Genomic DNA, 57671 nt, shown 5'->3' with positions numbered 1-57671 from the left:
GAACTGCGACTCGGCGCTGGTGGTCACGCCAAAGGTGTAGCCGGTGAGATGGATGATATAGGTGAAGTCCTTCGCCGGATCCCATGACACCTCCTGCATCAGGGGCAGGCGGAACACGGTGATCGGAATCTGCGAGATGGTGTAGCCGTCCGGTTTCGCGGCCGCGGCCATGGTCGCCGGGCCCACCGTGCCGCCGCCGCCGGCCTTGTTGTCGATCACGATCGGCTGCCCCAACACCTTCGAGGCGCTGTCGGCGATCGCGCGCATCGAGATGTCGGTCGAGCCACCGGCCGGCCATGGCACGATCAGCGTGACCGGTTTGGTGGGATAGTCCTGCGCGCCGGCGGCGGTCGCGAGCAATGCGCCCACAACATGCATGGCGGCAAAGGCAATCGTCTTCAGCCCGTATCGCGACATCGAAACACCTCCCTCGCAGCGGTCTCGGTGGACCGCCGTTTCTCATTGTTATGACGGGATTGTCCCCGAAATCATGGGAGAAGAAAAGCGCATTGAGCGGATCGCCGGCAGGGGCGAGGACGCACCCGCTCGCGGAAACGAGACGTGCGACAATTGGTCGTTTTGAGGCGTGCCGAGAGGCGGAATTTGAGGAAGGCCCTGAAGCTCCTACGCCACGCGCCGCACTGCGTTCAGCGTCTCGATGGTGCGGCCGACCTCGGCGGCCGGGCACGGCTTGCCGAAATAATAGCCCTGCACCGCGGTGCAGCCGCATTCGCGCACGAAGTCGAGTTGCTCCTCGGTCTCCACGCCCTCTGCCGTGGTCTCGACGCCGAGTACGGAGCCGAGGCTGGCGATGGTGCGGACGATGGCAACGCTCTCCGGGCTTTCACCGAGCGTGCCGACGAAAGAGCGGTCGATCTTGATGCGGTCGAACGGAAACTTGCGCAAATAGCTGAGCGAGGAATAGCCGACGCCGAAATCGTCGAGGCTGACGCGCACTCCCAATGCGCGGAGCTGATGCAGGATCTCGATCGTCGCCTCGCTGTCGTCGAGCAGCGCGGTCTCGGTGACCTCGAGCTCGAGGCGTTGCGGCGGCAGCCCGGCTTCCGCGAGCACACTCGTGACCATCGTCGCCAGCCCGCGCGAGCGGAATTGCACCGGTGACAGGTTCACCGCGACGGTGACGTCGGGCCAGGACGCTGCAGTGGCACAGGCCGTGCGCAGCACCCATTCGCCGATCGGAACGATCAGCCCGTTCTCCTCAGCGATCGGGATGAACTCGGCGGGCGAGACCAGGCCGCGCGAGGGATGTTTCCAGCGCAGCAGCGCCTCGAAGCCGGTGAGCTCGGTCGAATCCAGCCGCATCTGCGGCTGGAACACCAGATGGAACTGGTTGGACTCCAGTGCGCCGCGCAGATCGTGCTCCAGCGCGTGCCGGCTGCGCGCCTCTTCCTCCATCTCGGGCTCGAACAGCTGGTAGGCGCCGCGCCCCTTGGCCTTGGCCTGGTACAGCGCAAGGTCGGCGCATTTCATCAGCTCGTCGGCGTCCAAGCCGTGATCGGGCGCGATCGCGATGCCGACGGAGACGCCGACATGGATCGCCTGGCTTTCCAGCTGCGGCGGGTGGCCGATGATCTCGACCAGGCGGCGGGCGAGCTGTTCGGCCGATTCCGGCTGCGGGCCGCGCTGGAGCACGGCGAACTCGTCGCCGCCGAGCCGCGCGACGGTATCGTGCTCGCCGACATTCTCCTTCAGGCGGGCCGCGACCCAGCGCAACAACCGGTCGCCGGCGGCATGGCCGAGACGGTCGTTGACGGTCTTGAAATTATCGAGATCGAAGCACAGCACCGCCATTGCGCCGCCGGCAATCGCGACGTGGTTCAATCCCTCGCCCATCTTCTCGCGGAACAGGGTGCGGTTTGGCAAGTCAGTCAGGGAGTCGTGCCGCGCCATATGCGCCACGCGGGCCTGGGCCTTGTGGCGCTCGGTGACGTCCTCATAGGTGACCACCCAGCCGCCATGCTCCATCCGCTTGTGATTGAGCTTGATGATGCGGCCGTCGCTCAAATGGCGGTGCAGCGTGTGCTCGCCCTCGCGCAGCCGCTCGACATAATCGGCATAGAGCTTGGCGCCGGACATGTTCGGATGGATGCCGAGAGCGCAACTGTGCTCCATGATCTCACGCATCGAGACGCCCGGCTTCACCATGTCGGGCGAGAGGCCATACATCTCGATATAGCGACGGTTGCAGACGATCACGCGCAGGCTCGAATCGAGCATGCACAGGCCCTGGCTCATGTTGTTCAGGGCCGCATCGAAGCGCCGATACTGCTCGCTCAGCTCCTCGACCGCGTGCTCGCGCTCGGTGATGTCCTCATAGGTGGCGACGAAGCCGCCTTCGGCCAGCGCGCAATAGCGGACCGAGATCACGGTGTCGTTCGACATGCGCCGGCGCGTCGGCGAGGAATCGCGGTTCGCGATCCGCGCGCGGGCGGCTTCCAGGATCTGTTGGGGGGTGTATTCCGAGGCGAACGCGCCGTTCGCCATCGATCGCTCGATCAGCTCGCCGAGATGCGTGCCGGGCCTCGTCTCCTCCGGCGAGAGCAGGTAGATCTTGCGGTAGGTGGTGTTGCAGACGCGCAGGCGCATGTCGCTGTCGTAGAAGGCGAGCCCGTGCGCCATGTTCTCCAGCGCCGCGTCGAGAATGAAGTTCTGCCGCCGCAGCGTCTCCTCGTATTGCAGCCGTTCGGTGACGTCTTCGTGCACCGTCACCCAGCCGCCGTCGGGGAGGAAGCGGGAGACCGCCTGCACCATCCGTCCGTCGTAGCGCATCACCAGCAGGGTCTTCGCCTTCCTGGCGCGCACGTCCTCGAGCCTGGTGTTGTGGAATTCCTCCGCCGGCATGCCCGCCACGTTGCCGCGCGCGAGCCAGTGGTCGATGGCCGTACCGTGCGCGACGCCGGGTTTTACGATGTCGGGGTCGAGATTGTAGAGCTTCAGGAAGCGCTCGTTGCACAGGACGACGCGGCTGTCGGCGTCATACATGATGAGGCCGTGCGACATGTTGGCGAGCGCGTGCTGGCTGCGTTCGGTCTGCACGTGCAATTCCGCCTCGAGCCGGGACAGGCGGCTGACGTCGTCGCAGATCGTCATCCAGCCGCCGCCCGGAAGTGGCTTCAGCTCGAGGGACATGACGAGGCCGCTCGCCAGCCGCTGCTCGGTCCGGAACGGCTTGCCGCCTGCGATCTGCGCGATCCGCGCCGAATACAGCGCGTCGAGCTCGCTCTCCGGGAAGTTGCCGCGGCTCGCACTGTGCGCGAGCACCTCGCGGTAGCTCGTGCCGATGCGCACGATTTCGGCCGACAGGTCGAATAGCGAGAGATAGCGCTGGTTGACCAGCACGATCCTGTTGTCGGCATCGTAAACGCAGACGCCTTGCTCCATGCGATCGAGCGCAAGCTGGCTCAGCGCGACCAGGGCCTCCGGGCCCTGCTCGCGGCGTGCACCAAGCTCGTTGTCGCGGGTCGACGTCATGGGGTCGGCATGATCTCGGCGGGCAATAGACTTAACGCAACGTAATTCCGCTGCCGAGGGTAGCGAAGAGGCGGGAAAATTCCCTTAAGCGCAGTAGTTTACGGAGGGTGACTCGCGATGGAGAGACTTTGCTTGGTCCGCGAGAGTGCGGAGGCGCTTGCAAGCCAGAGTTGGCCGAGCGCGCAACAATTTCCGCCGCGGCGCCCCTACGGCCCGTAAAGCACGAGCTCCGTATCCGTGAGGTCGGCGAGCTGCGGCCGGTGCGGGCCTTTGAAATATTTGCGGCCGCGCCGTTCGGTGTAGATGCCGGCGAGACCGGGAATCGGGCCGTTGGCATCGACCGCCACCGAGATCTTGCCGAGCCGCAGCAGCAGCCGGCCGATGCGGCCGGCGCATTCGGCGTATTCGGCGGCGCTGCGGCAGTAGATCAGCTTCATCGCGGGCGGCGCGATGAAGCCGCGGCGGATGCGCACCGGTTGCAGGATGAAAGGAAACGTTCCCTTTGGCGTGCGGCAGACGATGCTGAGGCAATTGTAACGCGCATGCCGCGTCAGGAGCTCGGTCTCGTCCTGGGAAAGCCCGTCGATCGCCTTGGCGTGCTGGGAGATCACCTCGATCTTGCTCCAGCGCGGGGCGCGCGCCAGCGCCGGCACCGAGAAGAAGATGCCGCGGCAGTAATTGCGAAAACCCTGGGCCTCGATGATCGGCCAGGTCCACGGCGCCGGGCTGATGTTGAGATAGGTGACGTCCTTGTGCCGCTGCGCGACCTTGGTCAGGAACGGAGCGTAGTTGCGGTAGGCCGGATCGACATACCAGCTCGACAGATTGCACTGGATGGCGGTCTCTTCGCCGTGGTTTCGCGTCGTGTAGATCAGCAGCAGCACGCCGACGGGCTCGCCGTCATTGTCGAGCATGTAGCCGAAGCGCGGGTAGCCTTCCGGCACGGGCCGGAAGGCCTGCCGGCGCAGGCCCTGCATCCAGTATTCGCGTGAGCGGCCGACGAAGCCGCGCGTCAGCAAGTCCGCGATCTTCTCGACGTCGGACTCGGTGATCTCGCGGCAACGGACCTTGGTATGGATCACGCTCGTCTTGCCCGTGGAAATGGTCGGCCTCGTTTGGTCTATCGTTTCAGCATGATCTTTTCGGGATCATGCTCTAGCGCCAGCCTTCGCCATGGGCTTCTGCCGCGGCTTGCGGCTGCAGGCCCAGCATGTCCCGCACCTTGGCGGGCCAGGCTGACAGATCGGTGCCGTGGGTGTGGAACATGGCGACGGCCAGGCGGTCCATGCCGAAGGCGACGCAGCCGGTATGGGCCGGCTCGCCATTGGCGTCCTGGATGCCCCAGGTCGTGCCGAAATGCTCGCGGTGATAGTTGAAGCTCATGCAGGCGGTCGGCTGCTCCTCCGAGCGCAGCGGGATCAGAAGCTCGAACTTGAGCTGCTGCTGCTTCTGGCTCACCGCCTTCATCTGGCCGACGCGGCCAAAGAAGGGATCGCTGGCATAGTCGACGCGGAAGGTCAGGCCGAGATCGGTCGCGATTTTCTGCGCGCGCACCATCCAGCGCTCGCGGAAATCGGCGACGTCGTCGGGCGTGCCGATGCAGACATATTCGCGCATGCGGAACGATTGCAGCCGGTCGAGGTGTTTCGACGGCTCGCGGCGGAAGCAGTCGGCGGCGACGTCGAAGCGCAGGCCGCCCTTCGGCAACTGGCCCCGGCTCGCCGCGATCGGATAGACGGGATAGCAGGCGGCCGGCGACAGCACGAGATCGCCCGGGGACAGTGACGTGGTCCAGTCGCCGCCGGCATCGAAGCGGCTCACCGCCGCGTTGATCTCGCGCTCGGTGCCATGCAGGCCGCAGACGCAGCCGAGGAGGTTCGGGAAGCTCTTGAGATAACCTGACTTCTCCAGCTGGGCGCGGCTCATCACCGGCGGGAAGCGCAAGGCTTCGGTGCCGGCTTCGCGGTGGCTGGTGATCAGGGCGGCGAGCCGTTCGACGATGCCCTCATAGAGCGCGGTGCGGGCGTAGACGCCGTCCGAGCCCATGCGGTGGAACAGTTTGTCGGCGAGATGATCGAGTGGATCAACGATCTCAGGCGCGGTTTCCGGCGAATTGGGGAGGACGGCAATGTTCATGGGTCGATGTCCTGCTATCTCGAAATTGTTCTTGTTGATCTGGTCGGGAAGGCACGTCAGTCATGAAGGCTCGATGGCACGCCGCTCATCAGCGTCGAGGTCGCGGCGTTGGCCAGAATGCGGTCGTTGTTGATCATGATCGGCGACGACAGCACGTCGCGCAGATGACGGCCCATGGTGAACTCGCCGTCGTTGCGGTAGCCGGAAAGGCCCGCGGTGCGCATCGCATGCATCACGGTCTCGACCGCGAGCTCGGAGGCCTGCACCTTCAGCAGCGTGATCGAGGACTGGAAGTCGAGCGAGCCGAGCGCGCGTTCGTCATGCTCGGCACGGGAGAAGGCGTCGATGTTGGTCGAAATCAGCGCGCGCAGTTTTGCGAGCGACATCTTCGCGGCGGTGAAATGCGCAGCCGCCGGCGGCATCTGCCCGCCGGACGCGCGGGCCGCCTTGCGGACGAAGGCCTGCGCGCGCGTCACCGCGGCTGCCGCAATGCCGGCCCAGGCCGAGGACCAGCACAGATGCGCGAAGGGCGTCATGGTCTGGGCGTGGATCTTGTCGTAGGCTTCCGGGAAGACGCGGTCGGCGGGACAATCGACCTTCAGCTCGAAACCGGTCGAGCAGGTGCCGCGCATGCCGAGTGTTTCCCAGCCCTGCGTCTGCTTCAGCGAATAATCGTCCTTGGCGAGCGCCAGCAGGACCTGGTCGGAGGCGGCGGCGTCGGTGGCGCGGCGGGCGATGGTGACGAGGCCGTCGGCCTCGGCGCCGTAGGAGATCACGGTGGCGTCGCGCACCAGCGAGACGGTGTCGCCGGCGTGGTCGACGGCGGCGGCGCTGGCGCGGATGTTGCCACCGTTCTGGCCTTCGGTGGTGGAGGAGGCGAGCAGCCACTGGTCGCGGGCGACCCGGCGCATCATGGTTTCCATCCAGGGGATGCCGTGGCCGTGCCTGACGACGCAGGCGACCTTGGTCGTGTGCATCGCGTAGATCATTGCGGTCGAGGCGCAGGAACGCCCGAGCGTGTAGCAAACGTCGGTGACGTCATGGATCGAAGCGCCGAAGCCGCCGAACTCGACCGGGATCATGACGCCGAGCAGCTTCTGCTCGCGCGCGACGTCGAAGGCCTTATGCGGGAAGCGGGCGTCGCGATCGACCCCGTCTGCATCGGCCGCGGCCGCTACGGCGGTCCGGGCGGCGCGCTCGATCAGGGAGGGTCCCTGCTCGAGGAAGCTAGCTTCCGTTTCGTCGACAGTGAGAACAGCTTCACGCACGTTCATACTCGTCCGCCTCCGGTTTGCCGTTCAGGATCGCCGGCATCATTCGCGATGCGTGTAAACGATCCTCCGGCCATCTTTGCTTGTGAGACGAGGCTACGGATTTAATTCAAATTCGTCGATGAAATAGAGGGTAAACGATCTCCAATTCCGAATGGACAGTTAAGGTCCGGTTTTTCGCACCTCCCGGATTTCCGCGATCGCGTTAGTGAACTGGAAGAGGCCTGAACTTCAGACAATCTGAGTCATCGTTTACTAAGAAACGCGAAGTAATGGTGACGCCCATTGCGGGATCGGCCGTCCCTGCCCATCGTACCCGGCAGTCCGGCCCGACCTTTCATAGACAGATGGGAATTTATCGATGCAGGCCTTCGAACCCGAATTGCGCAATCGCATCATCAAGCTGGTGAAGGGCATCCTCGCGCAGAACGCGCTGTCCGCCGACGTCGCCCCGTCAGCCAAGCTCGTCGACGTCGGCCTGACCTCGATGGACATGGTCAATCTCATGCTCGGCGTCGAAGCCGAATTCGACTTCACCATCCCGCAGTCCGAGATCACGCCGGAGAATTTCCAGTCGGTCGAGACGCTGGAGCGCATGGTCGCGACACAGCTGCGGCTCGCGACTGCGGCTTGACCATTCTCCGGGGTCGTCCTGGCGAAAGCCAGGACCCATTACCCCAGGGAGAAGTTTGGCGAAGATCGGTCGTTCGGGATTGACATAGCGCCTCATCGATAGACCTCGCGGTATGGGTCCTGGCCTTCGCCAGGACGACACCGAGTGAGTGGCAAGCGCCTGCGCTCACAGCCACGCCATCCCCCACCACCCCCGTTCCAAAACCGCCGCAAAACTGGCATAGCTTTAACCATGTCGCACGTGGCGAACGGGGTGGAGCGGGTATGACGCAGGCGGTATTGGGCATCATTGGTGGCTCCGGCATTTACGACCTGCCGGGTCTCGAGGGCGCGCGCGAAGAGGTGATCGAGAGCCCCTGGGGCGAGCCGTCGGCGCCTTTAAGGCGCGGCTCCATTGCCGGCCTGCCGATCGTGTTCCTGCCGCGGCACGACAAGGGCCACCGTCTGTCGCCCTCCGACATCAACTATCGCGCCAATATCGACGTCCTCAAACGGGCCGGTGTCACCGACCTGATCTCGCTGTCCGCCTGCGGCTCTTTCAAGGAGGAACTGCCGCCCGGCACCTTCGTCCTCATCGACCAGTTCGTCGATCGCACCCACAAGCGCGAGAGCTCGTTCTTCGGTCGCGGCTGCGTCGCGCATGTGTCGATGGCGCACCCGGTCTCGCCGCGGCTGCGCATCCATCTTGCCGCGGCCGCCGAAGCGGAGGGCATCGCGATCGCGCGCGGCGGCACCTATGTCTGCATGGAAGGGCCGCAATTCTCCACCTATGCGGAGAGCATGACCTACAAGACGCTGGGCTATTCGGTGATCGGCATGACCAACATGCCTGAAGCAAAACTCGCGCGCGAGGCGGAGATTTGCTACGCTACCGTCGCGATGGTGACGGATTTCGATTGCTGGCATCCCGATCACGATGCCGTCACCGTGCAAGACATCATCCGCGTGCTGAACTCGAATGCCGACAAGGCCAAGGCGCTGGTGGCGCGGCTGGCAAAGGATTTCCCGCGCGAGCACGAGCCGTGCCCGATCGGTTCGGACCGCGCGCTCGACACCGCGCTGATCACGGCGCCAGAGGCGCGCGATCCCGAGCTCCTGAAGAAGCTCGACGCGGTGGCCGGGCGCATCCTGCGGGCGTGATACGAAAGGTAGAATGCCATGAAGGTCGACGGCAAGCATTTCCGTAGCATCTGGCGCGAGCGCGACGGCTGGTCGGTCGGCGCGATCGACCAGCGCCGGCTGCCGCATGAATTCATCATCGCGCGCCTGACATCGTGCGAGGACGCGGCCGTCGCGATCCGCGACATGCTGGTGCGCGGCGCGCCACTGATCGGTGCGACCGCCGCCTATGGCATGGCGCTCGCGATGCGCGAGGACGCCTCAGATGCTGGCCTGAAGCGCGCCTACGACACGCTGGTCGTTGCGCGGCCGACCGCGATCAATCTGAAATGGGCGCTCGACGAGATGCGCACGGCGCTCGCGCCGATCGATCCGGTCGAGCGGGCGGAAGCCGCCTATGCCCGCGCCGATGAGATCGTCGAGCAGGACGTCGAGATCAACCGCGGCATTGCCGGCAACGGTCTTGCGCTGATCGAGGCGATTGCGGCGAAGAAGCCGGGTGAAGTGGTCAACGTGCTGACCCATTGCAACGCCGGCTGGCTCGCCACCGTCGACTGGGGCACTGCGACCGCGCCGATCTATCTCGCGCATGAGCGCGGCCTCAAGATCCATGTCTGGGTCGACGAGACGCGGCCGCGCAACCAGGGCGCCTCGCTCACCGCCTGGGAGCTCGGCCATCACGGCGTGCCGCATACGGTGATTCCGGACAATACCGGCGGGCACCTGATGCAGCACGGCATGGTCGATCTCGCCATCGTCGGCACCGACCGCGTCGCCGCCAACGGCGATGTCTGCAACAAGATCGGCACGTATCTCAAGGCGCTCGCCGCGCATGACAACGGCGTGCCGTTCTACGTCGCGCTGCCGTCGCCGACGATCGACTTTGCGGTGAGTGACGGTATCCGCGACATCCCGATCGAGCAGCGCAGCGGTGTGGAGGTCACCGACATGACCGGCCGCACCGCCGATGGAAGGCTGGAGACGGTGCGGATCGTGCCTGAGGGCTCACCGGTCGCGAACTACGCCTTCGATGTGACGCCGGCGCGTCTCGTCACCGGTCTCATTACCGAACGCGGTGTGCTTAAGCCCGACAGTGCCGCGCTGGCCGCGGCGTTTCCGGAGCGCATCGCCGCCGCGGCGGAGTAGGCTCTCGTAGGGTGGGCAAAGGCGCGGAAGCGCTGTGCCCACCATCTGCTTGTGGTGGGCACGCTCCGCTTTGCCCACCCTACGGCATTTGCGAACTAGCTCAGCTTCAACCCCGTCGCCTTCTCGAGATCCGCGATGGCCTGCGCGCCACTCGTCACCTTGATCGTGGTCATGCCCATCTCGCGCGCCGGCTTCAGGTTGACGCCGAGATCGTCGAGATAGACGCAGTTCCTCGGATCGACCTTCAGCGTCTCGACCATCAGCCGGTAGATGCGCGGGTCGGGCTTGCGCAGGCCGATCTTGGCGGATTCGATGACGTGATCGAACAGCACCATCACCTCGGCGATGTAGAGCGAGCGTCCGGTCATGCTGCCGATGGCGTTGGCCGGCAGATTGTTGGTGATGCAGCCCGTCTTGAACTGCGCCTTGATGCGCTTCAAGGCTTCGACCATCTCGGGGCGCAGGTCGCCCTGGAGCAGCGGCAGCACGTCGCGTCCGCGGACCTGGGCGCCGAGTGCGAGCGATTCCTCGGCGAACAAGCGATCGAATGTCTCGATATCGACCTCGGCGCGCTCGAATTTGGCCCAGGCATTTTCGAGATGGTTGGCGGCATTGGTGCGCCGGATGATGTCGGCGGGCAGGCCGCGCTCGGTCTCGAACCGCGTGAACGCCTCGAACGGCGAGCTCGTCAGCACGCCGCCAAAATCAAAGATCACCGCCTCGATCGCCACGATCCTGCCCTCGTCAATTCCTTTCCAAGAGGGCTAGCATGCGCTATCGGCAAGGGCCAGCCCGAAGCAATCCGCCGCCGTCATCGATGCCGAAGCGTGTTCCCATGAAGAAGCTTGCCACGTTCGTCGCAGCCTCGCTGCTGCTCGCAACACCCGCCCGCGCCATCGTCGGCGGCGGCACGCCGCAGGCCGATGGCGTCGCGCGCGCCGTCGTCACCATCGTCGGCTCGCGCGGCAATTTCTGCACCGGCACCTTGATCGCGCCAAAACTCGTGCTGACGGTCGCCCACTGTGTGCAGCCTGGCGCCGACTACAAGATCGTCGATCGCAGCGCCGACGGCGCGCCGCAATTGCTGAACGTCCGCACCGTCGCGATCCATCCGAACTTCAACATGCAGGCGATGCAGGCGCATCGCGCCACCGCTGACGTGGCGCTGCTGCAACTGGAAATTCCACTGAAGGGAAAATCGACGGTGCCGATCGGCATGCCGACGATTCCGATTCAGGTCGGCAGTCGCTTCGTCATCGCCGGTATCGGCGTCACCGTGCGCGGTGACGGCAAGAGCGGCGGGGTGACGCGTGTTGCCGGCCTCGTTGCCACCGGTCAGCCCGGCACGCTCCAAATCCGGCTGGTCGATCCCGTAACCAACGGAGTTCGCGACGGAATCGGCGCCTGTACCGGCGATTCCGGCGGTCCTGTGTTCGAGGACAAGCCGAGTGGCTCGATGCTCGTCGGGCTCATCAGCTGGTCGACGGGACCGAACGGCGCCGCCGGCTGCGGCGGCCTGACCGGTGTCACGCCGCTCACGCTCTATCGCGACTGGATTTTGCAGACCGCGCGGAGCTGGGGTGCGGCGTTGTAGTTTGACCGCGACTTGATCTATGTCATTTTGAAGCGGAAGCGCGATGGGCGACCATGCCCGTCGCGGAGGAAACGCGTCGTCCGGTCAAGGACGGCCACAAAAACAAGCAAGGCATAGAAGCAACAATGAATGTCGCTGTTCGCAGTCACGCTACCACCAAGCAGGCCTCAGAGCATTTCGACGTGCTGATCGTCGGCGCCGGCATCTCCGGCATCGGCAGCGCCTATCATATCGAAAAGCAGCTGCCGGGTACGAGCTATCTCATCCTGGAAACACAGGCGACGTTCGGCGGCACCTGGAGCACGCATCGCTATCCCGGCATCCGCTCGGACAGCGATCTCCACACCTTCGGCTACAGCTTCAAGCCCTGGGTCGGGCCGCCCATCGCGACCGCCGAGGAGATTCTCTCCTACATGAAGGAGGTGATCGACGACAACGATATCGCCCGCCACATTCGCTACAAGCACCAGATCAATTCCGCGAGCTGGTCGAGCGAGCAGAATCTCTGGACCATCGAGGCGACGACCACCGATACGGGCGAGGCAAAGACCTTCACTGCAAACTTCCTCTGGATGTGCCAGGGCTATTATCGCCATTCCGAAGGCTACACGCCGGAATGGAAGGGCATGGACCGCTTCAAGGGCCGCATCGTCCATCCGCAGACCTGGCCGGATGATATCGATCTCGCGGGCAAGAAAGTCGTCGTGATCGGCTCCGGTGCGACCGCAGCGACGCTGGTGCCGAACATCGCGGACAGTTGCGCACATGTCACCATGCTGCAGCGTTCGCCGACTTATTTCCGCCTCGGCCGCAACGCCATCGAGATCGCCGAGGAGCTGCGCCGGCTTCAGGTCGAGGAGACCTGGATTCACGAGATCGTCCGCCGCAAGATTCTGTTCGAGCAGGACGCGTTCACGAAGCTCTGTCTGGCCAAGCCCGAGCAGGTGAAGAAGGAGCTGATCGGCCAGATCAGTGCGGTGCTCGGTCCCGACTACGACGTCGAGACGCATTTCACGCCATCCTATCGGCCGTGGCGGCAGCGCATCGCCTTCGTGCCGGATGCCGACCTGTTCAAGGGCATCGCCAGCGGCAAGGCCTCGGTCGTCACCGACGAGATCGAATGCTTCGTCGAGAACGGCATCCAGCTCAAATCGGGCAAGCTGCTGGAAGCGGACGTCATCGTCACCGCGACCGGCTTCAATCTCTCGGCACTCGGCGACATCGCCTTCGAGATCGACGGCAAGCCGCTCGCCTTCGGCGACACCGTCACCTATCGCGGCATGATGTTCACGGGCGTGCCGAACTTGGTCTGGGTGTTCGGCTATTTCCGTGCCAGCTGGACGCTGCGCGTCGATCTCGTCGCCGATTTCGTCTGCCGCCTGCTCGGCCACATGAAGGCCAAGGGCAAGAAGAAGGTCGAGGTGAGCTTGCGGCCCGAAGACCACAACATGCCGATCCTGCCCTGGATCGATCCTGAGAACTTCAATCCGGGCTACATCATGCGCAACATGAACTTGCTGCCCAAGCGCGGCGACAAGCCGGAATGGCAGCACAGCCAGGACTACTGGACCGAAAAGGACGAGATTCCGAAGACGGACCTGGATGACAAGGCGTTTGTTTATGGGTGAGGGCGTCATTCGTGTGAGGGGCGGTGGACGGCGTTACACACGCCGCTGTCGTCCCGGTCTTCGCCGGGACGACAGCGAATGAGTCGCGACGCTATTCGTCCAACCAAGATGTCGTCCTGGCGAAAGCCAGGACCCATTACCCCAAGCAGTGGTCGTGACGCGAGCTGGTAACCACGAGTCTTCGTCAAACCACTCCCTGGGGCAATGGGTCCTGGATCTGCGCTCAGCTTCGCTGCGCTTGTCCAGGACGACACTATTGGCTGGGCTGGCGGAACCTCAACTCACTCGCAGCATCGCTACGAATTCCTCCGCGTCGCATTCGCGGCAATCGCCGCGGCCGCCGTGCGGTTCTCCACGCCGAGCTTGGAGTAGATCTGCTCCAGATGCTTGTCGACCGTGCGCGGGCTGAGGCCCAAGATCTGCGCGATGTCGCGGTTGGTCTTGCCCTTGCTGAGCCAGGCCAGCACTTCGCCTTCGCGGGTGGTGAGGCCGAGCTCGCTGGTGAATTCTGGCGGCAGCGCGGTGCCGGCCTCCTTGGACAGCCGCAGCAGGAATTCGTTCGGCGCGGTCTCGCCCATGTAATAGAAACGGAGCTGCGGATTGTCGGGCAGGGACGCGGCTTGCGATTTCGCGCTGCCCTTGCCCTTGGCCTGCTCCAGCCATTGCAGCAGTGATGGCGGCAGAACGAAGTCGTCGGCCTGCGCACCGTGATGATCGGCCAGCAGCTTCTGGGCCTGCGGGGTCGCCCAGAGCAAATTGCCCTGCCGGTTGACCGCGAACAGGAAGCGGCCGGAGACGTCCAGAGCAGTGCGCGCGCTCTGGGTCAGCCTTGCGTTGCCGAGATGGACGCGGATACGCGCCAGCATCTCCTCGATCACGATCGGCTTGGTCACGTAGTCGACGCCGCCGGCGTCCAGCCCGCGCACGATATGCTCGGTTTCGGCAAGGCCCGTCATGAAGATGACGGGGACATTGGCAAGGCCCGCATCGCGCTTGAGGCGGCGGCAGGTCTCGAACCCGTCGATGCCGGGCATCACGGCATCGAGCAGCACGATGTCGGGCGTGATCTGGTCGACGATCCGCATCGCCGCCGCGCCGTCGAGCGCCACCATGACCGTCATGCCGGCGCCGTCCAGCGCATCGGTGAGCAGCCGCAGCGTCTCGGGAGAATCGTCCACAACGAGCGCGACGTCGCGCTTCTTTGGTTCAATGCTCATAAGCATGCAACGTCTTCAATGTGGCCATGTACTGGTCGAGATCGAAGCGATCGACCAGCGACCGCATCTGCGCAACGAAGTCGGCATGCTCTGGATGCTCGCTGCCGATCTCGTCCAGCTTGAGCTGGATGCCCTTGACGTAGCCGATCTGGCCGAGCCCGATCAACGCCTCGATGTGCCGCACCGGTGGCCGTGAGCCGCTCTCGGGCCGCCAGAACGGCGCCGCGATCTCGTCCGAGCCGTACTGCCATTCGATCTTGAGAAGCTGGCGGATCGTCTCCAGCAGCCGCGGGATGTCGATCGGCTTCATCAGATAGCCGTCATGGAAGGGCTGCGCCAGCGGGGTGCCGTGGGCCTCCAGCGCACTCGCCGAGACCATCAGGATGCGCGCCTGGTGATGACCGCTGGCGCGCAAGGCTTCCGCGACGGCCCAGCCGTCCATGGCCGGCATGGAGATGTCGAGCAGGAACAGATCGGGCCGGCAATGCTGCGCGAGCGCCAGGCAGCCCGCGCCGTCGGGCGCGCTGAGCAGGATGAAGCCGAGCGGTGTCAGCACCTCGCGCAAGAGGTCGCGATGCACGGGATCGTCGTCGGTGATCAGGATCGTCTTGCGCGCGCCATGATAGCCGGAGACGGGCGCCTCCACCGGCGCGATGCGCTGGGGATTGGTGACCTCCGACAGCAGGATCTTGACCTTGAACGTTGAGCCGCTGCCGACCGTGCTCGTGACCTTGATGTCGCCGCCCATGACGCCGGCCAGCAGCCGGCTGATGGTCAGACCGAGGCCGGTTCCGGTCTGCGGCTGTGCCACGCCGAGCGCGCCGCGTTCGAAGGGCGCAAAGATGCGCTCGAGATCGTCGCCCTGGATGCCGGGGCCGGTGTCGATCACCTCGAACTCGGCAACGGGGCTGCGATAGTGCACGACGAACTGCACGCTGCCGGTCTGTGTGAATTTGATGGCGTTGGAGAGCAAATTGATCAGCACCTGGCGCAGCCGCTTCTCGTCGGCATAGACCACGACCGGCAGATGCGCGGGACGCCTGAACACGAAGTCGATGCCCTTGGCGGCGGCCTGGAGACGGAACATGCCGACGAGCTGATCCAGGAATTCGCTCAGGCGCACCTCGTCGCGCGACAGGTACAGCCGCCCCGCCTCGATCTTGGAGATGTCCAGAATGCCGTCGATCAGCCCGGAGAGGTGATCGGCGCTGCGGCGGACGACGCGGACCTGGTCGCGGGGCTTGGTGTTCAGCGTCGCGTCCTGCTCCAGCAGCTGCGCATAGCCGCTGATCGCGTTCAGCGGCGAGCGCAGCTCGTGGCTGAGGCCGACGACATAGCGGCTCTTGGCGAGGTTGGCGGATTCGGCGACCTCCTTGGCGCGCTGCAGCTCGGCGTCGGTGCGCTTGTGGGCGTCGATTTCCTGGATCAGCAGCGTGGTCTGCCGCCGCGTCTCGGCCTCGGCGGCGCGGCGGCTCTGCTGCGCCAGCACGAACAGCCAGGCCACAACACCGATGATGATGCTGAGCGAGAAGAACACCTTCCACAGCACGTTGGAGACCAGCATGTTCTCGCCATGCACGCTCGCCGAGGTCTGCAGATAAATCAGCCCCAGCACCAGCGCGACGAGACCCGCCGAGACCACGAAGACGCCGACGTAATGGCCGAACTGCGAGTTGATCCGCTCATAGATCGGCCGCGGCAGGATCTTGCCGAGCGCCTCGGAGAACTGCACCTGGGCGCGCCCATGCGGCTTGCAGAGGTCGTGGCAGCGGGCGTCGAGCGAGCAGCATAGCGAACAGATCGGGCCGGCATAGGCCGGGCAGGAGGTGGTGTCTTCGGGCTCGAAGCTATGCTCGCAGATGCAGCACTGGATCGCCTCGATATTGGCCCAGCTCCGCTTTGGCTTGCGCGCGATGTAGAATTTCCCGTCCGTCAGCCAGGCGATCACAGGCGCGGTGACGAAGGCGACCGTCAGCGCGACGAAGGCGGCCAGCGCCTTCATGGTCGGGCCGAACAGGCCGTAGAACGCCGCGATCGAGACGATGATCGCGAGCGTCATGGCGCCGACGCCAACTGGATTGATGTCGTAGAGATGCGCGCGCTTGAACTCCATCTGCGGCGGACGCAGGCCGAGCGGCTTGTTGACCACGAGATCGGCCACCAGCGCACCGACCCAGGCGATCGCGACGTTGGAGTAGAGCGCCAGCGTCTGCTCCAGCGCCTTGTAGACGCCGATCTCCATCAGCAGCAGCGCCACCATCACGTTGAACACCAGCCAGACCACGCGGCCGGGATGGCTATGGGTCAGGCGCGAGAAGAAGTTCGACCACGCGATCGAGCCGGCATAGGCGTTGGTGACGTTGATCTTGATCTGCGACAGGACCACGAAGATGCCGGTCAGGGCCAGCGCGAGGTCCGGCTCGGACAGCACGTATCGAAACGCCACGAGATACATATGCGCGGGCTCGGCGGCCTCTTCGGGCGGCACGCCGTGGCTCAGTGCAAAGAAGGCCAGGAACGAGCCCGCGAGGAGCTTCAGCGCGCCGAGCACGATCCAGCCCGGCCCCGCGCTCATCAGCGCGATCCACCACGAGGCCTTGGAGGCGCGGCGGTCGCGCGGCAGGAACCTGAGGAAGTCTACCTGCTCGCCGATCTGCGCCACCAGCGAGAACACCACCGAGGAGGCCACGCCGAACAGCAGCAGATCGAATTGCCCGCTGAGGTCGCCGTGCTCACCGGAGAATTTGCGCCATTCCGTGAAGGAGTGGGGATTGGCCCAGGCGATCGCGACGAAGGGCAGGATGTGCAGGACGACCCAGACCGGCTGCGTCCAGAGCTGGAAGCGGCTGATCAGCGTGATGCCGTAGGTCACGAGCGGGATGATCGCCACCGCGCTGATGAGATAGCCGATCGGGCGCGGAATCCCCAAGCACATCTCCAGCGCGGTCGCCAGGATCACCGCCTCGACCGCGAAGAAGATGAAGGTGAAGGAGGCGTAGATCAGCGACGTCACGGTCGAGCCGATATAGCCGAAGCCGGCACCGCGGGTCAGGAGGTCGATGTCGATGCCGCATTTGGCGGCATGATAGGCAATCGGCACGCCGCAGCAGAAGATGATGGCGGAGACGACGAGGATCGCGGCCGCGGCGTTGGTGACGCCGTAGTTCAGGGTGATGGTGCCGCCGATCGCTTCGAGCACCAGGAAAGAGATCGCGCCGATCGCGGTGTTGGCGACGCGGGCGGCGGACCATCGCCGCGCGCTCTTAGCGGTGAAGCGCAGCGCGTAGTCTTCCAGCGTCTGGTTGGCAACCCATTGGTTGTACTGGCGCCTGACGCGGTCTATTCGCTGCCGCCCTGCCACTCTTTACCCCACTCCCGATACGGACCCGGAGCCCTCGCAAATCCCGTACCAAAAGCCTACGTCGGTATTTTGCGGTGCAGTATACGCGATCTTGCGTATGCTTGCGCTGCACAAATTCGAGCCATCCTCACGGCACCAATCGCGTGTCCTCGAACAAAAGTGGGGTGCTCATGTCAGACGAAGCAAACAAGGGCCTGTTGTCGCCGCTCCGGCGTAAACTATTGATGGGAATGGCGGCCGTGCCGGCCATCACGATGCTGCCGCGGGCGTCTTTCGCGCAGGCCCCGGCGACCTCGGCGGTCAACACCACGGGCCTCGCCGTCACCGACACCGAGGTCACGGTCGGCATCCTGCATTCGGCCACCGGCACCATGGCCATTTCCGAGACCGGCTCGATCGAAGCCGAGAAGCTCGCCATCGAGCAGATCAACGCCATGGGCGGCGTGCTCGGCCGCAAGATCAAGTTCATCCAGGAAGACGGCGCCAGCGACTGGCCGACCTTCGCCGAAAAGGCCAAGAAGCTGCTGGTCAACGACAAGGTCGCGGCGATCATGGGCTGCTGGACCTCGGCCTCCCGCAAGGCGGTGCTGCCGGTCATGGAGCAGTACAACGGCATGCTCTACTACCCGACCTTCTATGAAGGTCTCGAGCAGTCCAAGAACGTGATCTACACCGGCCAGGAAGCGACCCAGCAGATCCTCGCCGGCCTGAACTGGATCGCCAAGGAGAAGGGCGCCAAGAGCTTCTTCTTCATCGGCTCCGACTACATCTGGCCGCGCACCTCGAACAAGATCGCGCGCAAGCACGTCGAGAACGTGCTGAAGGGCAAGGTCGTCGGCGAGGAGTACTACGCGCTCGGCTCGACCCAGTTCAACTCGGTCATCAACAAGATCAAGCTGACCAAGCCCGACGTGATCTTTACCGACGTCGTCGGCGGCTCCAACGTCGCCTTCTACAAGCAGCTCAAGGCCGCCGGCATCGACCTCGCCAAGCAGCCGCTGCTGACGATCTCGGTGACTGAAGACGAGATCGACGGCATCGGCGGCGAGAATATCGCGGGCGCCTATGCTTGCATGAAGTACTTCCAGTCGCTCGACAATCCCAACAACAAGGCCTTCGTGCCCGCGTTCAAGAAGGCGTGGGGCGAGAAGACCGTGATCGGAGACGTCACCCAGGCTGCCTATCTCGGCCCGTGGCTGTGGAAGTTGACGGTCGAGAAGGCCGGCTCCTTCGACGTCGACAAGATCGCTGCGGCTTCGCCGGGCGTCGAGTTCAAGGGCGCGCCGGAAGGCTATGTGCGCATCCACGAGAACCATCACCTCTGGTCGAAGACCCGGGTGGGCCGCGCCAAGCTCGATGGCCAGTTCGAGCTGATCTACGAGACCGCCGATCTCGTCGAGCCTGATCCGTTCCCGAAGGGCTACCAGTAAGAGACGCGGCGTTCGTCGCCGTTTCCCCTCAAGGCAAAACCGCTCCCTGGCGTGGATCGCAAGTCCATGCCCAAGACCCCCGCGTCGCGACCCAGGTCGCGACGCGGGGCCCTTTCCCCGACGGAGGACATCGATGTTCGGCGACTACTCGCTTGGTGACCTTGGCTCCATCTTCGTCATGCAGGGCTTTGCAGGACTGATCCTGTTCTCGGTCTACGTCCTGATGGCGCTCGGTCTTGCGATCATCTTCGGCCAGATGGGCGTCATCAACATGGCCCATGGCGAGTTCATGATCCTCGGGGCCTACGTCACCTGGATGACCTCCAACCTGTTCCAGAGCTACATGCCGAGCCTGTTCGGCGGCTACTTCTTCCTCGCGATGATCCTGGCCTTCGTCTCATCCGGTGCGCTGGGAATGCTGGTGGAATGGGTGCTGATACGGCATCTCTACAAGCGCCCGCTCGATACGCTGCTTGCGACCTGGGGCCTCAGCCTGATGCTGCAGCAGGCCTATCGCTCGGTGTTCGGGGCGCGCGAGGTCGGCGTCGAGCTGCCGCAATGGATGCTCGGTTCGCTGCATGTTACCGACAGCATCGAAGTGCCGATCAACGGCGTCTTCGTGATGTGCCTCACCGTCCTGATCACCGTCGGTGTCGCCTATGTGATGTACAAATCGCGCTGGGGCCGCCAGGTGCGCGCCGTGGTGCAGAACCGCATCATGGCCGGCGCGGTCGGCATCAACACTGAAAAGGTCGATCGCTATACCTATGGCCTCGGCTGCGGCATCGCCGGCATTGCCGGCAGCGCCTTCACCATGATCGGCTCGACCGGACCGACCTCCGGACAGCTCTACATTGTCGACACGTTCCTGGTGGTCGTGTTCGGCGGCGCCGCCAGCCTGCTCGGCACCATCGCCTCGGCCTTCTCGATCTCGCAGACGCAATCCACCCTCGAGTTCTTCATGTCGGGCTCGATGGCCAAGGTGCTGACGCTGCTCGCCGTTGTCGGAATCCTGATGCTGCGGCCGCAGGGGCTGTTCGCCCTCAAGGTCCGCAAGTGAGAAAATGGGGCTGATGTTATGACCGACAATCGGTTCTTCAATCGATCGGAGCTGATCGGAATTCTGGTGCTCGCGGTCTTCCTCGTGGTGGTGCTGCCACTCACGCTGGATGTGTTCAGGCTCAACCTCGTCGCAAAATATCTCACCTATGCCTTCGTCGCGCTGGGCCTCGTGATCTGCTGGGGCTATGGCGGCATCCTGAGCCTCGGGCAGGGCGTGTTTTTCGGGCTCGGCGGTTACTGCATGGCGATGTTCCTCAAGCTCGAGGCCTCGAGCGTGGAGAACACCAAGATCCAGTCGACCCCCGGCATCCCCGACTTCATGGACTGGAATCAGATCACGGCGCTGCCGTTCTTCTGGAAGCCGTTCAACAGCCTCACCTTCACCATCGCCGCCATCATCCTCGTGCCCGGCATCTTTGCCTGGATCATCGGCACCGCGATGTTCAAGCGCCGCGTCGGCGGCACTTACTTCGCCATCATCACCCAGGCGGTCGCGGCCATCCTGACGATCCTGATCGTGGGCCAGCAGGGCTACACCGGCGGCATCAACGGCATGACCGACCTGCGCACGCTGAAGGGATGGGACATAAGGCCGGACCACGCCAAGATCGTGCTGTACTTCTTCGAGGTCGGCTGCCTGTTCGCCTGCATCATGATCGCGCAGTTCGTCCGCCACTCCAAGCTCGGGCGCATCCTGGTCGCGATGCGGGAGAAGGAGGACCGCGTCCGCTTCTCCGGCTACAGCGTCGCGAACTTCAAGATCTTCGCCTTCTGCATCGCCGCCGTGTTCGCCGCGATCGGCGGCGCCATGTTCGCGCTCAATGTCGGCTTCATGTCGCCGTCCTTCGTCGGCATCGTGCCGTCGATCGAGATGGTGATCTACACCGCGGTCGGCGGCCGGCTGTCGATCTTGGGTGCGATCTACGGCACGCTGCTGGTCAATTTCGCCAAGACAAGCCTGTCGGAAACCTTCCCCGAATTGTGGCTGTTCGGCCTCGGCGGCCTGTTCATCGCCGTGGTGCTGGCCTTCCCGAACGGTCTTGCCGGAATCTGGGGCGACTACGTGCAGCCGCGCATCGATCGCCTGATCGCCTCGCGCAAATCGAAACCCGAAGGCTGGACCGACAGCTCGGTCGCCGACGGCGCCCCGGCGGAGTGAGGAGATCATCATGCTCGTAGGTCACCACGATGCCGATGCCACGTTGGCAGTGAGGAGATAAGGTCATGCTCGTCGGTCATCAGCCCAAGGAATTCCTGCTCGCCGTCGAAGCGCTCACCGTGTCGTTCGACGGGTTCAAGGCGGTCAACGATCTCTCCTTCTATGTCGACGAGAACGAGATCCGCGTCATCATCGGTCCCAACGGGGCCGGCAAGACCACCGTGCTCGACCTGATCTGTGGCAAGACCAAAGCCACGTCAGGCTCGATCCAGTTCCGCGGCAAGGAGCTGACGCGGATGAGGGAGAACGAGATCGTCAAGACCGGCGTCGGGCGCAAGTTCCAGAACCCGTCGATCTACGACGATCTCACCGTGTTCGAGAATCTGGAGATCTCCTATCCGCGCGGCCGCTCGGTGTTCGGCGCGCTGACCTTCAACCGCGACGCCGCCGTGCGCGACCGGGTGCACGAGGTCGCCGAGATGATCTTCCTGAAGGACCGGCTGCACATGAATGCCGATCTGCTCAGCCATGGCCAGAAGCAATGGCTCGAGATCGGCATGCTGCTGATCCAGGACCCGGACCTGTTGATGCTGGACGAGCCTGTCGCCGGCATGAGCGTGTCCGAACGCGCCAAGACCGCGGAGCTGCTCAACCGCATCATCAAGAACCGCTCGGTGCTGGTGATCGAGCACGACATGAAATTCGTCGAGGACATCGCGCACAAGGTCACCGTGCTCCATCAGGGCCAGATCCTCTCGGAGGGCACCATGGAGAAGGTGAAGAACGATCCGAAGGTCGTCGAAGTCTATTTGGGTCACTAAGGAGGCGTGACGATGCTGGCAATTTCCGATCTTCACGTCGCCTACGGCCAGAGCGAGGTGCTGCACGGGCTCAACGTCAAGGTCGCGCCGAACGAGATCGTCGCGATCATGGGCCGCAACGGCATGGGCAAGACCACGCTGATGAAATCGCTGATGGGCATCCTACCGACCAAGAGCGGCTCGGTGACGATGGACGGTGCCGAGCTCGGCTCCTTGCCGAGCTACGCGCGCGTCGCCAAGGGGCTCGCCTACGTGCCGCAGGGCCGCATGATCTTCTCCACCATGACCGTGAAGGAGAACATCGAGACCGGTCTCGTCGTCTCCGGTGGGTCGGAGGTGCCTGAAGACATCTACGAACTGTTTCCGGTGCTGCTGGAGATGAAGGGCCGCCGCGGCGGCAATCTCTCCGGCGGCCAGCAGCAGCAGCTCGCGATTGCGCGCGCACTCGCGACCAAGCCGAAGGTGCTGCTGCTGGACGAGCCGACCGAAGGCATCCAGCCCTCGATCATCAAGGAGATGGCGCGCACCCTGAAGCGCATCCGCGACGAGAAGGGGCTCTCGATCGTCGTGTCCGAGCAGGTCCTGAGCTTCGCGCTCGATATCGCCGACCGTGTGCTGGTGATCGAGAACGGCGAGATCGTGCGCGACGATCCGCGCGACGCCGTCGATGCCGCGCAGGTCTCGAAATATCTGTCTGTCTAACCAACCGTAGTAAAAGGGGAGCATCTCGATGCCAGAGACACTGATCAAGGTCGATCTCACCAAGTCGGCTTACGAAAATGACATGGTGCACAACCGCTGGCACCCCGACATCCCGATCGTGGCCTGGGTCAATCCCGGCGACGACTTCATCATCGAGACCTACGACTGGACCGGCGGCTTCATCAAGAACAACGATTCCGCCGACGACGTGCGCGACATCGACCTGTCGATCGTGCATTTCCTGTCCGGACCGATCGGCGTCAAGGGCGCCGAGCCCGGCGACCTTCTCGTCGTCGACCTGCTCGACGTCGGCCCGCTCAAGGAGAGCCTGTGGGGCTTCAACGGCTTCTTCTCCAAGCAGAACGGCGGCGGCTTCCTCACCGACCACTTCCCGCTGGCGCAGAAGTCGATCTGGGACATCAAGGGTCTCTACACCTCGTCGCGTCATGTGCCCGGCGTGAATTTCGCCGGCCTGATCCATCCCGGCCTGATCGGCTGTCTGCCCGATCCGAAGATGCTGGAGACCTGGAACAAGCGCGAGGCCGAGCTGATCTCGACCAACCCGACCCGCGTGCCCGGCCTTGCCAATCCGCCATTCGCGCCGACCGCCCATGGCGGCCGCGCCAAGGGCGATGCCAAGGCCAAGATCGGCGCGGAGGGCGCGCGCACCGTGCCGCCGCGCGAGCACGGCGGCAATTGCGACATCAAGGATCTCTCGCGCGGCTCGAAGATCTACTTCCCGGTCTACGTGCCCGGCGCGGGTCTCTCGATGGGCGATCTGCATTTCAGCCAGGGCGACGGCGAGATCACCTTCTGCGGCGCGATCGAAATGGCCGGCTGGCTGCACCTCAAGGTCGAGGTGATCAAGGACGGCATGTCGAAATACGGCATCAAGAACCCGATCTTCAAGCCGTCGCCGATCACACCGAACTACAAGGACTATCTGATCTTCGAAGGCATCTCGGTCGATGAGGCCGGCAAGCAGCATTATCTCGACGTCCACATCGCCTATCGCCAGGCCTGTCTCAACGCCATCGAGTATCTGAAGAAGTTCGGTTACTCCGGCGCCCAGGCCTATTCGATCCTCGGCACGGCGCCGTGCCAGGGCCACATTTCCGGCGTGGTCGACGTGCCCAACGCCTGTGCCACGCTGTGGCTACCAACGGAGATCTTCGACTTCGACGTGATGCCGTCGGCGGCCGGACCCATCAAGCACATCACCGGCGATATCCAGATGCCGATCTCGCCGGACAAGTGACGCTGCGCTCCCTCTCCCCGTCCTCACGGGGAGAGGGGCGGGGTGAGGGGCTGTCGCCGCATGGGCGGTAGCAGTGAGCTGTGTTGAACACGCGCTAGGGATGATGCGATGCCGGTCTACGAATATCTCTGTGACGACTGTGGTCCGTTCAAGGACCTGCGCCCGATGGCGGAATGCGACGATCCGCAGAGCTGCCCGCACTGCGAGACCATGGCACCGCGGGTGATCCTGACCGCGCCGAATTTCTTCTGCATGCCTGCGGAGAAGCGCAAGGCGCACGCCGTCAACGAGCGCAGCTCGCACGCGCCGCAGACGCTGGCGCAATACAAGGCCTCGCACGGCCCGGGCTGTGGCTGCTGTTCCTCGGGCAAGACGGTCAAAGACAAGAACTCGACGGACAGGAAAAAGCCGGCGCGGCTGATGACCAAGACCAAAAGCGGCGGCAAGGGCTTTCCGACGGCGCGGCCCTGGATGATCAGCCACTAACGCCACACGCCAACATCAAGCAAATAAAGTACAGGAGCGATCAACATGCTTCACGGTGATATCTCCAGCAGCAACGATACGGTCGGCGTCGCAGTGGTGAACTACAAGATGCCCCGCCTGCACACCAAGGCCGAGGTGCTCGACAACGCCCGCAAGATCGCCGACATGATCGTCGGCATGAAGGTCGGACTGCCCGGCATGGACCTCGTGATCTTCCCGGAATACTCCACGCAAGGGATCATGTACGACTCCAAGGAGATGTACGAGACGGCGTCCGTGGTGCCGGGCGAGGAAACCGCGATCTTCGCCGAGGCCTGCCGCAAGGCCAAGGTGTGGGGCGTGTTCTCGCTCACCGGCGAGCGCCACGAGGAGCATCCGCACAAGGCGCCCTACAACACCCTGATCCTGATGAACGACAAGGGCGAGATCGTGCAGAAGTATCGCAAGATCATGCCGTGGGTGCCGATCGAAGGCTGGTATCCCGGCAATTGCACCTATGTCTCCGAGGGCCCGAAAGGCCTCAAGGTCAGCCTGATCATCTGCGACGACGGCAACTATCCGGAGATCTGGCGCGACTGCGCCATGAAGGGCGCCGAGCTGATCGTGCGTTGCCAGGGCTACATGTATCCGGCCAAGGAGCAGCAGGTCATGATCTCCAAGGCCATGGCCTGGGCCAACAACGTCTATGTCGCCGTCGCCAACGCCGCCGGCTTCGATGGCGTCTATTCCTATTTCGGCCACTCCGCGATCATCGGCTTCGACGGCCGCACCCTCGGCGAGTGCGGCGAAGAGGATTACGGCATCCAGTACGCGCAGCTGTCGAAACATCTGATCCGCGACGCGCGCCGCAACGGCCAGTCGCAGAACCATCTCTACAAGCTGGTCCACCGCGGCTACACCGGCATGATCAATTCCGGCGACAGCCCGCGTGGCGTCGCGGCCTGCCCATATGATTTCTACAAGAACTGGATTAGGGATCCCGAAGGCACGCGCGACATGGTCGAGGCCATGACCCGCTCGACGCCGGGCACCGACGAGTGCCCGATCGAGGGCATCCCCAATGAGGCGGCGGCCAGCAATTACTGAGCCGTCACAGATGCGGGCCCAGTCATGCGCAGAATGAGACGATTGGCCCCGCAAAACCGTGGCGCGGTTGCAACATGACGCTCAGATTCTGCTTCGGTTGTGCGCCAAACGGACGCATTCCGGCGTCGCCGTAGTTCTACGCAGCCTCGCCATGGCCTAAGTTCCCGGCGGAATTGCTGGGAATGGGGGGTGTAGCGTGCAAGGCGAGGGGCCAGGGAGGCGGCAGGGTCGACTGCGCCGATCCGTCGCTGCGTCGCTCATAGGCGTATCGGCGGTCGTCGTCGGCTTGAGCCTTTGCACCACGCCGGCCAACGCGGCTTGCACGCCCGATCCGGCCACGAGCGGCCAGACCGTCACCTGTAGCGGCACCGATACGGACGGCTTTCTGGCCGGCGTCGGCGTCGACAGCCTCACCGTCAACGTGCTCTCAGGCGCGACCGTCAACGACAACGGCGCGCTCTCGATCGGCGTCAACGATTCCAGCACCGTCACCAACAACGGGACCGTGTCGGCAGGCTCGGGGCTCACCGGCGTTGCCGTTGGAAATTCCAACACCGTGATCAACAACAGCACCATCACGGTGCTCGACAACGGCCTCGGCATCCTGGCGATCGATCACAACGTCATCACCAATGCCGGAACGATCACCACCGGCGACAGCGGCGCCGCGATCTCGGTCGGCGACAACAACACAGTCACCAATAGCGGTGCACTGTCGATCGGTGCGTCGGGCGTCGGTATCTTCTCCGGCCAGAACAACACGATCACCAACACCGCGACGGGCACGATCACCGGTGTCGACGATTCGACCGGAATTTTTGTCTTCGGCGGCGCGACTGTCACCAATGCCGGCTCGATCACGGTCGGCGATTCCACCGGCTTCTCCGGCGGCATTCTGGCGATCAGCAACAACAACACGGTGACCAACACGGCCACTGGCACGATCACGGTCGGGCAGAACGCAGCCGGCATCTTCATGCAGGGCGACTTCCAGACCGCCAGCAATTTCGGCACCATCACGGCTGTCGATCTTGCCGTCGGCATTGCCGTGCAGGGCGATGATTCGAAAATCACCAACGGCGGCGCGATCAACGTGGGTGGCACCGGATCGGTCGGCATTTCGATGCAGGGCGACCGGGCCACGATCAGCCAGAGTGGCACGATCAATGTCGGCCTGGCCGGTGTGGGCATTGCCTTTTCCGGCTCGTCCTCCACGATCACCAACAACGGGCGGATCACGAGCGCCGATGCTGCTGTCGAAGGCATCGTCGTGTTCGGCGATGCCAACGTCGTCACCAACGGCGGGACGATCACCGTCGGCGCGTCCGGCGTCGGCATCGATGCGAACGCGTCCTTGACGATCAACCAGATCGTCAACACCGGCACCATCACCGTCGGTGTCAACGGCACCGGCATCATGGTGAATGGCGGCGCCAACGTCTTCAACTCGGGCACCATCAACGCCAGCGCCTCCGGTGCTGTGGCGATCGACTTCTGCGGCTGCGGTTCCAACACGCTCACCCTCGGCCCCGGCAGCGTCATCAACGGCCAAGTGTTGGCATCGGGGACCGACACGTTCCAGCTCGGCGGTGTCGGCAAGGACACGTTCAACCTCGACCTGATCGGCACCGGCCTCCAGTACGACGGCTTCTCGACCTTCAACAAGGTCGATAGCTCGACCTGGACTGTGACCGGCACCGGCAATCAGGACTGGAACGTGCTCGGCGGCACGCTCATGCTCGCCGGCACCATCAACGGCACCGTGACCGTCGCCGCCGGCGGCACCTTCGGCGGTGTCGGCACGGTCGGCACGACCACCGTCACTGGCGGCACGCTAGCGCCGGGCAATCCGACCGGCACGCTCACCGTATCCGGTGATCTCTCATTCACGAGCGCGTCGAGCTATATGGTGCAGATCTCGGGCGCGAGCAGCGGCCTCACGGTGGTGACCGGCACCGCGACGCTCGGCGGCGCCACCGTCGTCGTCGTCCCGACCGGCTCGATCGCGAAGCACTACACGATCCTGAATGCGACAACGCTCCCCGATGCGTTCAACCCGGTCGTTGCGGGGCTCTCGTCGAATCTGCATGCGACGCTCAGCTACGATCTTCACAACGTCTACCTCGATCTCGCGCTGGGCTATGGCGGCGGCCTCAACATCAACCAGCAGAACGTCGCCAACGTGCTGACGAATTATTTCAACCGCACCGGCAGCCTTCCGGTCGCGCTCGCCAACCTCTCGCCGGCCGGCCTCACACAGGCCTCCGGTGAATCGGGCACGGGATCGCAGCAGACGACCTTCAATGCGATGAACCTGTTCATCAATCTGCTGACTGACGTCTTCGGCTCGGGGCGTAGCGGTGCGCCTGATGCGACACCGTATGCGGATGACGCGAGCGCCTATGCCGCGACCGGCAAGAATGCGCGTGACAACAACGCGCGCGACGCCTTCGCCTCGATCTACCGCAAGGCGCCGGGTGCGACGTTCGCGCAGCGCTGGGACGTGTGGGCGGCCGGCTATGGTGGGTCGCAGACCACCGACGGCAACACCGTCCTCGGCTCCAACACCACCGGCAGCAGCGTCTACGGCACGGCCGTCGGTCTCGACTACCGCTTCTCGCCGTCGACAATCGCCGGTTTCGCGCTGGCCGGCGGCGGCACCGGTTTCAACGTCAACGGGCTCGGCTGGGGCCGCTCCGACCTGTTCCAGGCCGGCGCCTTCGTGCGGCACACGGCGGGACCGGCCTATATCACCGCTGCGCTCGCCTATGGCTGGCAGGACGTCACGACGAACCGCATCGTCACCGCCGCAGGCGTTGATCAATTGCGTGCGCAGTTCAATGCCAATGCCTTCTCGGGCCGGATCGAGGGTGGTTACCGCTATGCCACGCAGTGGATTGGCCTCACGCCCTATGCCGCGGCCCAGGCCACCCTGTTCAGCCTGCCGAACTATTCGGAATTCGCGGTGGTCGGCAACAACACCTTTGCGCTCAATTATGCCGCCAAGGACGTCACCAGCACCCGCACCGAGCTCGGCCTGCGTGCGGACAAGCCATTTGCGGCGGCCGGCGGCCTGATGACCCTGCGCGGCCGGCTCGCCTGGGCGCATGACTACAATCCGGACCGCACCGTCGGCGCGGTGTTCCAGACGCTGCCGGGCGCGGCCTTCGTCGTGAATGGTGCCGCGCAGGCGCGCGATTCCGCACTGACCACGGCGTCGGTGCAGATGAACTGGATGAACGGCTGGTCCGCGTCGGCAACGTTCGAAGGCGAGTTCTCGAACGTCACCCGTTCCTACGCCGGCAAGGGCGTCGTCCGCTACGCGTGGTATGGACTCGTTGCTAGATCAGGCGGGACTGCCACCCTCCCCTGGAGGGGGAGGGTCGATCGCGCGTAGCGCGAGCGGGGTGGGTGATCTCTCCACTCGGGCATCGCATGCTGGGTAGCACCTTCACCCCACCTCGGATCGCATTTCGCTATGCTTCATGCGATCTTATCCTCCTCCTCCAGGGGAGGATAAGAAAGAGCATCACCGCTTCTTCTGCTCGGGCTGGCGCGGGGGGCGCGGCGGCACGGGGGTGCCCGCCATCTTGTTGGCGGTCTCACTGACGTCGAGCAGCGAGCGGCGGATGTCCTCGAGGTAAACAGCCGACTTTTTCCTCATCATGTCGGCGAGTTCGCGCAGCCCCTGCACCTTCTCGAACAGCTCGTCGGCCTTGCCGTCGACGAAGCCGGGCACCACGCCCTCGATCTTGGTGACGGCCTTGTCGAATCCCGCAAAGGCGCTGTCGACCTTGGCCATCACGGAATCGATCTCGCCGCCCTTGCTCCTGAGATCGGCGGTATGGGTCTCGAATGTGCGCAGGCCCTCCTTGATCGCGGGGGCGTTGCTCACGATGGTGCGGTCGACGCTGTGCAGGGTGTCGACGATGGATTCGACGTCGCTGAGATCGGCGGTGAGCACGGGAATGCCGTCCGAATCCAGCGGTACCGGCGGCGCGGAGGGCGCTCCGCCAATCAAGGAGACCGCGGCGACGCCGGTGAGACCCTGGAACTCGATACCGGCCACGGTGTCCTTGCGGATCGGCGCGGAGTTGTCGAGCATCACCAGCGCTACGACCTTGCGGGGATTGTCCAGCTTGATCGACAGGATCTGGCCCGCGAGCACGCCGTCGAAATTGACCGGGCCGCCGCGGCGCAGGCCGCTGGCGGAGCCGCCCTCGAACACCACGCGTAACTGGCTGCGGCTCTGGATGGTCCGCCATTTCTGCACGCCGAGCAGGCCGCCGAACGCCACGGCGATCACCGCCAGCGTCGCCGTTCCGATCACAAGGTTGCTCGCGCGTGCCATGAGGCTGAGTTTAGGGCCAAAGCGGGGAGGTTGGAAGAAGGCCGCGATTCTACGTAGGGCGGGTTAGCGAAGCGTAACCCGCCGTTTCTGTCCGTCCGCCGCGGCGGATTGGTGGATTACGCTGCGCTAATCCACCCTACGGACCTCAATGCTCGGCGGCGCGCTTTGCCGCAGCATTGTTCAGCACGATGAGCGCGTCGACGGCCACACCCGTCCTGGCATTGATCAGGAACGGGTTGATGTCGATCGATGCGATCCGGTCGCCGGCATCCGCGATCAGATTGGACAGGCCGACCAGCGCCTTCACCGCGGAGGCCTCGTGCAAGGCAGGCTTGCCGCGATAGCCGCGCATCTTGACGCCGGCCTTGGTGCGGCCGATCAGGTGCCGCGCCTCGGCCTCGTCCAGCGGTGCGCCGGCGAGCGCGACGTCCTTCATCAGCTCGATGTCGATGCCTCCCGTGCCGAACAGCACGACCGGACCCATTTCGGCATCGAGCGAGGCGCCGACCACGAGCTCGAGATCGGCTTTGACCTGCTGTGCGATCAGGATACCGTCCAGCTTCGGCTTGCCCTTCAGCTTCGCCACCCGCGCGGTGATGTCGGTGAACGCCTTCTTCACCTCGGCTGCGGTGTTGAGGTTCAGCACGACGCCGCCGATATCGGACTTGTGCAGGATCTCGGCGCTGACCACTTTTGCCACGACCGGGAAACCGATCTGCTTGGCGATCTTCACCGCCTCCGCCGCCGTCTGCGCGATCGCCTCCTTGGAGATCGGGATGCCATAGGCCTTCAGCAGCTTCTTCGAGGCGATCTCGTCGAGTGCGACGCCATTCGCGGACTTCAGCGCCTTTTCCAGCACGGCACGCGCGGCGGGCTTCGAGCTGGAGACGATGTCGGGCACTTCCTTGCGGAGCTTCGCATAGGCGAGCAGCGACTTGATCGCGGTCACCGCGCGGTCCATGCCCTGCATCACCGCGAGATGGGGGAGTGACTTGCGCAAGCCCTTGGTGAAGTCGGTGAAGCCGATCGACATCGCGCTGATATAGATCACGGGCTTGCCGGCCCCGCTCGCCATGTCGTTGACGATACGCAAATTCCGCTCGCGCACCTCGTGCGGCGCCTTCGGCAGCTCGGCATCGATGATGACGATGTCGATATCGGGGTCGTCGATCATCAGCTTGATCGACTTCACGTAGACGGAGGGATCGACCACCGCGGCAAAGCCGGCATCGAGCGGATTGCCGACGATCGAGCCCGGCCCGAGCATCTTGGCCAGCTCGCCGCTGACATGCGGGCTCAGCGGCGCGAAGTTCAGGCCTTCGGCATAGAACGCGTCGATCAGCATGCCGCGCTTGCCGCCGGACAGCGTCACGGCGGCGAGCCGGTCGCCCCTGGGCACGGCTGCGTGAACGAAGCATTCGGTGGTCTCGATCAACTCGTCGAGCCCGCCGACGCGAATGACGCCTTCGCGCGTGGCGATGGCGTCGAAGGTCTCGATCGATCCTGCCAGCGCCCCGGTATGCGCCATTGCCGCGGCGCGGCCGCCCTCGGACGCCCCGAGCTTGAGCGCGATCACGGGCTTGCTGGCGGCACGCGCCGCCTTGCAGGCATCGCGGAACGCCTTGGTGTTGCGCACGCCTTCGAGATAGACGACGATCACCTTGATGCTCGGATCTTCGGCGAAATAGCGCATCAGGTCCGGCGTCTCAAGCCCGGCTTCGTTGCCTGTCGTCACCATGTAGCCGACACCGACGCCGCGATCCTCCAGCGCCTGGCGGATCGCCATGACGATGGCGCCGGATTGGCCGGCGATCGCCACTGCGCCCTGTTCCATGGTCACGATGCGGTCGTCGATATTGGTGAAGAGCTTTTCGCCCGCGCTTAGGTTGCCGAGGCAGTTCGGGCCGGTGACGGCGAGACACGTCTCGCGGATCGCGGTTTGCAACTCTGTCGCGAGCTTCTGGCTCTCGTCATCCTGTAACTCGCTGAAGCCCGACGTGACGATGGTGGCCGAGCGCGCGCCGGCCGCTGCGGCATCGCGGATCACCTGCACGGCGAAGCGCGCCGGCACCAGCACCAGCACGTGATCCGGCTTTTCCGGCAGGCTGGCGAAATCCTTGTAGCAGGTGACGCCCCAGATGCTCTCGCGCTTGGCGTTGACCGGATAGAGCCCGCCCTCGAATCCGTATTTGACCAGATTGTTCCAGATGCGCTCGGCATAATTGCCGGGCTTGTCGGTCGCGCCCACCAGCACGATGTTGTGCGGGTGCAGCATGGCGTGGATTCCCTTGACGATGTCGCTGGCATCTGGCGGCGGAGACCATGGACGGGACGCGGATGCAGCAGACACATGGGCTTCCATGGCGTGACCTCACCTGTTGTTCTTATTGGTGTCGCGTCACTCTGTTCTATGGCGAGTCCTTTGGCAACTGTGTGGCTGGTATGCCGTGTGGTGGAATGAAGTGCGCATCGGTGCGTGTCAGTCCGATCGGCGATCTATCTGTCGGCTCCAATCAATGTTGCATGCAGGATGTAGCGATCGGGGCCGGAGGTGACGGCATCGAATGGCCAGCAGGTCGCGAGGACAAGCTCGAATCCCCCTGCCGTGGCGTCGATACCCGATGCATCGAAGCGGACCACGGCCGAGGAACCTGCGCGATAGCGAAAATGTTGGCCGTCGCTGCGCGTGACATCGATGATGTCACCCATGGCAACATTCCGCAGGAAGCGGAAATGAGTATCGCGATGCGCGGCGTAGACGGCAATCCCGCGTTCGCCCGCATCGGCCGTGTGCTGGATATGGCCGGGTCCGAAAGCGAGCGCCTGTCCGCTCGCACCTTCCAGCACGATGGCGCTGGCGCCGATCCGCTTCACCTCGATCCGCGCGACCGGCCAGGTGTCGGCCCACGACCAGGGCTTGACTGGCTGACCCGTCGCAATGCTCCGGTCGAACGCCCGCTCCAGCAGCACCTGCGCCAGCCACGCCTTGGCGTGGATATAGGCACCGTCGCCGAACAGGATGAGGCCGATCAGCGCCAAGACCAGGGGAGAGATGAGGCGGGGCATTGTGTTTCGTCTCCCGTCATTGCGAGCGAAGCGAAGCAATCCAGACTGTCTCCGCGGCGGCAGTCTGGATTGCTTCGTCGCTTCGCTCCTCACAATGACGATCAAAAAAAAGGCGCGCGCGGCCGTTGTACGGGACGGGCAGCCGCGCGCGCTAACAGAGGAGTTCGGGGATGCTCCTCTCTCAAGCGGCGTCAGTGAGCAAGGGCCGACGCCGGTTGAACACGAACAGGATCAGGGCGAGGACGATCAGGATGAAGCCTGTGATCATCTTCAGATCGGCCGAGGTTGCCGTCTTGGGCAGGCGGATCGCATCTGGGGCGGCAGGTGTCGGCCGCCTTGCCGCCGGCTGATTGCGCGCATCGGCATGGCGCTCGCGCAATTGCGTGGGCGTCAGATGCGGCCGTTCGCCAAAGACCTTCTCGAAATCCCAGCCGGCCGGCAGATTGATCGACAGGTCGGCGAGCTTGAGCGGTTCGCCCTCGGGCCGGCTCGGCGTCTTGTCGACCGCGACGAGGCTGGTGAGCCGCGTGACGATCTGATGGTCGAGCGCCAGCGCCAGGATCGCCTTGTCGGACTCTTCAGGCGTCATTTCGCGCAGGGTGCGCGCCACCTCCGCATCGCCGATCTTGCGCCTCGCCCAGAGCTTCGACAGGCCCTTGCCTTCGGCGGCATTTTGCAGCGGCAGCGTCACCGACCACGGACGGTCGCCGACGCGTCCCTTGATCTCGAGCGAGCCGGCGAGCTTGTCGAGTCTGGCCGCCAGCACCAGCGGCTCGTCGCGATAGACGTCGGGAATGATCGCCGGCGTGACGTCGGCCTTGGCCTCGGAGAACTTCGCGGTGAGGCCAGTCACCGCGGGATTTTCCAGCTTGGCAAACAGGCCGCGCATCCGCTCCTCGACCTGTTCGACCGAACCGATATGGGTGAAGGCGCCACGGCCGAGCTCGGCGGCGCGCGTCATCAGATAGGTGTTGGGCGCAGACCCGATGCCGACCATGAACACGCGCGAGCGGCCACGCATCGCCGTGATCGTCTCGAACAATTGCTGCTCGTTGCCGATCGCGCCGTCGGTCAGGAACACGACCTGGCGAACCATGTTCGTGTCGCCGAGCTTGTCGGTCAGCGCCGCCCGCATCGCGGGCACCATCTCGGTACCGCCGCGCGCCTGCAATCCATTCACGAAACCGAGTGCTTCGCCGAGATGCGCGGGGTCGGCCGACACAGGGGTCGAGAACAGCACGTCCATGGTGTCGTCGAAGCGGATCACGTTGAAGCGGTCGTTCGGCTGCAGACGGCCGAGGGCATAGAGCAGGCTGGCCTTGGCCTGAACGATGGAGGTGCCGCCCATCGAACCGGAATTGTCGATCACGAACACGACCTCGCGCGGCAGCGGCTTCTGCGTCGCCTGCTCGGCGCTCGGCGGGATGACGAAGGCGAGCAGGTAATCGGCATCGCCGACACGCTCGCGGAACAGCCCGACCGACGGCGCCTTCTCGGCAGCCGGCTTCCAGGTCAGTTCGAAATCGCGGTCGGCGGGGACAGCGCCGTCAGCGAGCGTGACGACACGCGTCGTGTTGTCCGGGCTCTCGACCTTGACGTTGTGGTGGTGGCTCTTGATCTCGCCGAGCGCAAAGCCGGCCTTCAGGTGCACCGTGATGCTGGTCGGATTGGCCGGTGCATTCTTCGCGGGATCCAGCACAGGCGGCGAGATGCGGTCGCGATCCGGCACAGGCTCCGATGTCGTTGCGCCCCAGCCGGAGCCATCCTGGCGGAAGTCGACGCTTTGCACGATCGGCGCCGGATTGTAGCGCGGCGCGACCACCAGCGGCAGGCGCAGCGAATATTCATTGCCGGATTGGTGCACCGGCTCCTGGTATTCGATCTGCACCAGCACGGTTTCGCCGGGGCCGATATTGGCGACCGAGTTGGTGAAGATGTTCGGCCGCTCCTGCTCGGTCAGCGCGGCCTTCTGGCCGGTGCTGCGCGCCTGCTCGTAGATCACGCGGGCCTGCTGCCGCTCCTTGATGTCGCCGACGATGACGCGGTCGCCGACCACCATCTTCAGCGTGTCGACGGCGCCATTTGTCGCGAGCGGATAGACATAGGTGGCTTCGACCCAATCCTTGGTCGGATTGCGGAACACCTGGGTGACGCGGGCGCGTAGCGTCGGGCCAGACACGGTGATGTCGACATCGGTGCCGAGGCGGATCGCCTCGGTATAGGCGCCGTCCTCCTTCAGCAGCAGGCTGCCCGACCGTGCCTCGCCGGGCTGGAGCAGGCGGGCCTGTTCGGTCGTTGCCGACCAACCCGTCCCGAAGCTCACCAGCAGCGCCACGAAGGCGACCAGCATCACCGCGATGCCCTGCGCGAGGAGAAACAATCCGACCTTGATCAGCCGGCCCAACAGGGGGTGTTCGTCGTCCTCGGCGGTGTCGTAGGTACTCATTTGGCCTGCTCCCGAAGCGTGTTTGCTGGCCTTCAGCATCCGCCGGGAGGGCCTGATTTCGCGAGCAGAATGATCGGCAATGTTCCGCCGCCGCCAGCCGGACGGGCCCGCCGCCGGGGCGGCCATGTGCGGTTTTGTGCTGGTTTGTCCGCCCTGCTAGGATGGCACTCCCAGGGCAGGGTTGACGATGCAGACGCAGGCCGACAAGCAGCTTTCAGACGAGCAGAGCCGCGAGATCGCGGAGACCATTCGCGAGGAGCTGGCCAGACGCCGGATCTCCCGGCAGGCGCTGGCCGAGCAGGCCAAGCTTAGTCTGTCGACGCTGGAGAAGGTTTTAGGCGGCCGCCGGCCGTTCACGCTGGCAACGACCGTCCGGCTGGAGCAGGCGCTGGGTGTGTCCTTGCGCAAGAGCGCCGCCGTGGTGACGCCTCCCGCCGCAAACGACGTCGCGCCCGACAGCCTCGGCTCCTATGCGCATCGCGCGGTGACCTGGCTCGAGGACGTCTACATCACGCTGCGGCCGTCCTTCGGCGACAAGGACGCGATCTTCGCCTACCGCACCGAGATCGTCTGGGAGCCGAAGGTCTCATCGCTGGTCTTCCGCGAGGGCGAGCGGACCGATACTGCCTATGAGCACACCGGCGAGGTCGCCGTTCCCCACCAGTCCGGCTTCATCTATCTCGTCATCATCAAGCACGGCCAGCATCGCGTGATCACGGTGTCGCGGCCGACCGTCGCCGGCGAGATGTACGGCATCATCTCGACGCTCCGGGCCGGCCCCGGCTCGCAGCTGACCCCGATCGCCGCGCCCATCGCCTATGTGCCGATCCGGAATATTCCGAAGCCGTCCCTGGGACGGGTTGTGCCCAACGACGCCAACTATGAGCTGTACCGAAAGCACCTGCGCCGCACGGTGGAAGAGCCGTTCGCGCTGTTCCTGCCTGCATAGATGACGGCCTCGCGGCCGCCATCCGCCATGCACAGAGCGATCGCCGCGAGCTAGCCGCTCGGGTCGGCGCTGATGATGTCGCCGAACAGCTCCCACTGGCCCTTCTTGAACCGCCACATCTTGAGCTGCTCGATCGGCGCGAAGTCGGTGGCGGAGGTGTTGATCTTGATCCCCGGGATCAGCGTGTCGGGGACGAAGTCCCTCAGGCTGGCAGCCTGCTTCATCACGTTCTCACGGGTCAGATTGTCGCCGGACTGCTTCAGCACCTGCACCATCGTCTGAGCCGCGGCGTAGGCGTAAACCAGATTGGCGTCGGAGATGTTTGCGCCGGGCATGTACTTGTCGATGAAGGTCATGAACTTCTTCATGCCCTCGTCGTCCTTCCACTGCGGATCCGACGCGTCCTTCAAATATCCGGCCGACAGCACGCCTTCGGAGGCCTCGAGACCGGCCGGCTTCATCACCGCGCCGATCGACACCGAGACGTCGGTCATCAGGTGCATCGGCTTCCACTCCAGCTCCGCGATCTTCTTGATCGCCTGGGCCGCGAATTTCGGCGTCGCGATGTTGACGAAGACATCGGCGCCGGTGCCCTTGAGCTTGACGATATGGGCGTCGATCGACGGCTCCGAGGTCTCGTAGCTCTCCTCGGCGACGATCAGCTTCGAGGCCTTGTCGCCGAACACGTCCTTGATGCCGGCGACGTAATCCTTGCCGAAATCGTCGTTGGCATAGAAGATCGCGACCTTGGCGTCCGGCTTCTCCTTCAGAATATATTTTGCGAAGATCTGTGCCTCGACCCGGTAGCTGGGCTGGAAGCCCATGGTCCATGGAAAATTCTTCGGGTCGTTCCACTTGCTGGCGCCGGTGGCGAGGAACAGCTGCGGCACCTTCTTGCTGTTGTGATATTTCTGCACGGCGGTCTGCGTCGGCGTGCCCAGCGCGTTGAACACCAGGAAGACCTCGTCGCTCTCGATCAGCTTGCGGACCTGCTCCACGGTCTTCGGCGGCGAATAGCCGTCGTCATAGGAAATCCAGTTGATCTTGCGGCCGTTGACGCCGCCCTGGTCGTTGATCATCTTGAAATAGGCTTCCTCGGTCTTGCCGATGATGCCGTAGGCGGAGGCAGGACCCGAATAGGCCTCGACATTGCCGATCTTGATCTCGGTGTCGGTGACGCCGGTGTCGTATTTCTTCTGCGCCTGGGCGCCCTGGGTCGAGAGCAATGTCAGGGCGGCAGCCGCGGCGAGCAGGGAGAGTTTCTTGTTCTTCATGGAAATTCCTTGGGGTTTCTTGTTGGCTGGGGCAGGCACTTCAAAACAAAAGCGCCCGCAAGGGGCGCTTCGATCAGGCGTTGGCGACTTTCCTGTCGACCTCCGAGGCGACGGAGAATTCCTTGCGCAAGGTCGGCTTGTGGATCTTGCCGGTGGCGTTGCGAGGTAAGGCATCGACGAAGCGAATCTGGCGCGGACATTTGAAGCGGGCCAGATTGGCCACGCAATGCGCGAACACATCCGCTTCGGTAAGCCGCTGGCCCTGTTTGACCGCGACGATGGCGAGGCCGACCTCGCCCCATTGCGCATCGGGAATGCCGATCACGGCGGCTTCCGCGATCGCGCCGAGCTGGTGCAAGACGTTCTCGACTTCGGCCGGATAGACGTTTTCGCCGCCGGAAATGTACATGTCCTTCCAGCGGTCGACGATGTAGTAGAAGCCCTCCTCGTCGACGCGCGTCGCATCGCCCGTGTGAAGCCAGCCGTCGGTGAAGGAGGTCTTGTTCGCCTCAGGCCTGTTCCAGTAGCCCGGCGTGATGTTCGGCCCCTTCACCCAGAGCTCGCCGAGCTCGCCGACATCGGCATCGCTGCCGTCGGGCCGCACGATGCGCACCTCCGTGTGCAGCACCGGCTTGCCGGCGGAGCCTGCTTTCCGCGCCGCATCCTCGCGATCGAGCACCAGCACGGCTGGCGAGGTCTCGGTCATGCCGTAACCCTGCTGCAGCGCGACGCCGCGCGCCTCCCAGACCTTCAAGAGCGGCACCGGCATCGGTGCGCCGCCGACACCGCCGACGATCAGGCGGGTCAGGTCGGTCGTCGCGAAGGCCGGATGCTGCGCCATGAACTGGTAGATCGCGGGCACGCCGAAAAACACATTGATGCCCTGCGCAGGATCGTTGATCAGCTCAAGCGCCGTGCCGGGATCGAAGGCGCGCATGATCATGACCGTGCCGCCGGCGTGCAGCACCGGATTGGTATAGCAATTGAGCCCGCCGGTGTGGAACAGCGGCAGCACGGTGAGCAGCACCGAGGACGGCCCGATGCAGGCGGGGCCGCCGAGATTGACGCAATTCCAGAAGGTCATGCCATGGGTGATGGTCGCGCCCTTCGGATGCCCCGTCGTGCCCGAGGTGTACATGATGGTCGAGACATCATCGAGCGTGACCTCCTCGATTGCCTCGAGCGGTTTTGCGGCGGCGATGCCGGCCTCATAGCTGCCGCCAGGGCCGAGCAGCAGGCTGGTCGCAACGTTGCAGAGCTTTGCGACGCTGAGTGCCGCCTCGGCCAGATCGGTGTCGTGGATCATCACCTTCGGCGCGCAGTCGGCGGTGATGAACTGGAGCTCGGGGACGGTGAGGCGGGTGTTCAGCGGCACGAAGATGGCGCCTAACCGACCGCAGGCGAACTGCACCTCCAGCGTATCGGTCGTGTTCAGTGCCAGCACGGCGACGCGGTCGCCGCGCGCGACCTTCAGCGTGTGACACAGGAACGAGGCGAGGCGCGAGACGCGGGCGTCGAGCTGCGAATAGCTGAAGCGGCGTTCGCTCGCGAGATCGATGAGCGCGACCTTGCCGGGCGTGCGGCGGCCATGGTGGGCGATCCAGTCGTAGTAACGAACGGCCAAAAATCCCTCCCTCGGCGGTCCTGTGCCGCCTGTAGCCCTATTGCCGGGCACCATGCCCGGCGTGGCCGCGAGGGCCAGCCGGAGTTTGTGCACCACGTCTTTTTTTTGATTTGGAGTTGGCCTGCGAGGGACGAAAATCGTCTTGCGTTGAGTTGCTAGGTCGCAGGCTGCGGTGAAGCGGTTCCTCCGGTCAGCCACTCTGCGCAAGTGAACGGCAAATGTTCCAGCCATGGTGAACGCGACGAATCCGCCAACAGGGCGAGACCACGATGAAGAGCCCGTTCTATACCGCCGAGCACGACGCCTTCCGCGACGTCATGCGCCGCTTTGTCGAGAAGGAGATCGCCCCGTTCGCCCATGAATGGGACGAAGCCGGCGAATTCCCGCGCGAGCTCTATCGCAAGGCGGCCGAAATCGGCCTTCTGGGACTTGGATTCCCCGAGGAATATGGCGGCATCGCTGCCGACCAGTTCATGAAGATCGTCGCCAGCCAGGAATTGGCGCGGGCTGGCGCAGGCGGCGTCAGCGCCAGCCTGATGAGCCACACCATCGGCTCGCCGCCGATCGCGCGCGCGGCGCGGGCCGAGGTGAAGGCACGCGTGCTGCCGCAGGTGTTGGCAGGCGAGAAGATTTCTGCGCTTGCGATCACGGAGCCGGGCGGTGGATCGGACGTCGCGAATCTGCGGACCCGCGCGCGGCGGGATGGCGATCACTACGTCGTGAGCGGTGAGAAGACCTTCATCACCTCCGGCGTGCGCGCCGATTATCTGACTGTCGCCGTGCGCACCGGCGGCGAGGGCGCCGGCGGTGTCAGCCTGCTCCTGATCGAGGGCGATACGCCCGGCCTGTCCAGGACAAAACTGAAGAAGATGGGCTGGTGGGCCTCCGACACTGCGACGCTGCATTTCGACGAATGCCGGGTGCCGGCCGAAAACCTGATCGGCGAAGAGGGCCAGGGCTTCAAGATCATCATGCAGAATTTCAACAGCGAGCGGATGGGCATGGCAGCGAGCTGCACGGCCTTCGCCCGCGTCTGCCTCGACGAGGCGGTCGCCTATGCGAAGGAACGCAAGACCTTCGGCAAGCCGCTCGCCCAGCACCAGGTCATCAGGCACAAGATCGTCGACATGGCGCAGAAGGTCGCGGCCAGCCAGGCGATGCTGGAGATGCTGGCCTGGCGGCTCGAGCAGGGCGAGAGCCCGGTCGCTGAAATCTGCATGATGAAGAACCAGGCGACGCAGACCATGGCATTCTGCGCCTCGGAAGCCGTGCAGATATTCGGTGGCGCCGGCTTCATGCGCGGCATCAAGGCCGAGCGTATCTACCGCGAGGTCAAGGTCAACGCCATCGGCGGCGGTACCGAGGAGATCATGAAGGATCTGGCGTCGCGGCAGATGGGGTTGTGACGAGAGGACAAAATGCTATTCACCGCCGACCACGACGACATCCGCCGTTCCTTGCAAAAATTCATCGCCAACGAGATCAATCCCCACGTCGATGAATGGGAGAAGGCCGACATCTTCCCGGCGCATGAGCTGTTCAAGAAGATGGGCAGCCTCGGCTTCCTCGGGTTGAACAAGCCGGTCGGGTTCGGCGGCTCGGGCCTCGACTACTCCTACGCGCTGATGATGGCTGAGGAGCTGGGCGCCATCACCTGCGGCGGCGTGCCGATGGCGATCGGGGTGCAGACCGACATGGCAACGCCCGCGCTGTCGCGCTTCGGCTCGGACGAGGTGCGGCGCGAATTTCTGGCGCCCTCGATCTCCGGCGATTACGTCGCCTGCATCGGCGTCTCCGAGCCCGGCGCCGGCTCGGACGTCGCCTCGATCAAGACCAATGCGCGCTCCGACGGCGACGATTACGTCATCAATGGCGGCAAGATGTGGATCACCAACGGCACCCAGGCCGACTGGATCTGCGCCGCTGACATTGTCATTGGTTATGCGCTGCGCCTCGCCGACAGTATCGGCCTCGCCAAGGACTTTGGGCCAAATGTCGCAGCCTATTGGGCCCGCCTGCAACAGCGCGACGGCTTCAAGCGCGCCGTTGCTGCGGAGCAAAAGGCCGGCGTCGAGCAGAATGTTGCGCCACGGGTGAGGGCGTAAGTTTGAGGCCGGTCATTCCGGGGCGATGCGAAGCATCGAACCCGGAATCTCGAGGTTCCGGGTTCGGTCCTGCGGACCGCCCCGGAACGACAGCGGATGTTTCCATGACAGCGCTATCCCGTCGTGACAGCGCCCAAATTTCCGCTAAGGTGACCTCCGTCCGCAGCGGCCAGAGAGCCGCGCGAGGAGGAGCCCAATGGAAAATAACGGTCGCGAATCCGACCATCTGATGCTGATCACGCCCGAGCGGGTGTTCTATGCCGGCCTGCTCGGCCGCCCCCGCAAGCGGACCCCGGGCTGCTGCCACGTCTATGTGGCGGTGAAGGGTAATCTGCACCTGACCATCGACGACGTCCTTGCCACCGGCGAGCTGTTCGTCACCCTGCCGAACCAGCGACATTCCATTGCCAGCGACTATCGCACCGCGATCAGCGTGACGCTCGAGCCCGAAAGCATGCCGGATGGCGCGATCGAGGCCCTGGCCGAGCGGCTGACCGGACCCGATCGTGCGGTCTACGCCCGCAAGATTCTCGCCGCCTACGCGCTGCTGCGCCAGCGTCGCTATGGCGACATCACCACCGCCGAGTTCGACGAGATGTGCTTTGGCGAGGCGCTGCCGCGCCGCGTGCTCGACCCCCGCGTGATGCGCGCGGTCGCCCGCATCGGGCGCTTCTCCGGCGAGCCTGTCACGGCGGACACCTGCGCCACCGAGGCGGGCCTCTCCGCCTCGCGTTTCCTTCACCTGTTCAAGGAGGAGACCGGCATCTCGTTCCGCTCCTTCCGGGCCTGGAAGCGCGCGCGGCATCTGCTGCACTTCGCCAACCAGGACCTCAACCTCGCCCATCTCGCGCAGGACATCGGCTATCCCGATTCCACGCATTTCAGCCACTCGATCCGCCGCTTCTACGGATTGAAGCCGCGCGCGATCTTCGTCGGCTCGCGGGATCTTGCGATCTACCGCAGCACCGAGACGGTGCGGCTGGCGGAAGCGAGCTAGGCTCGCTCTCGTAGGGTGGGCAAAGCGAAGCGTGCCCACCATCTTTGCCAAACACCGAGACGTGGTGGGCACGGCGCAAGGGCGCCTTTGCCCACCCTACGGCATCTCGTTTTCCCAGCTTCTCCGCGCAAGAAGCCGCATGTCGCGCGTCACATGATCGCAAGCGTTGAATTCTCAACGTGCGAGACATTTTTGGCATGAGCGACAAGGCCGTCATCACCTGCGCGCTGAACGGCGTGCTCACCGACCCGAAGCAGCACAACGTGCCCGTGACGCCCGAGCAGATGGCGCGCGAGGCCAGGGCTGCCTTCGATGCCGGCGCGTCCATCATGCACATCCACCTGCGCCAGCAGGCGCCGGGCAAGGGGCACCTGCCGTCCTGGGAGGTTGCGGTCAGCAATGAGATCCAGCAGGCGATCCGCGAAGCCTGTCCCGGCGTCATCATCAATCACACCTCGGGCGTGTCGGGGCCGAACTACTCTGGCGCGCTCGACTGCATTCGCGAGACCAGGCCGGAGATCGCCGCCTGCAACGCCGGCTCGCTGAATTACCTGAAGGTGAAGGCCGACAACAATTGGGCCTGGCCGCCGATGATGTTCGACAACGCAGTCGAGAAGGTGAAGGACTATCTCGACGTCATGAACGCCGTCGGCACCATCCCCGAATTCGAATGCTTCGATGTCGGCATTGTCCGCTGCGTCGGCATGTACCACCAGGTCGGCATGTACAAGGGTCCGCTCGAATATAACTTCGTGATGGGCGTCGCCTCCGGCATGCCTGCCGATCCCGAGCTGCTGCCGATCCTGATCAAGCTGAAGCGCCCCGAAGCGCATTGGCAGGTCACCGCCATCGGCCGCGAAGAGATCTGGCCGCTGCATCAGCGCTGCGCCGAGCTCGGCGGGCATTTGCGCACCGGCCTCGAGGATACCTTCTATCTCGCCGACGGCAAGAAGGTGACCTCGAACGGTCAGCTCATCGAAGCGGTCGCCGCCTGCGCAAGGCGCGCCGGCCGCGAGATCGCATCGCCGGCCGAGGCGCGGAAGATCTTTGGGACGAACAGGTAATTGTCGTTCCGGGGCGCGCAAAGCGCGAACCCGGAACCTCGAGATTCCGGGTTCGATGCTGCGCATCGCCCCGGAATGACGGAGTAAACTGTGTCCATTCTCGAAAACACCATCTCCCCCAGCAGCGCCGGCTACCACGCCAACCGCGACGGCATGCTCGCACTGATCGATCGCATGCGCGCGCTGGAAGGGCGCACGCGTGCCGCATCCGCCGCGGCAAAGGACCGCTTCCACAAGCGCGGCCAGTTGCTGCCGCGCGAGCGCGTCGCGCTGGTGCTCGATCCCGGTGCGCCCTTCATCGAGCTGTCGACGCTGGCCGGCTACATGTTCGACGTGCCCGATGCGAACAAGAGCGTGCCGGGCGGCGGCGTCATCGCCGGCATCGGCTTCGTCTCGGGCATCCGCTGCATGGTCAGCGCCAGTGATTCCGGCATCGACGCCGGCGCGCTGCAGCCTTATGGCCTCGACAAGACGCTGCGGGTGCAGGAGCTCGCGCTGGAGAACAAGCTGCCCTATGTCCAGCTCGTCGAAAGCGCCGGTGCCAACCTCTTGCGCTACCGCGTCGAGGATTTCGTCCGCGGCGGCAACATCTTTCGCAATCTCGCGCGGCTCTCGGCGGCGGGCCTACCGGTCGTCACCGTCACACATGGCTCGTCCACCGCCGGCGGCGCGTATCAAACGGGTCTCTCCGACTACATCGTCATGGTCCGCGGCCGTACCCGCGCCTTTCTTGCCGGGCCGCCGCTGCTGAAGGCCGCGACCGGTGAGGTCGCGACCGAGGAAGAGCTCGGCGGCGCCGAGATGCACACGCAAGTCTCGGGCCTCGGCGATTATCTCGCCGAGGACGATCGCGACGCATTGCGCATCGCGCGCGAGATCATGGCGGCGATGGAATGGCAGCGGCCCGGCAGGGCGGCTCCAGAGTTCAAGCCGCCGCGCTACGACCAGGACGAGCTGCTCGGCATCATGCCGATGGACCACAAGCGCCCCGTCGACATGAAGCAGGTGATCGCCCGCATCGTCGACGATTCCGACTTCACCGAGATGGCGCCGAATTACGGCCCGGCCACCGTCTGCGGCCATGCCCGCATCGAAGGCCAGGCGATCGGCATCATCACCAACAACGGCCCGCTCGATCCCGCCGGCGCCAACAAGGCGACGCATTTCATTCAGGCCTGCTGCCAGACCCGCACGCCGATCCTCTATCTCAACAACACCACCGGCTACATGGTCGGCAAGGCCTATGAGGAAGCCGGCATGATCAAGCACGGCTCGAAGATGATCCAGGCGGTGACCTCGGCGACGGTGCCGCAGATCACCATCTATTGCGGCGCCTCGTTCGGCGCCGGCAATTACGGCATGTGCGGCCGCGGCTTCCATCCGCGCTTCTGCTTCTCCTGGCCCAACGCCAAGACCGCCGTGATGGGCGGCGAGCAGGCCGCCGAGACCATGGCGATCGTGACCGAGGCCGCCGCCGCCCGCCGCGGCAAGCCGATCGAGAAGGACAAGCTCGACGCCATGAAGGCGCAGATTATCGGCGTGTTCGACGGCCAGATGGATGTGTTCTCGACCAGCGCGCGCGTGCTCGACGACGGGGTGATCGATCCGCGCGATACCCGCGCGGTGCTCTCCGAGGTGCTAGCGATCTGCCGCGAAGGCGATGTGCGAAATCCTCAACGCATGCAGTTCTCGGTGGCCCGCCCATGAGGAACGGATCAGTGCATCATCGACCGTTCTTCAAGGTCCTGGTCGCCAATCGCGGTGAGATCGCATTGCGCGTGATGCGCAGCGCGCGGCGGCTCGGCTTGGGCGTCGTCGCGGTCTATTCCGATGCGGATCGCGATGCCCTTCACGTCAAGCAGGCCGATCAGGCCGTTCGCATCGGCGAAGCCCTGCCGGCGCAATCCTATCTCAACATCCCCGCGATCATTGCCGCTGCCAAGGCGAGCGGCGCGGATGCCGTTCACCCCGGCTATGGTTTCCTCGCCGAGAACGAAGACTTTGCGCAAGCCTGCAAGGATGCCGGCCTCGTTTTCATCGGCCCGTCGCCTCAGGCGATCGAGGCGATGGGCAACAAGGCCGGCGCCAAGGAGATTATGAAGAAGGCCGGCGTGCCCTGCGTGCCCGGCTATCAAGGCGCCGACCAAGGCGACGAAGTCATGCTCGCGGAAGCCAAGAAGATCGGCTTTCCCGTGATGATCAAGGCGGTGGCCGGTGGTGGCGGGCGTGGCATGCGGCTCGTCGCCGATGCGGCGTCGTTCCCCGACGCGCTGCGCAGTGCGCGGTCGGAAGCGAAGGCAGCGTTCGGCGATCCCACGGTCATCCTCGAGCGCGCGATCCAGAATCCCCGCCACATCGAGATTCAGGTGTTCGGCGACATTCGCGGCAATGCCATTCATCTCGGCGAGCGCGACTGTTCGGTGCAGCGGCGCCACCAGAAGCTGATCGAGGAGGCGCCGTCCCCCGCGGTCACGCCCGAGCTGCGCGCGAAGATGGGGGAGGTCGCGGTCGCGGCGGTGAAGGCGCTGCGCTATGAGGGCGCCGGTACTCTGGAATTCCTGCTCGATGCAAGCGGCGAGTTCTACTTCATGGAGATGAACACGCGTCTCCAGGTCGAGCATCCCGTCACCGAGGCGATCACCGGGCTCGATCTCGTCGAGCTGCAGCTGCGCATCGCTCGTGGCGAGCCGTTGCCGGTGAAGCAGCAGGACATCCGTTTCACAGGCTATGCCATCGAGGTGCGGCTCTGCTCGGAAGACGCCGCGCAGGATTTCATGCCGCAGTCCGGCCGCATGGCGCGCTGGCAGGTGCCTGACAGCATCCGCGTCGAGCACGCGCTGCAATCGGGCTCGGAGATTCCGCCGTTCTACGATTCCATGATCGCCAAGGTGATCAGCCACGGCGCCACGCGCGAGGAGGCGAGGGGGCGGCTGATCGTCGGTCTGGAGCAGCTCACGGCTTTCGGCGTGACCACCAACCAGGCGTTCCTGATGTCCTGCCTGCGCCACCCCGGCTTTGCCAGGGGCGAGGCGACGACGGCCTTCATTGGTTCGCATCGGGACGAGTTGCTGGCTCCGCGCGCGAACGCTGCATTCGACATGGCGCTGGCGGGCCTGCTGCTCTACGTCACCAACCCCCGCGCGCCGTCATGGCAAAGCGGGCGGAGCCTCGCCGCCGCCTTTCCGCTTCCGGCGAAGATCGAAATCGCCGGCCACGCGCACGAGCTCGACGTCACGCGCGAGCGCGATGGCAGCTACACCGTCGCCACCGACGGCCGGCAAGACAAGTTCGAAATCGACCAGCTCGATCCCGACGCCATCCGCTTCCGCCACGACGGCGTGATGGACAGCGCAAAATTCCTGCGCGACGGCGATCGGCTCCACCTCCAGCACCGCGGCATTCCGCTCGCCGTCACCGATCTCACCCTCGCCGCGCCGAAAGCGGCGGCAGCGAATGGCGGCGACGGCAAGGTCCGCGCTGCCATGAACGGCCGCGTCGTCGCGGTCCTGGTCAAGCCGGGCGACCGCGTCACCGCGGGCCAGCCGGTGCTGACGCTGGAAGCGATGAAGATGGAGCACGTCCACAAGGCCGGCATCGATGGTGTCGTCGCCGCGATCGACGTCGCCGAGGGCGAGCAGGTGACGACGGGCAGGATTGTCGCGGAGATCGGGGCCGGGTAGCGCGCCGCAAACACGGTCTCGTAGGGTGGGCAAAGGCGCATAGCGCCGTGCCCACGAATGTCATCGTATGCGGGATGGTGGGCACGCTTCGCTTTGCCCACCCTACGGCACCTCCCCGGCTGAAAGCCAAAAATACAAATAATTCCAACGAGATGCTCGCTCGCAAAGCTCATGCTCAATTTGTATTGAACATTGTTCATACTCGTGCTACAAATATTGAACTATGTTCAATTCGTCCGGAGGCCCGCATGTTGCGTGCAAATGATTCCGCCCAAGCGAGCGATGCCATACTCCACCCGGTGTCCCGCCATTTCCCGTTGGGCACCCCACAGCTCCGCGAAAGATATCTGGCAGCGGCGCTCTTCGTCCTCACCCTGGCGGCGCTGTTCGGGCCCGCGCTGCCGGCCGCCGACTGGCACATCCCGCATTTCGTCGACACCCGTGGTTGGCTCGGCGTGCCCAACGCCGGCGACGTGCTGAGCAATCTCGCTTTCCTCGCGATGGGCGTCTGGGGCTCGGAGCGGCTGCGCGGCCGCAATGATGCGCCCGCGGGTGCGAGCTGGTTTTTCGTGGGACTGATCCTCACCTGCCTCGGCTCCGGCTTCTATCATCTCGAACCCGACATGCCGCAACGGCTCGTGGCCGACCGCCTCGGCATGGCGGTGGCGTTCGCGGGCTTTCTCGGCATCGCGGCCAGCGAGCGCATCAGCACGCGTGCAGGCGAGGCGGTGCTGGTGCTGATGATGGTCGCGGGCCTGCTCGCGGCCTGGGTGGCACGCGAGAATCTCACGCCATGGATGGTCGTGCAGTTCGGCGGCATGGCACTCGCTGTGGGACTGGCGCTGACGCGGCCCCGGCCTGGTGCGCTTGGCGTGCCGCTGGGCGGTGTGATTGTCTTCTATGTGCTGGCCAAGCTGTTCGAGCTCGGCGACGCCACCATCTTCGAAGCGACCGGACATATCGTCTCGGGCCACACGCTCAAGCACCTCGCCGCCGCGCTGGCCGCCTGGCCGGTGATCCGGGCGCTACGGCCTACTGACCGCGCCCCGTCCCGTCATTGAGCAGACACGCCACTTGATGCCCGTCGTCTGCATCCACCAGCGCCGGCCGCTCCATCTTGCACCGCTCCATCGCAAACCGGCAGCGGGTGTGGAATGCGCAGCCCGAGGGCGGATTGACCGGGCTCGGCACATCGCCGTCCACCAGCGGCGCCAGCTTCTTCGCGAGCGGATTGGCAATCGGAACGGACGCGAGCAGGGCCTGCGTATAGGGATGCCTGGGATTGCGGAACAGCTCGTCCTTGTCGGCGATCTCGACGATACGGCCGAGATACATCACGGCGACGCGGTGGCTGATATGCGCGACCACGGCGAGGTCGTGGGCGATGAAGAGATAGGAGAAACCATGCTGGCGCTGCAGGTCGATCAACAGGTTGATCACCTGCGCCTGGATCGAGACGTCGAGCGCGGACACCGGCTCGTCGCAGACGATCAGGCGCGGCTCGAGCGCAAGCGCGCGTGCGATGCAGATACGCTGGCGCTGGCCGCCCGAAAACTGATGCGGGAAATTTTGCATCTGGTCGGGCCGCAGGCCCACTTGCTCGAACAGCCTCGCGACGCGCGTCTCCAGCTCCTTGCCGCTTGCAAGCCCGTGCACGGCCAGCGGCTCGCCGACGATGTCGCCCGCGGTCATACGCGGGTTGAGCGAGGCAAAGGGATCCTGGAACACGATCTGCATCGAGCGGCGGTGCGGGCGCAGCGCCGTCTTCGAGAGGTGTGTGATGTCCTCGCCGTCGAGACGGATCTGGCCCGAGGTCGGCTCGACCAGCCGCAGCACGCTGCGCGCCACCGTCGACTTGCCGCAGCCGGACTCGCCGACGAGGCCCAGCGTCTCGCCGGCGCCAAGCGAGAACGAGACGCCATCCACCGCATGCACGGTGCCGACCTGCCGGCGCAGCACGCCGGCGCGCACCGGGTAGTGCTTTTTGAGTTCGGTGACTTCGAGCAGCGTCTCGGTCATGCCACCTCCGCGACTTCTTCCGCGCGCCAGCACGCCGCGAGATGGCCGCCGCCCCAATCCGCCAGCGGTGGATACTCGGCCTCACAGCGCTTGATCGCGAGCTTGCAGCGCGGCGCGAAGGCGCAGCCCTTCGGCAGCCGCACCAGCGAAGGCACGGTGCCGGGAATTTCGTTCAGCCGCGCCTGTGCGGGGACGCCGGATGCAGGGACGGCCGGGATCGAGGCCATCAGCCCGCGCGTGTAGGGATGCTTTGGTGCTGCGAACAACGCCTCGACGCTGGCTTCCTCGACTTTACGCCCCGCATACATCACGATCACGCGCTGCGCAGTCTGCGCGACCACGCCGAGATCGTGCGTGATGAGGACGAGGCCGGTGCCGAGCTCCTTCTGCAGGTCGAGGATCAGCGCCAGGATTTGCGCCTGGATGGTGACGTCGAGCGCAGTTGTCGGCTCGTCCGCGATCAGCAGCGCCGGCCGGCACGCCAGCGCCATCGCGATCATGGCGCGCTGGCGCATGCCGCCGGAGAGCTGGTGCGGATATTCGCGCGCACGCCGCGCCGGTTCGGGGATGCGTACCAGCCGCAGCATCTCGACGGCGATGCCCTGCGCTTCCTTCGACGAGATGTTCCGGTGCAGCCGCACGGCCTCGACGATCTGGTCGCCGATCCGCATCACCGGATTGAGCGAGGTCATCGGTTCCTGGAAGATCATGGAGATGCGATTGCCCCTGACGGCGCGCATCTGCGTTTCATCCAGCGCCAGCAGGTCGGTGCCTTCGAGCGTCACGGAGCCGCCGACGATACGGCCGGGCGGATCGGGCACGAGGCGCATCAGGGACAGCGCAGTGACGCTCTTGCCGCAGCCGGACTCGCCGACGATCGCCAGCGTTTCCCCGCGCTTCACGGTGAAGGAGACGTCGTCCACCGCTTTGAACAGGCCGGAGTTGGTGAAGAACACGGTCTTCAGGTTCTGCACCTCGAGCACGATGTCGGATTTCTGTGCCATCAGCCGCGCTGCCGGGGATCGAGGATGTCGCGCAGGGCGTCACCGAACAAATTGGCGCCGAACACGGCGAGGCTGATCGCGATGCCGGGGAAGATCACCAGCCACGGCGCGGTGCGGACATATTCGGCGGCGGATTCGGAGAGCATGCGGCCCCATGACGGATAAGGCTCGGGAATGCCGAGGCCGAGGAAGGAGAGCGAGGCCTCGGTGAGGATGGTCGAGCCGAGCTGGGCGGTGGCGAGCACGATCAGCGGCGCCAGCGTGTTCGGAAGCACGTGGCGGAGCGCGATGCGCATATCGCTCATGCCGATCGACTTGGCGGCTTCGACGAAGGGCTGCTCGCGCAGCGCCAGCGTGTTGGCCCGGATGACGCGCGACACCGTCGGAATCAGCGGAATGGCGATGGCGATGATGACATTCGGCAGTGTAGGGCCGAGGGCCGCCGTCATGATCAGGGCGAGGACCAGCAACGGCAGCGCCTGCAGCACGTCGGAGACGCGCTGGAACACCAGATCGACCCAGCCGGAGAGATAACCGGAGGTGAGCCCGACGATGACGCCGATCGTGCCGCCGAGCGCGGTCGAGCCGATGCCGACGGCCAGCGAAATGCGCGCGCCGTGGATGATGCGGCTGAACACGTCGCGGCCGAAGGAATCCGTCCCCATCCAGTGCGCGAGACTCGGGCGCGCCAGCGCGCGGGCGGAATCGACCGTGAGGGGATCATAGCGCGCGATGAAATCGGCAAAGATGGCCGTGAGCACGAACACCGTCATGATCACGAGCCCGGCCGCGCCCAGCACATGCCGCTGCGCCATGAACAGCACGCGCCGCCACCCGCCGGTCGCATACGCCCCGGCCCGCCTCAGTTCAACGTCGAAGTCGATTGCGGCCAAGCGGCTCTCCTAATCCGTGTACCTGATCCGCGGATCGAACACCGCGTAGAGCATGTCGACGGTGAAATTCGCGAACACCACCACGACGGCAATGAACATCACGAGGTTCTGCACGATCGGATAGTCGCGCCAGCGGATCGCCTCGACCAGGAAGCGGGCGACGCCGGGGATGTTGAATACGGTCTCGGTGACGATCAGGCCGCCGATCAGGAACGCCGCTTCGATGCCGATCACGGTGATGACGGGCAGGATCGCGTTCTTGAGCGCGTGGTGATAGTTCACGGCGGCATCGGAGGCGCCCTTGGCGCGCGCGGTGCGGATATAGTCCTGCCGCAGCACCTCCAGCATCGAGGATCGCGTGATGCGCATGGTCAGCGCCGCGCTGCGGAAGCCGACGGCGGCGGCCGGCACGGCGTAGGTCGCGAACGCTTCGAGCCAGGTCTTGGGATTGGGATTGAAGATCGGGATCTGGCCGAACATCGCCACCGCCGCGGTGAGGATGAGCAGGCCAAGCCAGAACGAGGGCAGCGACAGGCCGCTGAGGCTGACGACGCGCAGCGCGTAGTCCAGCCGCGTGCCCTGCTTGACTGCGCTGATGACGCCCAAGGGAATGCCGATCGATGCCGAGAACAGCAGCGCCAGCCCGGCGAGCCGCGCCGTGATCGGAATCCGCGGCAAAATCTCCTGCAGCGCGGGCTTCTCCGACACATAGGAGTAGCCGAAATCACCGCGCAGAAAACCGCTGATCCAGTGCCAGTATTGCACGATCAGCGGCTGGTCGATGCCGAGTTCCTTTTCGAGGTTGGCCTTGTCGGCGGGATCGACATAGCCGGCCGCGGCGAACAGGATGTCAACGATGTTGCCGGGCACGATGCGCAGCAGGAAGAAGATGACGACCGAGATCCCGAACAGGGTCACGAGCATCAGGAACAGGCGCCGCACCAGATAGGCAAACATCCTTCGCCTCCTGCCGAACCCGTCAGCCGCCTGCGCTACTTGTCCATCCAGACATCCTCGTAGCGGTAGCCGTTATACGAGCTGTTCGACATGATCGTCACGCCCTTCACATAGGGCTGCCAGCAGCTGCCGGTACGCGCGTGGAAGATGATCGGGCGTGCCACGTCCTCCTGCAACTTCTTGTCGATGTCCCACACCAGTTTCTTGCGTTTGGCGATATCCGTCTCCTGCGACTGCACGTCGAACAGTTTTTCGATCTCCTTGTTGCAGTAATTGGTGTAGTTGCGCTCGGAGCCGCAGGAATAGTTCTCGTAGAAGGACTGGTCGGGATCGTCGACGGCGTTGCCGGTCAGGTTGAGCCCGAGCATGTAATCCTTGCGCGCGATCTTCGGGAACCAGTTCGCGGTCTCGACCACGTCGAGCTCGCCGTCGATATAGATGCTCTTGAGTTGGTCGATCAGGATCACCGCGGGGTCACGATAGACCGGGATGTTGCGGGTCGAGATCTTGACGGCGAGATGCTTGTCCGGCCCGTAGCCGGCCTTCTGCATCAGCTTCTTCGCCTCCTCGCGGTTGGCCTTCACGTCGGGGCCGTAGCCGGGGATGGTCTCGAGCATCTCCTTCGGCATGCCCCACAGCCCGTTGGGCGGCGGCAGCAGGGTGCCGCCGACGTCGCCCTGGCCCTCGAACATGATCGAGATGAAGGCCTTGCGGTCGAGCGCCAGCGCCATGGCGCGGCGGATGTCGATGTTGTCGAACGGCGGCGCGCTCGAATTGACGATGATGTTGGTGGCGACGTTGTTGGGTTCCACCACGCAGACCGCGTTCGGCGCCTGCGACTTGACGTCCTTCAGAAGCGGAATGCTGACCTCGGTCGGGAACGTCATGTCGAACTTGCCGGCGACGAAGGCGAGAATGGCGGTCGAACGGTTCGGGATGATGGTGAACTCGATGCCGTCGAGATAGGGTCGGCCCTCGCGCCAGTAATCCGTGTTGCGCGTCAGCTTGATCGATTCATTGGCCTTGAACTCGACGAATTTGAACGGGCCGGTGCCGATCGGGTGCGTGCGCATGTCGCCCGGCGAGACGTGGCAGGGATAGACCGGGGTATAGCCCGAGGCGAGCAGCGCCAGCAGCGAGGGCTGCGGCCGCTTCAGGTTGAACGAGACCTCGAAGTCGCCATTGGTCGAGATGTCGTTGACCTGCTCGTACCAGGTCTTGCGCGGGTTCTGCCGGAACTTCTGCTGCGCCTTGCCCATCAGCATGTCGAAGGTGCATTTGACGTCCGCCGAGGTGAACGGCTTGCCGTCGTGCCATTTGACGCCCTGGCGCAGCTTGAAGGTCAGGGTCTTGTTGTCGTTGACCCAGGCCCAGCTCTCGGCGAGTTCCGGAAGGATGTTGTCCATCCTGTTCTGCGCCTCGTCCTGCTTGTAGATGACGAGGTTGTTGAACACGGGCATGAAGGGAACATTGAGCGAGTAGGTCGCGCCTTCATGGATCGAGGCATTGCCGGGGCTGTCGCGATGATACATCCGCAGGATACCGCCCTGCTTGGGCCCGCCGGCGAATGCAATGGTCGAAAACGCCAGCAAAGATAGCGCCGCCGTCGCGGCGAGCGCCCGCACGCTCCGCATCCTCGTCCTCCCTGGACATTAGTCTCTTGGGCCTTTTCCGGCCTGTTTGTCAGGACGATAGCGAGGCAGGTGCAGCGAGGCAACGGGCAAGGCCAGCTGCGCTCTCGGCAATTCGGATGACGTAAGGCCGCAGGTTTCACTCTCTCACAATGTGAGAGTGCAGGTGCGAACGGACATCGTGTGCTCGCGTTGCTGGAACTGCGGCGAAGGTGCGCTCCCTCGCCCCGCTTGCGGGGAGAGGGTTGGGGTGAGGGGTAGTCTCCGCGGCGACGGTGAGAGTTGGGTTCGCGGAAGCTCCCCTCACCCGAAATTCAAGCTGCGCTTGAATTTCGGCCTCTCCCGCACGCGGGGAGAGGCGGTGAAGACCTCACACAATCCGCGATGTCTTGTTCCCCCAATACCGATCCCGCAGCAGCCGCTTGTACAGCTTGCCCGTGGGCAGCCGCGGCAGTTCCTTCTCGAAGTCCACCGAGCGCGGCACCTTCTGCCGCGACAGCTGTTGGCCGCAGAACGCGATCAGCTCTTCTGCGAGCGCCTCGCCCGGCCTTACGCCGGGCATCGGCTGCACCACCGCCTTCACCTCTTCGCCGAGATCGGGATTGGGCACGCCGAACACCGCGGCATCGGCGACCTTCGGGTGAGTGATCAGCAGGTTCTCGCATTCCTGCGGATAGATGTTCACCCCGCCCGAGATGATCATGAAGGTCGCGCGGTCGGTCAGATAGAGGAAGCGGTCGGCGTCGACATAGCCGACGTCACCGACCGTGCTCATGCTGCCATCGGCCGAGCGCGCCTCCTTGGTCTTCTCCGGATCGTTGAAATATTCGAACGGCGATCCCGTCTTGAACCACACTTGCCCGGACGTCCCGGTCGGGCACGGATTCATGTTCTCGTCGAGAATATGGAGGTCGCCCAGCAGTACCTTGCCGACGGTGCCGCGATGGCTAAGCCATTCCTCGCTGTTGCAGGCGGTGAAGCCGAGGCCTTCGGTGGCGCCATAATATTCGTGGATGATCGGACCCCACCATTTGATGATGTCGTCCTTGACCAAGGCCGGGCAGGGCGCCGCGGCATGGATCGCGATCTCGAGCGACGACAGGTCGTAGCGCTGGCGCACCTCCTCCGGCAGCTTCAGCATCCGCGAGAACATCGTCGGCACCAGCTGGGTGTGGGTGATGCCCCATTGCTCGACGAGCTGGAGATAGCGTTCGGGATCGAAGCTCTCCATGATGATCACGGTGCCGCCCATGCGGATCGTGAGATTGACGGCAGCCTGCGGCGCCGAGTGATAGAGCGGGGCCGGCGAGAGGTAGACCATGCCCTCGCGGTAGTGCCACAGCTTGGTGAGGAAATCGAACAGCGGCAGATTGTGCTTTGGCGGCTCCTCCGGCAGCGGCCGCAAAATGCCCTTCGGCCGTCCCGTCGTGCCGGAGGAATAAAGCATCGCCGTGCCGAGCCACTCATCGGCGATCGGCGTCTTCGGCAGATTGGCAGTGACATCCGCGAGACCGACGATGCGCTCGCTCTCGCCGGGACCATCGGCGACGATGCAGAGCTTGACCTCAGGGCAGGCCTCGATCGCCTCGCGCGCGATGTCGAGCTTCGCCACCGACGTGATCAGGATCTTCGACTGGCTGTTGACGAGGAGATAGGCGAGCTCGCCCGGCGTCAGGAAGGAGTTGATGCAGGTGTAGTACAGCCCGGACCGCTCGCCCGCGCCGCAGGCTTCGAGATAGCGCGAATTGTTCTCCATGAAGATCGAATAGTGGTCGAGCCGCTTCAGGCCGTGCTTGCGGAACAGATGCGCGAGGCGATTGCTGCGTGCGTCCAGCTCGCGATAGGTGACGGCCTCGCCAGTCGCCGCCATGATGAATGCAGGCTGCAGCGGACGCAGGCGGGCATGGTGACCAGTGTACATCTATCCTCCGGCTTGGATCATGCGGCGAGAAACAGGATTTCCTTGATGTCGGCGGGGCCGTCGATCTTGCGCGGGTTGCGCGGGATCCAGTTCGTGCGCATGGCCTGTTCGGCGATGGCGTCGAAATGCTCCGGCGAGACGTGCACGTCCGCGAGGCTGCGCGGCATGCCGAGCGAGCGGATGAAGGCATCGAGCACGTCGGCGGCGTTATGGCCGGGAAAACCCATCGCGGCCGCAACGATCATCTGCCGCTCGGCATTGTCGCGCGCATTCCAGCGCATCACCGCCGGCAGCATGACGCAGGAGGTGTGGCCGTGCGGCACGCCGAAGGCCGCGCCCAGCACGTAGCCGATGCCGTGGCTCGCGCCCATGGGCACGCCGGCGGCGAGCGCGCCCATCGACAGCCAGGTTCCGATCTGCGCATCCATGCGTGCATCGAGATCGCTGGAATCGGCCTTCACCCGCGGCAGCGCATCGGCAAGCATGGCAAGGCCCTTGACCGATTGCGCGTCCGCGTAAGGGTGCGTCTCGCGCGAGCAGATCGCCTCGACGCAATGGTCGACGGCACGGATGCCGGTGGAGAGGAACAGCCATTCCGGCGTGTGCACGGTGATAGCGGGGTCGAGGATGGTCGCGCGCGGCACAGTGAGCGGATGCCGCAGCATCTGCTTCACATTGGTGCTGCGGTCGGTGACGCCGGCAATCGATGAGAACTCGCCGCCGGCAATCGTGGTCGGCACGCTGACCTGGCGCACGGTCGGCGCATTCATCTCGGGCGCGACACCCTTGTGCACGCGGATGCGCTCAATGCCGTCGATCGTATCGATGCCGTTGGCAAGACAGAGCTGCACGGCCTTGGCGCCGTCGGTGATCGAGCCGCCGCCGACGGTGACGATCAGGTCGGCGGCCACCTCGCGCGCCGCGCGAGTAGCCGCGATCACCGCCTCGCGCGGCGTGTGCGCCGGCATCGCGTCGAACAGGCCGGCACAACGGGAACCCAAAGCTTGCTTGATCTTCTCGATTTCGTCGGTCTGCCGGTTCAGCGTCCCTGAGACCATCAGGAAGGCGCGGCGCGCTCCCAACCGGTCCATCTGCGCCGCGATCGCGCCGGCCGCAGGATGGCCGAACACGACCTCCTCGATCGCGCCGTAAACGACACGTCCCTGGTACACGCCTGTCCTCCCCGGACAAATTCGTTTTGTTTTGTACGGAGAAGTCTAGCCGAGCAGCCGCCGCCCGTCATGCGCGAAGACGCTGGCACGGCTCTTACCCTCCCCTGGAGGGGGAGGGTGACACCGATTGCACCGTAGTCATCGTGCCCGCTCCATTCATGAGCCCCGCGAATAAGTCCATTCGAGTCTTGCCCACTAATCGGTGCGCGCGAGGCCGACTAACTCCCCTGTCAACCCGCCATCCGGCCAGGGCGCTCGTGCGGGCATTGCACGCGCATTGGTCTTGAAGTGTTCATCATTGCCGCCCATCCTGTAGGGCCCGCGCGGTGGCGAACACCCTGCTTTTTCCGCGGTTTTTTGAGTGAGGACCTGGGATGATTGGACCGGACGGAAGCGAGCGATTTGTCAAAAAGCACGATTTCGTTCAGATGCGGCATTGCGCAATAGCGGGCCTCCTCGCCACTTCATTCGCCCTCGCCGGTTGCGGACAGCCGACCTCGCAGGCCGCCGCGCCGCCGCCCGCGCCGGTGACCGTCGCCCAGCCGGTCAAGCGCACCGTCACCGATTGGGACGAGTTCACCGGCCGCTTCGAGGCGGTCGAGGAAGTCCAGGTGCGTCCGCGCGTCGGCGGCTTCGTCAACTCGGTCGAATTCCAGGACGGCGCCATCGTGCGTCAGGGAGACCTGCTCTACGTGATCGACCCGCGCCCGTTCGAGGCGGTGGCGGAACAAGCGGACGGCCAGCTCTCCGACGCCCGCGCCAAGGTCGAGCTTGCAAAGCGCGAGCTCGATCGCGGCCTGAACCTGGTGCAGACCAGCGCCGTGTCCGAGCAGGTCGTCGACCAGCGCCGCCAGGCCCTGCAGGCCGCGCATGCCGCGGAAGTGCAGGCCGCGGGCGCGCTGAAGGCTGCACGGCTC

The 57671-nt window shown here is 64.7% G+C and carries 44 protein-coding genes (2 of these 44 running past the window's edge); 23 read left to right on the top strand and 21 right to left on the bottom strand.

Going from position 1 to position 57671, the window contains the following annotated elements; all coding sequences use genetic code 11:
• From QA649_RS42315 to QA649_RS42295, 5 genes are all read right to left on the bottom strand, one after another.
• Positions 1–417, bottom strand: partial view of a tripartite tricarboxylate transporter substrate binding protein gene (locus QA649_RS42315; RefSeq protein ID WP_283022332.1) — the 5' portion only. It extends 558 nt beyond the left edge of the window; only the first 417 of its 975 coding nucleotides appear in the window; the start codon lies at positions 415–417; its stop codon lies beyond the left edge, outside the window.
• Positions 418–624: 207 nt separating this feature from the next.
• Positions 625–3492 (bottom strand): PAS-domain containing protein, encoded by a 2868-nt coding sequence (locus QA649_RS42310; protein WP_283022331.1) that lies wholly within the window; start codon positions 3490–3492, stop codon positions 625–627.
• A 206-nt stretch (positions 3493–3698) separates the two neighbouring features.
• Complete coding sequence (locus QA649_RS42305; protein WP_283022330.1) at positions 3699–4574, bottom strand: acyl-CoA acyltransferase; 876 nt, start codon at positions 4572–4574, stop codon at positions 3699–3701.
• A gap of 73 nt (positions 4575–4647) precedes the next feature.
• On the bottom strand, positions 4648–5628 hold the full coding sequence (locus tag QA649_RS42300; RefSeq protein WP_283022329.1) for an amino acid--[acyl-carrier-protein] ligase: 981 nt from the start codon (positions 5626–5628) through the stop codon (positions 4648–4650).
• A 56-nt stretch (positions 5629–5684) separates the two neighbouring features.
• A complete protein-coding gene (locus tag QA649_RS42295; RefSeq protein WP_283022328.1) occupies positions 5685–6902 on the bottom strand; it encodes an acyl-CoA dehydrogenase family protein in 1218 nt (405 codons plus the stop codon).
• Positions 6903–7260: 358 nt separating this feature from the next.
• Between QA649_RS42295 and QA649_RS42290 the strand changes: the two genes are divergently transcribed.
• The 3 genes from QA649_RS42290 (at position 7261) to mtnA (ending at position 9797) form a co-directional block, all read left to right on the top strand.
• Positions 7261–7533, top strand: coding sequence for a phosphopantetheine-binding protein (locus QA649_RS42290; protein WP_018644380.1), 273 nt, complete (start codon positions 7261–7263; stop codon positions 7531–7533).
• A 263-nt stretch (positions 7534–7796) separates the two neighbouring features.
• On the top strand, positions 7797–8672 hold the full coding sequence (locus tag QA649_RS42285; protein WP_283022327.1) for an S-methyl-5'-thioadenosine phosphorylase: 876 nt from the start codon (positions 7797–7799) through the stop codon (positions 8670–8672).
• Positions 8673–8690: 18 nt separating this feature from the next.
• Positions 8691–9797 carry an S-methyl-5-thioribose-1-phosphate isomerase gene (mtnA, locus tag QA649_RS42280; protein ID WP_283022326.1) on the top strand — a complete coding sequence of 369 codons (1107 nt, stop codon included), beginning with the start codon at positions 8691–8693 and terminating at the stop codon, positions 9795–9797.
• Between the two features lie 95 nt (positions 9798–9892).
• On the opposite strand, the gene QA649_RS42275 is transcribed toward mtnA, so the two are convergent.
• Positions 9893–10528, bottom strand: coding sequence for an HAD-IA family hydrolase (locus QA649_RS42275; protein WP_283022325.1), 636 nt, complete (start codon positions 10526–10528; stop codon positions 9893–9895).
• 104 nt (positions 10529–10632) lie between these two features.
• Here QA649_RS42275 and QA649_RS42270 point away from each other — a divergent pair, with 104 nt between their 5' ends.
• Together QA649_RS42270 and QA649_RS42265 are read left to right on the top strand one after the other, a co-directional pair.
• Positions 10633–11391, top strand: a complete 759-nt coding sequence (locus tag QA649_RS42270) for a trypsin-like serine protease (protein ID WP_283022324.1) — start codon at positions 10633–10635, stop codon at positions 11389–11391.
• Between the two features lie 125 nt (positions 11392–11516).
• Entirely contained in the window at positions 11517–13019 is a 1503-nt protein-coding gene (locus tag QA649_RS42265) for an NAD(P)/FAD-dependent oxidoreductase (RefSeq protein ID WP_283022323.1), read from the top strand.
• A gap of 296 nt (positions 13020–13315) precedes the next feature.
• On the opposite strand, the gene QA649_RS42260 is transcribed toward QA649_RS42265, so the two are convergent.
• Together QA649_RS42260 and QA649_RS42255 are read right to left on the bottom strand one after the other, a co-directional pair.
• Positions 13316–14242 carry a response regulator gene (locus tag QA649_RS42260; protein ID WP_283022322.1) on the bottom strand — a complete coding sequence of 309 codons (927 nt, stop codon included), beginning with the start codon at positions 14240–14242 and terminating at the stop codon, positions 13316–13318.
• Positions 14226–17597: an ATP-binding protein gene (locus tag QA649_RS42255; protein WP_283022321.1), complete on the bottom strand. Its 3372-nt coding sequence runs from the start codon at positions 17595–17597 to the stop codon at positions 14226–14228. Before QA649_RS42255 ends, QA649_RS42260 begins: the two co-directional genes overlap by 17 nt.
• 170 nt (positions 17598–17767) lie before the next feature.
• On the opposite strand from QA649_RS42255, the gene urtA reads away from it, so the two are divergent.
• The 9 genes from urtA to QA649_RS42210 all read left to right on the top strand — a co-directional run bounded on the left by urtA (position 17768) and on the right by QA649_RS42210 (position 28998).
• On the top strand, positions 17768–19027 hold the full coding sequence (gene urtA / locus QA649_RS42250; RefSeq protein WP_283022320.1) for an urea ABC transporter substrate-binding protein: 1260 nt from the start codon (positions 17768–17770) through the stop codon (positions 19025–19027).
• Positions 19028–19160: 133 nt separating this feature from the next.
• Positions 19161–20087 carry an urea ABC transporter permease subunit UrtB gene (gene urtB / locus QA649_RS42245; protein WP_283022319.1) on the top strand — a complete coding sequence of 309 codons (927 nt, stop codon included), beginning with the start codon at positions 19161–19163 and terminating at the stop codon, positions 20085–20087.
• An 18-nt stretch (positions 20088–20105) separates the two neighbouring features.
• Positions 20106–21248: an urea ABC transporter permease subunit UrtC gene (gene urtC, locus QA649_RS42240; RefSeq protein WP_283022317.1), complete on the top strand. Its 1143-nt coding sequence runs from the start codon at positions 20106–20108 to the stop codon at positions 21246–21248.
• A gap of 65 nt (positions 21249–21313) precedes the next feature.
• Positions 21314–22069: an urea ABC transporter ATP-binding protein UrtD gene (gene urtD / locus QA649_RS42235; protein WP_283022316.1), complete on the top strand. Its 756-nt coding sequence runs from the start codon at positions 21314–21316 to the stop codon at positions 22067–22069.
• 12 nt (positions 22070–22081) lie between these two features.
• Positions 22082–22771: an urea ABC transporter ATP-binding subunit UrtE gene (gene urtE, locus QA649_RS42230; RefSeq protein ID WP_283022315.1), complete on the top strand. Its 690-nt coding sequence runs from the start codon at positions 22082–22084 to the stop codon at positions 22769–22771.
• Positions 22772–22799: 28 nt separating this feature from the next.
• Positions 22800–24029, top strand: a complete 1230-nt coding sequence (fmdA, locus tag QA649_RS42225) for a formamidase (RefSeq protein ID WP_018644393.1) — start codon at positions 22800–22802, stop codon at positions 24027–24029.
• 108 nt (positions 24030–24137) lie between these two features.
• Positions 24138–24515: a zinc ribbon domain-containing protein gene (locus tag QA649_RS42220; RefSeq protein ID WP_283022314.1), complete on the top strand. Its 378-nt coding sequence runs from the start codon at positions 24138–24140 to the stop codon at positions 24513–24515.
• A gap of 45 nt (positions 24516–24560) precedes the next feature.
• The gene (locus QA649_RS42215) at positions 24561–25601 is read left to right on the top strand and encodes an aliphatic amidase (RefSeq protein ID WP_283022313.1); all 1041 of its coding nucleotides are present in this window, start codon (positions 24561–24563) and stop codon (positions 25599–25601) included.
• A gap of 286 nt (positions 25602–25887) precedes the next feature.
• A complete protein-coding gene (locus QA649_RS42210; protein WP_283022312.1) occupies positions 25888–28998 on the top strand; it encodes an autotransporter outer membrane beta-barrel domain-containing protein in 3111 nt (1036 codons plus the stop codon).
• Between the two features lie 132 nt (positions 28999–29130).
• On the opposite strand, the gene QA649_RS42205 is transcribed toward QA649_RS42210, so the two are convergent.
• The 4 genes from QA649_RS42205 to QA649_RS42190 form a co-directional block, all read right to left on the bottom strand.
• Positions 29131–29952 carry an MlaD family protein gene (locus tag QA649_RS42205; RefSeq protein ID WP_283022311.1) on the bottom strand — a complete coding sequence of 274 codons (822 nt, stop codon included), beginning with the start codon at positions 29950–29952 and terminating at the stop codon, positions 29131–29133.
• Positions 29953–30097: 145 nt separating this feature from the next.
• The gene (locus tag QA649_RS42200) at positions 30098–32314 is read right to left on the bottom strand and encodes an acetate--CoA ligase family protein (protein ID WP_283022310.1); all 2217 of its coding nucleotides are present in this window, start codon (positions 32312–32314) and stop codon (positions 30098–30100) included.
• Between the two features lie 134 nt (positions 32315–32448).
• The gene (locus QA649_RS42195; protein WP_283022309.1) at positions 32449–33018 is read right to left on the bottom strand and encodes a class GN sortase; all 570 of its coding nucleotides are present in this window, start codon (positions 33016–33018) and stop codon (positions 32449–32451) included.
• Between the two features lie 181 nt (positions 33019–33199).
• Complete coding sequence (locus QA649_RS42190) at positions 33200–35464, bottom strand: marine proteobacterial sortase target protein (RefSeq protein WP_283022308.1); 2265 nt, start codon at positions 35462–35464, stop codon at positions 33200–33202.
• Positions 35465–35651: 187 nt separating this feature from the next.
• Between QA649_RS42190 and QA649_RS42185 the strand changes: the two genes are divergently transcribed.
• Positions 35652–36413: a helix-turn-helix transcriptional regulator gene (locus tag QA649_RS42185; protein ID WP_283022307.1), complete on the top strand. Its 762-nt coding sequence runs from the start codon at positions 35652–35654 to the stop codon at positions 36411–36413.
• Between the two features lie 50 nt (positions 36414–36463).
• Here QA649_RS42185 and QA649_RS42180 read toward each other — a convergent pair whose 3' ends face one another.
• Positions 36464–37687, bottom strand: coding sequence for an ABC transporter substrate-binding protein (locus QA649_RS42180; protein ID WP_283022306.1), 1224 nt, complete (start codon positions 37685–37687; stop codon positions 36464–36466).
• A gap of 73 nt (positions 37688–37760) precedes the next feature.
• Positions 37761–39311, bottom strand: coding sequence for a long-chain fatty acid--CoA ligase (locus tag QA649_RS42175; protein ID WP_283022305.1), 1551 nt, complete (start codon positions 39309–39311; stop codon positions 37761–37763).
• Between the two features lie 269 nt (positions 39312–39580).
• Here QA649_RS42175 and QA649_RS42170 point away from each other — a divergent pair, with 269 nt between their 5' ends.
• The 7 genes from QA649_RS42170 (at position 39581) to QA649_RS42140 (ending at position 48218) form a co-directional block, all read left to right on the top strand.
• Positions 39581–40717: an acyl-CoA dehydrogenase family protein gene (locus QA649_RS42170; protein WP_283022304.1), complete on the top strand. Its 1137-nt coding sequence runs from the start codon at positions 39581–39583 to the stop codon at positions 40715–40717.
• Between the two features lie 12 nt (positions 40718–40729).
• Entirely contained in the window at positions 40730–41416 is a 687-nt protein-coding gene (locus QA649_RS42165) for an acyl-CoA dehydrogenase family protein (RefSeq protein WP_283022303.1), read from the top strand.
• Between the two features lie 196 nt (positions 41417–41612).
• Positions 41613–42413, top strand: a complete 801-nt coding sequence (locus QA649_RS42160; RefSeq protein WP_283022302.1) for an AraC family transcriptional regulator — start codon at positions 41613–41615, stop codon at positions 42411–42413.
• Positions 42414–42610: 197 nt separating this feature from the next.
• Positions 42611–43477 (top strand): 3-keto-5-aminohexanoate cleavage protein, encoded by an 867-nt coding sequence (locus QA649_RS42155; RefSeq protein WP_283022301.1) that lies wholly within the window; start codon positions 42611–42613, stop codon positions 43475–43477.
• Between the two features lie 90 nt (positions 43478–43567).
• Positions 43568–45184 carry an acyl-CoA carboxylase subunit beta gene (locus QA649_RS42150; protein WP_283022300.1) on the top strand — a complete coding sequence of 539 codons (1617 nt, stop codon included), beginning with the start codon at positions 43568–43570 and terminating at the stop codon, positions 45182–45184.
• The gene (locus QA649_RS42145; RefSeq protein WP_283022299.1) at positions 45181–47157 is read left to right on the top strand and encodes an acetyl-CoA carboxylase biotin carboxylase subunit; all 1977 of its coding nucleotides are present in this window, start codon (positions 45181–45183) and stop codon (positions 47155–47157) included. The genes QA649_RS42150 and QA649_RS42145 overlap by 4 nt, the downstream gene beginning before the upstream one ends.
• Before the next feature lie 248 nt (positions 47158–47405).
• A complete protein-coding gene (locus QA649_RS42140; RefSeq protein ID WP_283022298.1) occupies positions 47406–48218 on the top strand; it encodes a hypothetical protein in 813 nt (270 codons plus the stop codon).
• Here QA649_RS42140 and QA649_RS42135 read toward each other — a convergent pair.
• The 7 genes from QA649_RS42135 to QA649_RS42105 all read right to left on the bottom strand — a co-directional run bounded on the left by QA649_RS42135 (position 48190) and on the right by QA649_RS42105 (position 56754).
• Positions 48190–49176: a dipeptide ABC transporter ATP-binding protein gene (locus tag QA649_RS42135; RefSeq protein ID WP_283022297.1), complete on the bottom strand. Its 987-nt coding sequence runs from the start codon at positions 49174–49176 to the stop codon at positions 48190–48192. The genes QA649_RS42140 and QA649_RS42135 overlap by 29 nt on opposite strands.
• Positions 49173–50180 carry an ABC transporter ATP-binding protein gene (locus QA649_RS42130; protein ID WP_283022296.1) on the bottom strand — a complete coding sequence of 336 codons (1008 nt, stop codon included), beginning with the start codon at positions 50178–50180 and terminating at the stop codon, positions 49173–49175. Before QA649_RS42130 ends, QA649_RS42135 begins: the two co-directional genes overlap by 4 nt.
• Positions 50180–51073, bottom strand: a complete 894-nt coding sequence (locus tag QA649_RS42125; RefSeq protein ID WP_283022295.1) for an ABC transporter permease — start codon at positions 51071–51073, stop codon at positions 50180–50182. Before QA649_RS42125 ends, QA649_RS42130 begins: the two co-directional genes overlap by 1 nt.
• Positions 51074–51082: 9 nt before the next feature.
• Positions 51083–52030, bottom strand: a complete 948-nt coding sequence (locus tag QA649_RS42120) for an ABC transporter permease (protein ID WP_212340577.1) — start codon at positions 52028–52030, stop codon at positions 51083–51085.
• Between the two features lie 35 nt (positions 52031–52065).
• Positions 52066–53664 carry an ABC transporter substrate-binding protein gene (locus tag QA649_RS42115; protein WP_283022294.1) on the bottom strand — a complete coding sequence of 533 codons (1599 nt, stop codon included), beginning with the start codon at positions 53662–53664 and terminating at the stop codon, positions 52066–52068.
• Between the two features lie 367 nt (positions 53665–54031).
• Positions 54032–55582, bottom strand: coding sequence for an AMP-binding protein (locus QA649_RS42110; RefSeq protein WP_283022293.1), 1551 nt, complete (start codon positions 55580–55582; stop codon positions 54032–54034).
• A 17-nt stretch (positions 55583–55599) separates the two neighbouring features.
• Entirely contained in the window at positions 55600–56754 is a 1155-nt protein-coding gene (locus tag QA649_RS42105) for an iron-containing alcohol dehydrogenase (protein ID WP_283022292.1), read from the bottom strand.
• A 374-nt stretch (positions 56755–57128) separates the two neighbouring features.
• Between QA649_RS42105 and QA649_RS42100 the strand changes: the two genes are divergently transcribed.
• Positions 57129–57671 carry the start of an efflux RND transporter periplasmic adaptor subunit gene (locus QA649_RS42100; protein WP_283022291.1) on the top strand. It continues 663 nt past the right edge of the window, so only the first 543 of its 1206 coding nucleotides appear in the window; it begins with the start codon at positions 57129–57131; its stop codon lies beyond the right edge, outside the window.

Origin of the sequence: Bradyrhizobium sp. CB1717 (assembly GCF_029714325.1) — a bacterium.
In the GTDB taxonomy this organism is placed as follows: domain Bacteria; phylum Pseudomonadota; class Alphaproteobacteria; order Rhizobiales; family Xanthobacteraceae; genus Bradyrhizobium.
The sequence above is the reverse complement of the archived record's forward strand: the minus strand, read 5'-3'. Positions and strand labels throughout refer to the sequence as shown.

Bases quoted from the DNA above. Each gene is read 5' to 3' on its own strand.
- QA649_RS42310 (WP_283022331.1), bottom strand. From the start codon at position 3,492: ATGACGTCGACCCGCGACAACGAGCTTGGTGCACGCCGCGAGCAGGGC.
- QA649_RS42300 (WP_283022329.1), bottom strand. From the start codon at position 5,628: ATGAACATTGCCGTCCTCCCCAATTCGCCGGAAACCGCGCCTGAGATC.
- QA649_RS42295 (WP_283022328.1), bottom strand. From the start codon at position 6,902: ATGAACGTGCGTGAAGCTGTTCTCACTGTCGACGAAACGGAAGCTAGC.
- QA649_RS42290 (WP_018644380.1), top strand. From the start codon at position 7,261: ATGCAGGCCTTCGAACCCGAATTGCGCAATCGCATCATCAAGCTGGTG.
- QA649_RS42285 (WP_283022327.1), top strand. From the start codon at position 7,797: ATGACGCAGGCGGTATTGGGCATCATTGGTGGCTCCGGCATTTACGAC.
- mtnA (WP_283022326.1), top strand. From the start codon at position 8,691: ATGAAGGTCGACGGCAAGCATTTCCGTAGCATCTGGCGCGAGCGCGAC.
- QA649_RS42270 (WP_283022324.1), top strand. From the start codon at position 10,633: ATGAAGAAGCTTGCCACGTTCGTCGCAGCCTCGCTGCTGCTCGCAACA.
- QA649_RS42265 (WP_283022323.1), top strand. From the start codon at position 11,517: ATGAATGTCGCTGTTCGCAGTCACGCTACCACCAAGCAGGCCTCAGAG.
- QA649_RS42260 (WP_283022322.1), bottom strand. From the start codon at position 14,242: ATGCTTATGAGCATTGAACCAAAGAAGCGCGACGTCGCGCTCGTTGTG.
- urtA (WP_283022320.1), top strand. From the start codon at position 17,768: ATGTCAGACGAAGCAAACAAGGGCCTGTTGTCGCCGCTCCGGCGTAAA.
- urtB (WP_283022319.1), top strand. From the start codon at position 19,161: ATGTTCGGCGACTACTCGCTTGGTGACCTTGGCTCCATCTTCGTCATG.
- urtC (WP_283022317.1), top strand. From the start codon at position 20,106: ATGACCGACAATCGGTTCTTCAATCGATCGGAGCTGATCGGAATTCTG.
- urtD (WP_283022316.1), top strand. From the start codon at position 21,314: ATGCTCGTCGGTCATCAGCCCAAGGAATTCCTGCTCGCCGTCGAAGCG.
- urtE (WP_283022315.1), top strand. From the start codon at position 22,082: ATGCTGGCAATTTCCGATCTTCACGTCGCCTACGGCCAGAGCGAGGTG.
- fmdA (WP_018644393.1), top strand. From the start codon at position 22,800: ATGCCAGAGACACTGATCAAGGTCGATCTCACCAAGTCGGCTTACGAA.
- QA649_RS42220 (WP_283022314.1), top strand. From the start codon at position 24,138: ATGCCGGTCTACGAATATCTCTGTGACGACTGTGGTCCGTTCAAGGAC.
- QA649_RS42215 (WP_283022313.1), top strand. From the start codon at position 24,561: ATGCTTCACGGTGATATCTCCAGCAGCAACGATACGGTCGGCGTCGCA.
- QA649_RS42205 (WP_283022311.1), bottom strand. From the start codon at position 29,952: ATGGCACGCGCGAGCAACCTTGTGATCGGAACGGCGACGCTGGCGGTG.
- QA649_RS42200 (WP_283022310.1), bottom strand. From the start codon at position 32,314: ATGGAAGCCCATGTGTCTGCTGCATCCGCGTCCCGTCCATGGTCTCCG.
- QA649_RS42195 (WP_283022309.1), bottom strand. From the start codon at position 33,018: ATGCCCCGCCTCATCTCTCCCCTGGTCTTGGCGCTGATCGGCCTCATC.
- QA649_RS42190 (WP_283022308.1), bottom strand. From the start codon at position 35,464: ATGAGTACCTACGACACCGCCGAGGACGACGAACACCCCCTGTTGGGC.
- QA649_RS42185 (WP_283022307.1), top strand. From the start codon at position 35,652: ATGCAGACGCAGGCCGACAAGCAGCTTTCAGACGAGCAGAGCCGCGAG.
- QA649_RS42180 (WP_283022306.1), bottom strand. From the start codon at position 37,687: ATGAAGAACAAGAAACTCTCCCTGCTCGCCGCGGCTGCCGCCCTGACA.
- QA649_RS42170 (WP_283022304.1), top strand. From the start codon at position 39,581: ATGAAGAGCCCGTTCTATACCGCCGAGCACGACGCCTTCCGCGACGTC.
- QA649_RS42165 (WP_283022303.1), top strand. From the start codon at position 40,730: ATGCTATTCACCGCCGACCACGACGACATCCGCCGTTCCTTGCAAAAA.
- QA649_RS42160 (WP_283022302.1), top strand. From the start codon at position 41,613: ATGGAAAATAACGGTCGCGAATCCGACCATCTGATGCTGATCACGCCC.
- QA649_RS42155 (WP_283022301.1), top strand. From the start codon at position 42,611: ATGAGCGACAAGGCCGTCATCACCTGCGCGCTGAACGGCGTGCTCACC.
- QA649_RS42145 (WP_283022299.1), top strand. From the start codon at position 45,181: ATGAGGAACGGATCAGTGCATCATCGACCGTTCTTCAAGGTCCTGGTC.
- QA649_RS42140 (WP_283022298.1), top strand. From the start codon at position 47,406: ATGTTGCGTGCAAATGATTCCGCCCAAGCGAGCGATGCCATACTCCAC.
- QA649_RS42135 (WP_283022297.1), bottom strand. From the start codon at position 49,176: ATGACCGAGACGCTGCTCGAAGTCACCGAACTCAAAAAGCACTACCCG.
- QA649_RS42130 (WP_283022296.1), bottom strand. From the start codon at position 50,180: ATGGCACAGAAATCCGACATCGTGCTCGAGGTGCAGAACCTGAAGACC.
- QA649_RS42120 (WP_212340577.1), bottom strand. From the start codon at position 52,030: ATGTTTGCCTATCTGGTGCGGCGCCTGTTCCTGATGCTCGTGACCCTG.
- QA649_RS42115 (WP_283022294.1), bottom strand. From the start codon at position 53,664: ATGCGGAGCGTGCGGGCGCTCGCCGCGACGGCGGCGCTATCTTTGCTG.
- QA649_RS42110 (WP_283022293.1), bottom strand. From the start codon at position 55,582: ATGTACACTGGTCACCATGCCCGCCTGCGTCCGCTGCAGCCTGCATTC.